57 protein-coding genes (1 of these 57 cut by a window edge) are annotated in these 55,106 nt (G+C 60.8%); 32 read left to right on the top strand and 25 right to left on the bottom strand.

The window, feature by feature from the left end; translation table 11 throughout:
* Window positions 1–269: 269 nt before the first annotated feature.
* Window positions 270–1,352, bottom strand: coding sequence for an IS1595 family transposase (locus tag VWZ87_RS18950; RefSeq protein ID WP_416536653.1), 1,083 nt, complete (start codon window positions 1,350–1,352; stop codon window positions 270–272).
* Window positions 1,353–1,590: 238 nt separating this feature from the next.
* Between VWZ87_RS18950 and VWZ87_RS18945 the strand changes: the two genes are divergently transcribed.
* The 4 genes from VWZ87_RS18945 (at window position 1,591) to VWZ87_RS18930 (ending at window position 3,964) form a co-directional block, all read left to right on the top strand.
* Window positions 1,591–1,716, top strand: a complete 126-nt coding sequence (locus VWZ87_RS18945) for an entericidin A/B family lipoprotein (RefSeq protein ID WP_072505423.1) — start codon at window positions 1,591–1,593, stop codon at window positions 1,714–1,716.
* Between the two features lie 212 nt (window positions 1,717–1,928).
* Window positions 1,929–3,383 carry a mechanosensitive ion channel family protein gene (locus VWZ87_RS18940; protein ID WP_416536652.1) on the top strand — a complete coding sequence of 485 codons (1,455 nt, stop codon included), beginning with the start codon at window positions 1,929–1,931 and terminating at the stop codon, window positions 3,381–3,383.
* A 98-nt stretch (window positions 3,384–3,481) separates the two neighbouring features.
* On the top strand, window positions 3,482–3,745 hold the full coding sequence (locus VWZ87_RS18935) for a DUF7218 family protein (protein ID WP_340547364.1): 264 nt from the start codon (window positions 3,482–3,484) through the stop codon (window positions 3,743–3,745).
* Between the two features lie 33 nt (window positions 3,746–3,778).
* The gene (locus tag VWZ87_RS18930) at window positions 3,779–3,964 is read left to right on the top strand and encodes a PLDc N-terminal domain-containing protein (protein WP_416536651.1); all 186 of its coding nucleotides are present in this window, start codon (window positions 3,779–3,781) and stop codon (window positions 3,962–3,964) included.
* A gap of 91 nt (window positions 3,965–4,055) precedes the next feature.
* Here the strand turns inward: VWZ87_RS18930 and VWZ87_RS18925 are convergent, their stop codons facing one another.
* Both VWZ87_RS18925 and VWZ87_RS18920 read right to left on the bottom strand, forming a co-directional pair.
* Entirely contained in the window at window positions 4,056–4,565 is a 510-nt protein-coding gene (locus VWZ87_RS18925) for a pyridoxamine 5'-phosphate oxidase family protein (protein WP_416536650.1), read from the bottom strand.
* 107 nt (window positions 4,566–4,672) lie between these two features.
* Window positions 4,673–4,870, bottom strand: a complete 198-nt coding sequence (locus VWZ87_RS18920; protein WP_340547367.1) for a CsbD family protein — start codon at window positions 4,868–4,870, stop codon at window positions 4,673–4,675.
* A 263-nt stretch (window positions 4,871–5,133) separates the two neighbouring features.
* Here VWZ87_RS18920 and VWZ87_RS18915 point away from each other — a divergent pair, with 263 nt between their 5' ends.
* The 4 genes from VWZ87_RS18915 (at window position 5,134) to VWZ87_RS18900 (ending at window position 7,895) form a co-directional block, all read left to right on the top strand.
* Entirely contained in the window at window positions 5,134–5,664 is a 531-nt protein-coding gene (locus tag VWZ87_RS18915; RefSeq protein ID WP_416536649.1) for a hypothetical protein, read from the top strand.
* Window positions 5,664–6,074: a phage holin family protein gene (locus VWZ87_RS18910; RefSeq protein ID WP_416536648.1), complete on the top strand. Its 411-nt coding sequence runs from the start codon at window positions 5,664–5,666 to the stop codon at window positions 6,072–6,074. Before VWZ87_RS18915 ends, VWZ87_RS18910 begins: the two co-directional genes overlap by 1 nt.
* Entirely contained in the window at window positions 6,067–6,810 is a 744-nt protein-coding gene (locus tag VWZ87_RS18905) for a hypothetical protein (RefSeq protein ID WP_416536647.1), read from the top strand. Before VWZ87_RS18910 ends, VWZ87_RS18905 begins: the two co-directional genes overlap by 8 nt.
* A 62-nt stretch (window positions 6,811–6,872) precedes the next feature.
* A complete protein-coding gene (locus VWZ87_RS18900; protein ID WP_340547371.1) occupies window positions 6,873–7,895 on the top strand; it encodes an AI-2E family transporter in 1,023 nt (340 codons plus the stop codon).
* Window positions 7,896–7,960: 65 nt separating this feature from the next.
* On the opposite strand, the gene VWZ87_RS18895 is transcribed toward VWZ87_RS18900, so the two are convergent.
* From VWZ87_RS18895 to VWZ87_RS18880, 4 genes are read right to left on the bottom strand one after another with little or no spacing between them, the layout of a single operon-like run.
* Entirely contained in the window at window positions 7,961–9,511 is a 1,551-nt protein-coding gene (locus VWZ87_RS18895) for a phospholipase D family protein (RefSeq protein ID WP_416536646.1), read from the bottom strand.
* A complete protein-coding gene (locus tag VWZ87_RS18890; RefSeq protein ID WP_416536645.1) occupies window positions 9,486–11,264 on the bottom strand; it encodes a sensor histidine kinase in 1,779 nt (592 codons plus the stop codon). Before VWZ87_RS18890 ends, VWZ87_RS18895 begins: the two co-directional genes overlap by 26 nt.
* Window position 11,265: 1 nt before the next feature.
* The gene (locus VWZ87_RS18885) at window positions 11,266–11,811 is read right to left on the bottom strand and encodes an RNA polymerase sigma factor (protein ID WP_340547374.1); all 546 of its coding nucleotides are present in this window, start codon (window positions 11,809–11,811) and stop codon (window positions 11,266–11,268) included.
* Window positions 11,811–12,002, bottom strand: a complete 192-nt coding sequence (locus VWZ87_RS18880) for a NepR family anti-sigma factor (RefSeq protein WP_416536718.1) — start codon at window positions 12,000–12,002, stop codon at window positions 11,811–11,813. The genes VWZ87_RS18885 and VWZ87_RS18880 overlap by 1 nt, the downstream gene beginning before the upstream one ends.
* 96 nt (window positions 12,003–12,098) lie before the next feature.
* Between VWZ87_RS18880 and VWZ87_RS18875 the strand changes: the two genes are divergently transcribed.
* Complete coding sequence (locus VWZ87_RS18875) at window positions 12,099–12,914, top strand: response regulator (RefSeq protein ID WP_340547376.1); 816 nt, start codon at window positions 12,099–12,101, stop codon at window positions 12,912–12,914.
* 184 nt (window positions 12,915–13,098) lie between these two features.
* Here VWZ87_RS18875 and VWZ87_RS18870 read toward each other — a convergent pair whose 3' ends face one another.
* Both VWZ87_RS18870 and VWZ87_RS18865 read right to left on the bottom strand, forming a co-directional pair.
* Window positions 13,099–13,596 carry a Dps family protein gene (locus VWZ87_RS18870; protein WP_416536644.1) on the bottom strand — a complete coding sequence of 166 codons (498 nt, stop codon included), beginning with the start codon at window positions 13,594–13,596 and terminating at the stop codon, window positions 13,099–13,101.
* 192 nt (window positions 13,597–13,788) lie between these two features.
* Window positions 13,789–13,953 (bottom strand): DUF1328 domain-containing protein, encoded by a 165-nt coding sequence (locus tag VWZ87_RS18865; protein ID WP_340547378.1) that lies wholly within the window; start codon window positions 13,951–13,953, stop codon window positions 13,789–13,791.
* A gap of 119 nt (window positions 13,954–14,072) precedes the next feature.
* Here VWZ87_RS18865 and VWZ87_RS18860 point away from each other — a divergent pair, with 119 nt between their 5' ends.
* Window positions 14,073–14,387 (top strand): hypothetical protein, encoded by a 315-nt coding sequence (locus tag VWZ87_RS18860; RefSeq protein WP_416536643.1) that lies wholly within the window; start codon window positions 14,073–14,075, stop codon window positions 14,385–14,387.
* 103 nt (window positions 14,388–14,490) lie between these two features.
* On the opposite strand, the gene VWZ87_RS18855 is transcribed toward VWZ87_RS18860, so the two are convergent.
* On the bottom strand, window positions 14,491–15,363 hold the full coding sequence (locus tag VWZ87_RS18855; RefSeq protein WP_340547380.1) for a MurR/RpiR family transcriptional regulator: 873 nt from the start codon (window positions 15,361–15,363) through the stop codon (window positions 14,491–14,493).
* Window positions 15,364–15,513: 150 nt separating this feature from the next.
* Between VWZ87_RS18855 and VWZ87_RS18850 the strand changes: the two genes are divergently transcribed.
* The 7 genes from VWZ87_RS18850 (at window position 15,514) to VWZ87_RS18820 (ending at window position 23,672) form a co-directional block, all read left to right on the top strand.
* Window positions 15,514–16,323 (top strand): N-formylglutamate amidohydrolase, encoded by an 810-nt coding sequence (locus tag VWZ87_RS18850; protein WP_416536642.1) that lies wholly within the window; start codon window positions 15,514–15,516, stop codon window positions 16,321–16,323.
* Window positions 16,316–16,912: a TRAP transporter small permease subunit gene (locus VWZ87_RS18845; RefSeq protein WP_340547382.1), complete on the top strand. Its 597-nt coding sequence runs from the start codon at window positions 16,316–16,318 to the stop codon at window positions 16,910–16,912. Before VWZ87_RS18850 ends, VWZ87_RS18845 begins: the two co-directional genes overlap by 8 nt.
* Complete coding sequence (locus tag VWZ87_RS18840) at window positions 16,912–18,414, top strand: TRAP transporter large permease (protein ID WP_340547383.1); 1,503 nt, start codon at window positions 16,912–16,914, stop codon at window positions 18,412–18,414. The genes VWZ87_RS18845 and VWZ87_RS18840 overlap by 1 nt, the downstream gene beginning before the upstream one ends.
* A gap of 51 nt (window positions 18,415–18,465) precedes the next feature.
* Window positions 18,466–19,500: a TRAP transporter substrate-binding protein gene (locus tag VWZ87_RS18835; protein WP_340547384.1), complete on the top strand. Its 1,035-nt coding sequence runs from the start codon at window positions 18,466–18,468 to the stop codon at window positions 19,498–19,500.
* A 117-nt stretch (window positions 19,501–19,617) separates the two neighbouring features.
* Complete coding sequence (locus tag VWZ87_RS18830; RefSeq protein ID WP_416536641.1) at window positions 19,618–20,970, top strand: glutamine synthetase family protein; 1,353 nt, start codon at window positions 19,618–19,620, stop codon at window positions 20,968–20,970.
* 80 nt (window positions 20,971–21,050) lie between these two features.
* On the top strand, window positions 21,051–22,433 hold the full coding sequence (locus VWZ87_RS18825) for an aldehyde dehydrogenase family protein (protein ID WP_416536640.1): 1,383 nt from the start codon (window positions 21,051–21,053) through the stop codon (window positions 22,431–22,433).
* Window positions 22,434–22,526: 93 nt separating this feature from the next.
* Entirely contained in the window at window positions 22,527–23,672 is a 1,146-nt protein-coding gene (locus VWZ87_RS18820; RefSeq protein WP_416536639.1) for an iron-containing alcohol dehydrogenase, read from the top strand.
* Between the two features lie 131 nt (window positions 23,673–23,803).
* On the opposite strand, the gene VWZ87_RS18815 is transcribed toward VWZ87_RS18820, so the two are convergent.
* Both VWZ87_RS18815 and VWZ87_RS18810 read right to left on the bottom strand, forming a co-directional pair.
* Entirely contained in the window at window positions 23,804–24,424 is a 621-nt protein-coding gene (locus VWZ87_RS18815; protein ID WP_416536638.1) for an HD domain-containing protein, read from the bottom strand.
* On the bottom strand, window positions 24,421–25,566 hold the full coding sequence (locus VWZ87_RS18810) for a TauD/TfdA family dioxygenase (RefSeq protein ID WP_416536637.1): 1,146 nt from the start codon (window positions 25,564–25,566) through the stop codon (window positions 24,421–24,423). Before VWZ87_RS18810 ends, VWZ87_RS18815 begins: the two co-directional genes overlap by 4 nt.
* A gap of 112 nt (window positions 25,567–25,678) precedes the next feature.
* Between VWZ87_RS18810 and VWZ87_RS18805 the strand changes: the two genes are divergently transcribed.
* The 3 genes from VWZ87_RS18805 (at window position 25,679) to VWZ87_RS18795 (ending at window position 28,050) form a co-directional block, all read left to right on the top strand.
* Complete coding sequence (locus VWZ87_RS18805; protein ID WP_416536636.1) at window positions 25,679–26,533, top strand: LysR family transcriptional regulator; 855 nt, start codon at window positions 25,679–25,681, stop codon at window positions 26,531–26,533.
* A gap of 123 nt (window positions 26,534–26,656) precedes the next feature.
* Window positions 26,657–27,028 (top strand): hypothetical protein, encoded by a 372-nt coding sequence (locus VWZ87_RS18800; RefSeq protein WP_416536635.1) that lies wholly within the window; start codon window positions 26,657–26,659, stop codon window positions 27,026–27,028.
* Between the two features lie 329 nt (window positions 27,029–27,357).
* The gene (locus tag VWZ87_RS18795) at window positions 27,358–28,050 is read left to right on the top strand and encodes a response regulator (RefSeq protein WP_416536634.1); all 693 of its coding nucleotides are present in this window, start codon (window positions 27,358–27,360) and stop codon (window positions 28,048–28,050) included.
* Between the two features lie 20 nt (window positions 28,051–28,070).
* On the opposite strand, the gene VWZ87_RS18790 is transcribed toward VWZ87_RS18795, so the two are convergent.
* Together VWZ87_RS18790 and VWZ87_RS18785 are read right to left on the bottom strand one after the other, a co-directional pair.
* A complete protein-coding gene (locus VWZ87_RS18790) occupies window positions 28,071–28,790 on the bottom strand; it encodes a sensor histidine kinase (RefSeq protein WP_416536633.1) in 720 nt (239 codons plus the stop codon).
* Window positions 28,780–30,180, bottom strand: coding sequence for a sugar ABC transporter substrate-binding protein (locus tag VWZ87_RS18785; protein ID WP_416536632.1), 1,401 nt, complete (start codon window positions 30,178–30,180; stop codon window positions 28,780–28,782). The genes VWZ87_RS18790 and VWZ87_RS18785 overlap by 11 nt, the downstream gene beginning before the upstream one ends.
* Window positions 30,181–30,290: 110 nt before the next feature.
* Between VWZ87_RS18785 and VWZ87_RS18780 the strand changes: the two genes are divergently transcribed.
* The gene (locus VWZ87_RS18780; RefSeq protein WP_416536631.1) at window positions 30,291–32,162 is read left to right on the top strand and encodes a sensor histidine kinase; all 1,872 of its coding nucleotides are present in this window, start codon (window positions 30,291–30,293) and stop codon (window positions 32,160–32,162) included.
* Window positions 32,159–32,596 carry a response regulator gene (locus VWZ87_RS18775; RefSeq protein WP_416536630.1) on the top strand — a complete coding sequence of 146 codons (438 nt, stop codon included), beginning with the start codon at window positions 32,159–32,161 and terminating at the stop codon, window positions 32,594–32,596. Before VWZ87_RS18780 ends, VWZ87_RS18775 begins: the two co-directional genes overlap by 4 nt.
* Window positions 32,597–33,639: 1,043 nt before the next feature.
* On the opposite strand, the gene VWZ87_RS18770 is transcribed toward VWZ87_RS18775, so the two are convergent.
* A complete protein-coding gene (locus tag VWZ87_RS18770) occupies window positions 33,640–34,710 on the bottom strand; it encodes a nitrate- and nitrite sensing domain-containing protein (RefSeq protein WP_416536629.1) in 1,071 nt (356 codons plus the stop codon).
* Window positions 34,711–35,029: 319 nt separating this feature from the next.
* Between VWZ87_RS18770 and gap the strand changes: the two genes are divergently transcribed.
* Window positions 35,030–36,037, top strand: coding sequence for a type I glyceraldehyde-3-phosphate dehydrogenase (gene gap, locus VWZ87_RS18765; RefSeq protein ID WP_340547398.1), 1,008 nt, complete (start codon window positions 35,030–35,032; stop codon window positions 36,035–36,037).
* A gap of 107 nt (window positions 36,038–36,144) precedes the next feature.
* Here the strand turns inward: gap and VWZ87_RS18760 are convergent, their stop codons facing one another.
* Window positions 36,145–36,780 carry a ChrR family anti-sigma-E factor gene (locus VWZ87_RS18760; RefSeq protein WP_340547399.1) on the bottom strand — a complete coding sequence of 212 codons (636 nt, stop codon included), beginning with the start codon at window positions 36,778–36,780 and terminating at the stop codon, window positions 36,145–36,147.
* Window positions 36,777–37,427 (bottom strand): sigma-70 family RNA polymerase sigma factor, encoded by a 651-nt coding sequence (locus tag VWZ87_RS18755; RefSeq protein ID WP_340547532.1) that lies wholly within the window; start codon window positions 37,425–37,427, stop codon window positions 36,777–36,779. The genes VWZ87_RS18760 and VWZ87_RS18755 overlap by 4 nt, the downstream gene beginning before the upstream one ends.
* A 159-nt stretch (window positions 37,428–37,586) precedes the next feature.
* On the opposite strand from VWZ87_RS18755, the gene VWZ87_RS18750 reads away from it, so the two are divergent.
* From VWZ87_RS18750 to VWZ87_RS18710, 9 genes are all read left to right on the top strand, one after another.
* Entirely contained in the window at window positions 37,587–38,876 is a 1,290-nt protein-coding gene (locus VWZ87_RS18750; protein WP_416536628.1) for an NAD(P)/FAD-dependent oxidoreductase, read from the top strand.
* The gene (locus VWZ87_RS18745) at window positions 38,873–39,625 is read left to right on the top strand and encodes a DUF1365 domain-containing protein (protein WP_416536627.1); all 753 of its coding nucleotides are present in this window, start codon (window positions 38,873–38,875) and stop codon (window positions 39,623–39,625) included. Before VWZ87_RS18750 ends, VWZ87_RS18745 begins: the two co-directional genes overlap by 4 nt.
* The gene (locus tag VWZ87_RS18740) at window positions 39,625–40,782 is read left to right on the top strand and encodes a class I SAM-dependent methyltransferase (protein ID WP_416536626.1); all 1,158 of its coding nucleotides are present in this window, start codon (window positions 39,625–39,627) and stop codon (window positions 40,780–40,782) included. The genes VWZ87_RS18745 and VWZ87_RS18740 overlap by 1 nt, the downstream gene beginning before the upstream one ends.
* Window positions 40,775–41,305 (top strand): chalcone isomerase family protein, encoded by a 531-nt coding sequence (locus tag VWZ87_RS18735; RefSeq protein ID WP_416536625.1) that lies wholly within the window; start codon window positions 40,775–40,777, stop codon window positions 41,303–41,305. The genes VWZ87_RS18740 and VWZ87_RS18735 overlap by 8 nt, the downstream gene beginning before the upstream one ends.
* Window positions 41,305–42,528 carry an MFS transporter gene (locus VWZ87_RS18730; protein WP_416536624.1) on the top strand — a complete coding sequence of 408 codons (1,224 nt, stop codon included), beginning with the start codon at window positions 41,305–41,307 and terminating at the stop codon, window positions 42,526–42,528. Before VWZ87_RS18735 ends, VWZ87_RS18730 begins: the two co-directional genes overlap by 1 nt.
* Entirely contained in the window at window positions 42,525–43,073 is a 549-nt protein-coding gene (locus VWZ87_RS18725) for a DUF3833 domain-containing protein (RefSeq protein ID WP_416536623.1), read from the top strand. Before VWZ87_RS18730 ends, VWZ87_RS18725 begins: the two co-directional genes overlap by 4 nt.
* Before the next feature lies 1 nt (window position 43,074).
* Window positions 43,075–43,806, top strand: coding sequence for an SDR family NAD(P)-dependent oxidoreductase (locus tag VWZ87_RS18720; RefSeq protein ID WP_416536622.1), 732 nt, complete (start codon window positions 43,075–43,077; stop codon window positions 43,804–43,806).
* A complete protein-coding gene (locus tag VWZ87_RS18715; RefSeq protein ID WP_416536621.1) occupies window positions 43,803–44,534 on the top strand; it encodes an SDR family NAD(P)-dependent oxidoreductase in 732 nt (243 codons plus the stop codon). Before VWZ87_RS18720 ends, VWZ87_RS18715 begins: the two co-directional genes overlap by 4 nt.
* A 161-nt stretch (window positions 44,535–44,695) precedes the next feature.
* On the top strand, window positions 44,696–46,666 hold the full coding sequence (locus VWZ87_RS18710) for a cache domain-containing protein (RefSeq protein WP_416536717.1): 1,971 nt from the start codon (window positions 44,696–44,698) through the stop codon (window positions 46,664–46,666).
* A gap of 51 nt (window positions 46,667–46,717) precedes the next feature.
* Here VWZ87_RS18710 and VWZ87_RS18705 read toward each other — a convergent pair whose 3' ends face one another.
* The 8 genes from VWZ87_RS18705 to VWZ87_RS18670 form a co-directional block, all read right to left on the bottom strand.
* The gene (locus VWZ87_RS18705; protein ID WP_340547408.1) at window positions 46,718–48,079 is read right to left on the bottom strand and encodes a sigma-54 dependent transcriptional regulator; all 1,362 of its coding nucleotides are present in this window, start codon (window positions 48,077–48,079) and stop codon (window positions 46,718–46,720) included.
* On the bottom strand, window positions 48,076–48,201 hold the full coding sequence (locus VWZ87_RS18700) for a hypothetical protein (RefSeq protein ID WP_340547409.1): 126 nt from the start codon (window positions 48,199–48,201) through the stop codon (window positions 48,076–48,078). The genes VWZ87_RS18705 and VWZ87_RS18700 overlap by 4 nt, the downstream gene beginning before the upstream one ends.
* 4 nt (window positions 48,202–48,205) lie before the next feature.
* On the bottom strand, window positions 48,206–49,540 hold the full coding sequence (locus tag VWZ87_RS18695) for a c-type cytochrome (RefSeq protein ID WP_416536620.1): 1,335 nt from the start codon (window positions 49,538–49,540) through the stop codon (window positions 48,206–48,208).
* A 6-nt stretch (window positions 49,541–49,546) separates the two neighbouring features.
* A complete protein-coding gene (locus VWZ87_RS18690) occupies window positions 49,547–50,794 on the bottom strand; it encodes a formate dehydrogenase subunit gamma (protein WP_416536619.1) in 1,248 nt (415 codons plus the stop codon).
* A 94-nt stretch (window positions 50,795–50,888) separates the two neighbouring features.
* Window positions 50,889–51,482: a formate dehydrogenase FDH3 subunit beta gene (gene fdh3B / locus VWZ87_RS18685; protein WP_014875661.1), complete on the bottom strand. Its 594-nt coding sequence runs from the start codon at window positions 51,480–51,482 to the stop codon at window positions 50,889–50,891.
* A gap of 12 nt (window positions 51,483–51,494) precedes the next feature.
* Complete coding sequence (locus VWZ87_RS18680) at window positions 51,495–54,470, bottom strand: formate dehydrogenase subunit alpha (protein WP_340547412.1); 2,976 nt, start codon at window positions 54,468–54,470, stop codon at window positions 51,495–51,497.
* Window positions 54,471–54,577: 107 nt separating this feature from the next.
* Window positions 54,578–54,769, bottom strand: a complete 192-nt coding sequence (locus VWZ87_RS18675) for a twin-arginine translocation pathway signal protein (protein WP_340547413.1) — start codon at window positions 54,767–54,769, stop codon at window positions 54,578–54,580.
* Between the two features lie 59 nt (window positions 54,770–54,828).
* A protein-coding gene (locus tag VWZ87_RS18670) for a TorD/DmsD family molecular chaperone (protein ID WP_416536618.1) crosses the window boundary here: on the bottom strand, window positions 54,829–55,106 show its 3' portion. The gene runs 370 nt beyond the window's last position; 278 of the gene's 648 nt are visible here — the last part of the coding sequence; its start codon lies off the right edge, out of view — the gene reads right to left on this strand; the stop codon is at window positions 54,829–54,831.

Below are 55,106 nucleotides of genomic sequence, written 5' to 3'. Positions count from 1 at the left end.
GCCTACAAGAGCCTTTCCGCTCAAAAAGGCGGATAAGGAAAGGGGGTGCCTACCGCAAGGTAGCACCCCCTAACTTTGACACTTTAGGTCATTGGAACTCCGTTTTGTTCCCTGTTTTGGCTTTCGGCGCACCACCGCCTACATCCAAGTTTTGCACGGTCTTTGAAGATCGTCATTCATCCGATCATTCCCTGACAACCAGAATATAGGTCTGTCCCTGCCATGGACAAAATTGTCGGACAGAAGGACATTGCTATTCTTCAGATGATCTAAGCTTCTCGGAAAACTTCAATCGAAGCGATGGATGCCTGACGCGCAATGAACCAATCGACATACCCAGACAAATACTTTGACGCCGGCCCTTTGAAATGCCGGATGAAGTCCTCGTATCTCGAATGCAGGGAATTGATGTTCTGGATGTGGTGTGAAGCGGTCGCTTTGGCTTTGCCCTTCGCTCCACCGACCACGAAGTGTTCCAGCCCTTTCACCCTGGCGAAATTTCCATACGCGCGCAGAGCATCACTACACAGAACAGCATCGGCCGGGATGACAGGATCCAGGGCCCTCTGGATCGTCGTATTGGCCCGGTCCGCGATCCGCTGAGCTCTCTTGGCTCCGCCTCGATCCACGACCGTCAGGATGGGCAGCTGCCAACGACTGAGCCCCCTCTGCATCTTCACGCCCAGCTTGTTGTATTCATACCAGCGCAGGCGCGGAGGTTTCGGATTGTTGGCCGGGTCGCGCTTGTATTTCACCCACTCACGGGAACCCTTCCGAGATTCCTTCTGATAGGTCTCATCCACCTCGACGATACCGGAAAAGTGATTGTCGGATGAGTCACTTAACCCCTGCATGATGATCAGGCGCCACCGCCAGATTGTGTGCTTGTCGAGGTCCAATCGGTTGGCCAGTTCTCGAATGGAAGAAGGTGCCCGAGTGCCCAGCATATCCCGGATGACTTCGAGAAACAGATCTGGCCTATGGATGTGCCTGATCCTGGAAGTCGTTCGACCACAGAAGGTCTTCTGGCAACCCAGGCAGCGGTAGCGTTGAACCTTGGTTCGAGTCCGCCCCCATTTCTGGCGACGGTCGTCGCCGCAATGCGGGCACTTGTGTTCCTGTTCTGTTCGTGATTCAATCTCGGCCAGGGCTTCGGTTTTTCTCCGAACATCCCTAATCTTTGTTCTGGCGTCCTCGATCTGCGCCGGGTTCAGGTCATGAAACCGGTCGAGGAATTGCCGAAAGTCGTGTGCCTGCACGATCCGCTCCGCTGTTTTTTTTAGGAGCGATATTGGCCAATTGTGAAAAAACGAAGGCCCTTCGAAAATTTTCCCAACACGATTTGCGGACACGACATTTTTCTTTGACTGCCAGCAGCTTCGGCGGGAACCGATCCGGCAGCAGAGGCGTTAGCCCAGCGCAACCCCGTGACGAGACGGGGCAGGCCCCGCCAGATCGGGGCCACCCGGGGCCGCGACTGGGCTTTGCCCGCGCCCCATACTCCGCCGGTGCGACACCGGCCCCGATTTTTCGGGACTGATACTTGGATCTGACACCGGCGTTCGCGCCGCGAAACAAAAGGAATTTGACATGCGACTGATTATTGCCGCTCTTGCCCTGGCCGGTCTGGCTGCCTGCGAAACAACCGAGGGCTTTGGCCGTGACGTCTCCGACCTTGGCGACGCGATCACCGAGGAATCTCAGGAAGCACAGTAAAGCGCCGCCCGATTCATGCCCCGTCAGACCAGTTCTGGCGGGGTTTTTCTGTCCGATCCCGCGCGCATCCGGATATTGCGGTGCTGATGGCGGTCGGCGGTTGACGTTCCCCGTAACTCGAAGAACCATTGCAGCGCGATCAATGGCCTGACGGGTATTACAACCAGCGAGCCACGCGCCCCTTTCCGATGCGTTCCAGACCGAGGATGCCAATGCCCCACCGCCCTGCCCGCCGCTCCCCCCATCCCGTCGGCGCCGCCGCCCGGCCCCTGGCCCGGGCATTCCGTCAATCCCGGCTTGCGCTGCATCTGAGTGTCATGGCGCTGACATTCTGCCTGTTGCTGCCGCATCCCGGCGCCGCTCAGGCGACCAGCGATCCGGTGCAGACCGACAGCGCAATCCAGCTCGATAGCAAAGCTGCCCCGGACGCCCAGATCCGCCGCAGGATTGTCCAGCTGCTGGGAGAAATCGACGGCTTCGACAAGGTGAGGGTCTCTGTGTCAAGTGGCGTTGTGACCCTGTCGGGCGAGGTTCTGGACAATCCGCGCCAGACCCAGCTGACCACGATGGTCGAACGCATTGACGGTGTCGTGGCGATCGAAAACCGGACCGCGATCAATGGGCGGCTTGATGAGCGGCTCGACTCGGCCTTTTCCCGGCTGAAGGAGCGGACCCGAAATATCATTGCCAATGCACCGATTTTCTTTGTCGCGATGCTGGTTTTCGTGATGATTTCCGCCTTTGGCTGGCTGCTGACGACGCGGCTGCGGATCTGGAAGCGTCTGGCGCCAAACTCCTTTATCGCGGAGGTCTATAGCGGTGTGGCGCGCATTGCCTTTATCGTCCTTGGGCTGGTGGTGGCGCTGGATATCCTCAACGCAACAGCGCTGCTGGGGGCCGTATTGGGGGCCGCTGGTGTTGCTGGTCTGGCGGTTGGTTTTGCGGTGCGCGACACGGTGGAGAATTTCATCGCCTCTATTCTGCTCAGCCTGCGGCAACCGTTTCGGCCGAATGATTTTGTCGAGATTGCAGGCGATATGGGGACCGTTGCCCGGCTGACCTCACGCGCGACCATCCTGATCTCACCCGAAGGCAACCATATCCGCATCCCCAATGCGACCGTCTTCAAGGGCCGGATCGTCAACTACACCCGCGATGCCAACCGGCGGTTCGAGTTTGAACTGGGTGTTGATGCCGACGCCGATCTGGCCGCGGCCCTGTCGACGGCGGTTGATGCCCTGCAATCGCTGCCCTTTGTCCTGCGGGATCCATCGGTTGGTGCCTGGGTCAAGGAGGTTGGCGATTCAAATGTGATCCTGACCTTCACCGGCTGGGTCGATCAGACCCAGAGCAGTTTTCAAAAAGCCCGTGGCGAGGCCATTCGGATTGCCAAGACCGCGCTGGAAAGCAATGGGTTTGGCCTGCCGGAGCCGATCTACCGCCTGCGTGTTGATGCTCGGGACGCCGCGAGCCTGCTGCCCGTGGCCCAGCAGCAATCGCAGAAGGCCCCGGCACCTAAACCTGCCGCCGCCCCGGCCGAGACCCCCCTGCCGGCAGCGTCGGATCCAGCCCGTGTCGAGGACGCCAATGAGGAGGCCGCCGCCCGCGAACGCAACGCCCCCGATGGTGGCGGCGACCTGCTGAGCGACGGGCCGAACGCGGAGTGATAACGCCAATCGCCACGGCCAGATGGCAATGCGGCAATATGGGAGGGCGGAACAAATTATTCAGGTTCTGCGTTGCGCTTGGAAAAGAGGAGCACCCCATGGCCGACGACCACAGCGCATCCATCAAGAAGGAAGACACCTATGAGGCCCTGCGCGACAAGGGCTATGGCAAGTCGAAGGCTGCCGCCATAGCCAACGCGCAGGCAAATGATGACATGTCCCCATCTGAAAAGGGCGGTAAGGCACCCCCATATGAGGACTGGACCAAAGACGAGCTGATGGACCGCGCCCGCGAGCTGGATATCGACGGGCGCTCGACTATGAACAAGGACGCGCTGATCGAGGCGCTGCGCAGCGCCTGACCGCGCCCATACCCCGACAAGGAGAGATTATATATGGTAGAATATGCTGGCATCGGCGGGCTGATCGTCCTGCTGCTATCCATCTGGGCAATCGTGTCGATTGTCGGGTCCAACGCAGGCACCGGCAAGAAAGTCATCTGGGTTGTTTTCGTGCTGATCCTGCCGATCCTTGGCTTCATCTGCTGGCTGCTCTTCGGCCCCCGCGCGCGAAGGGCATAAACACATCTGACCGAAGCCTGAAACGTTAAAAAATGGCGCTGCCCCAACACGGGACAGCGCCATTTTTCGTGATCGCGCGACGTGCTGACGATCAGGTATTGAGCTGAAGCACGTGGTGCACGCCGACATCCGGATGGCCCTCGGTCTCGCTCAGGCTGGCGCGCAGCAGCTTCAGGCCGACCAGAACGGCGTTGCCCTGCGAGGCCCAGACCGCTGCTTCACGCGGGGTCATCTTGAGCAATGTCACCTTGGGGTCGTCACGGCCCTTTTCAAACCAGGCGCCGACGGCAAAGCTCCACAACTCATCGAGCTTATCGGGGTCATTGGTGACCTCCAGCGGTCCGCGCACGCTTGCGTGATAATCCTGACCGTCGGAGACAAGGGTCAACTGGGCGTCGGCACCAAGGCCGATTGCCCGGACCAGATCGCTGTCGGAGGAGCTGATGAACCAGATCGCGCCATTCTCTGCATCCGCGAAATGCGTCATCGGCTGCGGATGCTGCTCGCTGTCACGCACAGCCAGCATCGAAGTGCGGCGTTTCTCCAGCTGGTGCCACAGTTGAGAGCTCGCCTCCTGCTGGGTTTCGGTCTGTCGTGCCATGTCAAAATTCCTTTCGTCTCAATTCGATAGGCGGGGTCAGAGTTTCACCCCGCGCAGTTTGCGGCCGCCTGTCCGGCAGCCAAACCACAGGACATCAGATGGAGGGGTCAGACCGAGGCGAAGAACTTATCCAACTCGCGCTCAGCTTCTTCGCGGGCCTTGCCATATTTCGTTTGCAACAGGCCAAGCAGCTGCTCGCGGTCGCCCTTGGCCTTCTCGACATCATCATCTGTCAAATCGCCATAGGCCTCATGGAATTTGCCCTTCAGGGTTGCCCAGTTCCCTTTGATCTGTTGCTCGTTCATGTCTTGGCTCCTGTCATTTGGGTATCGTCGCCTAGTCAACGTGCCGGTATCGGCTTGGTTCCCGGAAAAATCCGCCGGTGTGCTATCGCCGATCGCGAAGACTGCTCTGGAGTCCGCGTCCCAGAGGGCGCTGCCAAATCGGCGTTCATGATCGCGCGTTGGGCACCGCGAGGTGGAACAGACAGAAGTCCAGAGAGATCGGGAACCAACCGTCGCAGGCCGCGTTGGGATCACAAGCCATCCAAACAGAACGGGAGAGGCACATGACCGATCAACACACGACTTCACGCCACATCGAGCGCGCCAAGACACATGCGACGGAACTCGCGGAACAGGCGCAGGAGACGCTGCGCAGCGAGGCCAGAGCACGCGCGGAACAGGCCCAGAGCAAAGCCGCAGGTGAGGCCGCCGCCGTTGCGCGTGCTGCTGATGCCGCTGCTTCCGAGCTGCCGCAAGGCTCGCTTCAGGCTCAGGCCGCCCAGCAGCTGGCTCAGGGGCTGGAGCAGGTTGCGGATACCATCCGGACAGCCGATCTGGAAAAAGTACTGCGCGATACCGGCGCTTTTGCCCGCAAGAACCCGATGCTGTTTCTGGGGGGGGCTGCGCTTCTCGGCTTTGCCGCAACCCGGTTCCTGAAGTCGACAGCGCCGGACGCCACGTCCGATCGCGCCGTCGCCGATGACGCAACAGGCGACCCATGGGCCGCCTATGAGACCGGTGACGGCTCCCCGGCCAGCGACAGTGACTACAGCCGTGGCGGCATGACGGAGAGCCCGACGCGGAGGGTTTCGTGATGGAAAATCAGAACACCTCTGCCAGCCCGTCACAGGCGCCGGGACTGCTGGTGACCGTGCTCAAACAGATGTCGCAGCTGGTTCAGGACGAGTTGCGACTGGCGCGGGCAGAACTGTCGCGCAACCTGTCGCGCGCCGGTGTTGCCATCGCGATGATCGCGGTGGGTGCCGTGCTGGCCATTGTGGGGCTGCATGTCCTTGCAGCCGCGCTTGTCGCCGCGATCACCGCTATGGGCCTTAGCGTCGGGACCGCCGCGCTGATCGTCGGCGGGCCGTTGATCGCCCTTGCCGTGGGGCTGGTTATGCTGGGCGTCAACCGCCTGTCACCCTCAGCCCTTATGCCGGATCGCAGCCTGCGGAACGTGCAACGCGACCTCAAGACCTTGAAGGAGACCACACGCCATGTCTGATGATACCGATCTGACCGAGCTTGAGACCGAAATCGCCCGTGACCGGGTGGCGCTGTCCAAATCCCTCGACACATTGGCGGCGAGCCTGTCGCCGGAGCGCATCGCGACGGAAGTTTCTGCAACCGCATCGCAATATGGCGGTGAGATTTCGCAGCAGCTGTGGTCGACCGCGCGTGCCAACCCGGCCGCGCTGGCGCTCGTCGGCACCGGCATCGCGCTGCTGATGTCGGGAGCCGGCAAGCGACGTGATCCGGAAGGACAGGCGCAACCGGCGGCCGCGGCGACCAGCGCTGAGATGGCTCACGTACCCAGCCCCGATGCGGGCCAGCGCAAAAGCCCCAGCGCCAGGCGTCTGCGTGCGGCGCTGGACCACGGGCTGGACAAACTGCCTCCCAAAGCGCGCAAGCAGGTGCGAAAGGCACGTCTTTCAGCGATCCAGATCCAGGAAGAACTGGAACGCAGAGCCGCAAAGCTCAGCCGCGCGTCACAGGATGGCATCGCAGCGCAGCCACTGGTTGCCGGCGGTCTCGCCTTTGGCCTTGGTGCGATTGTCGCGGCCCTGCTGCCGCAAACCCGGCAGGAAGATGAACTGCTGGGCGCCAAACGCGACGCCCTGATGGCTGAGGCGCGCGACACCCTGCAACAGGAGTTACGCAAGCTGGCCAACAAAGGCGAGACCGCGCTGCACGACCAGCTCAGCCAAGGCCGCGAGGCGCTGGAAGCCTCGCTGAACTGACGCTAACCTCCCCTCTGGCCCGACCGGGCCGGAGGGTTTTCTCTCAGACAAGGCCATTCGCCATGCTCAATTCGATGCTGTCCGACCGTGCGGCGCGCATGATGCTGCTCATTCTGACGGCACTTGCCCTCGGCCTTGCACTCTATGTATCCAAACCGATCCTTGCGCCCATCATATTTGCCGTGGTGGTGGGAATTGTCGTCTCACCGATTGCCGACCGGCTACAGGGCATTGGCGTGGCCCGCGTGATCGTCGCGAGCAGCCTTCTGCTATTCTCCTGCGCCATCATCGTGCTGCTATTCCTGTCGCTGGAGCCTCTGATCTCGGGCGTTGTTGAAGATCTCCCCAAAATCAAACGTGAAATCAAAAGCTGGGTCTACATGATGTCCGGCCTCCTGCGCGGCATCGAAGCCATCAGCCAGGAGATTGAACAAACCGTCGGGACACGCGGCGCCGAGGCGGATGTGGCCAGCGGGTTTCCGACGCTGATGGATGCGCTCTGGGTGGCGCCCAACTTTGGTGCGCAGGTGTTTATCTTCATCGGCACGCTGTTCTTCTTCGTGCTGACACGTACGGATATCTATGCTGCTGCGGGGGCATTGGGCAAACGGCTCTACCGCGCGGAACATGAGGTGGCGCGCTACTTCGCTGCTGTGACGATCGTCAACGCAGGGCTTGGTGTCGCCACCGCAATCGGCCTTGCCGTGATCGGCATCGACAGCGCGCTGATCTGGGGGCTGGCGGCCATGCTGCTGAACTTCATCCTGTATCTCGGCCCGTTGATGATGATCACCGGCCTGACATTCGTCGGGATGACCCAGCTTGGCGGTGCGGCGGCGCTGCTGCCGCCGGCATTGTTCCTTGGGCTGAACCTTATCGAGGCGCAGTTTGTCACCCCGGCTTTTGTCGGTCATCAGCTACATCTGAGCCCGCTGGTGGTGTTTCTCGCAATTGTCTTTGGCCTGTGGATCTGGGGTCCGGTGGGCGCGATCGTGGCGCTGCCGACGTTGCTGTGGGCCGGTCAGTTGCTGCGCGCCTCCTCAGAGGCACGCCGGTCACAAGGCCCCGATACCCAGCCAAGTTGAGCCAGACCACCGGGCCGCCGCCTGCGCGCCCCAGTCGCGCCATCAGGCCCTGTCATCCCGTCGGGTCAGACCACATCCTCGGTCGCGCCCGGAAGGGGTTGCTGAAGATCGGCCATTTTGTCCGGATCATGGGGCACCAGAAAGCCGTTGCGCGACTCCGGCAGGCGCAGGCCATTGCGTGCGACCTCTGCGCGCCACCAGTCCGACGCTGTCTCCAGCCTGCGCGCCTCATCCGGCATCTGGCCCTGATCCCACCAGTGGTTGCACATCGCGCGCCAGGTTTCGGCCACGCGGTCCTTGCGGGTGATGCGCAGCGCCACCTCAGTGTCCCAGCGCATCGACCGCCCGTTCATGTTCGCAGACCCGACCATCGCAAAACTATCGTCAACAATCAGCACCTTGCTGTGGACATAGATCACAGGTGAGCCTGCCAGCACTGAGGGCGCCTCGCGATCGGCCAGGATCGGCTGTACCGGGCTGGCGATGGTCGCGCGGCTGCCAAAAGCTGCTTGCAATGTGTCCAGCGCCTGCCCCTGCAAGGCCATACCATAGCGCGCATCCAGATCCCGGTTGCCCTCAAAAGCCACATCATCGGGCAGCGCGGGCAGCACCAGAATAAGAGAGAGGTCCGGTTTACGTCTGGCGGCAGCGGCAAGCCCGTCTGCCAGTACGCTGGAGCGCAGAAACTGGGTTTCGAGATAGATCAGATGTTCGGCGCGTTCGAAGGCGGCGAGATAATCCTCTTCGATCTCGCGCAATACCGTGCGGGGGGACAGCGCCCAGAATCCGAAACGACGCGGCGCGGAAATCGTCCGGCGGATCAATTTGCCTTCGGGCGGGTTTTCCTTGCCCGCGACATAGCGTTGAAAATGCCGCAAATGCTGCGCGGCCTCGCGGGCCTCGGGGCCGCTGACCAGCACCTGGACATCTGCCCAGGTCTGCTGTGACGGCTCATCATGCTCCAGCGTATCGCGGCGGCGCTCGTTGAGATCCAGCCCGCCGACATAGAGTAGGGTTTCGTCGATCACCGCCAGCTTCTGATGGTGGGTGACCGGGCGCACTTCGGGAAGAAGACCATCGTCGGGGGTATCGGACAGGCCACGACTGGGGAACCCGGTGGCGCCTGCTGGTCCGGTTGGCCTGCGGTCCGAGATCTTGTTCTTCTTCATCTTGATGAACGGGCCAAAGGCCAACCGTGGCAACAGACCTGCCCGCGCCGGATGCAGCGCGCCCTCGACATGAAGGTCACCGACCGGATCATCGGTCGCGCGGCGCGCGAGGCGCACGGCGATTTCCTGCGCCTGCGCCACGGTGCGTTTGGTTTTCTGATGCAGTTCCTGGCCCATCACCGGGTCGAAATCGCTGACAACCAGATGAAAATGCACACCTCGGGCAACCACATGTTCGACCAGATCCGCCCATGTCTCGCCGATAGCGCGCGCCTCGTCGCTCAGCAATGCGGTAGAGAAGTCGAAAATACGGAAACTGGCACGCACCTCTGTTTTGGCGCTGAGCACCGCCCGCTCAAACGCAGGCCATGCCTCGGCAGCGGTCACCAGAACCTCAAAGACCTCTGGATCCGTCGCCGCGTCATCCTGTGTTTCGCAGGTCGGCATTGTCGTTCGCACCCCTTTTTTCCGCAAGCCCCTGTGCCACCGTGTCGTCGCTATGCGGAAAGACGACCTCATAGGTAAATTCTGTCTCTGTTTCCGTCGTCTTGGCCTCACCCTCGAGCTGTGCGACGAAGGCCTTGATAAGCCGGGCGCCGAGCCCGCTGGTGAACTGGCGCTCTTCGCTTTCGGTCCCGTTCTGCGGGTCCAGCGCGTTGCGGATGGTAAGACGGCAGTAGCCGCCTTCCTGTTCTGCAAAGGAGACACCAACAACGCGTCGCCCGTCGCCGTCTACACCCGCAAATCTGACAGCATTGGTGAGCGTTTCGGCCACCAGCATCGACAGATTCACCGCATCGTCCTGATTAAGCTGGACCGAGGCTAGATCTGTTTCGATGGCGACCGCGCCGTCGCGCCCATGCGACAGGGAGGCAATCTCCTTGGCCAGAGCCGTAATAAGCTCGGCCGCATCCACGGTGGTGACATCTGGATTGGTGTTCAGGGACCGGTGAATCGCCGCCAGCCCACGCACCCGGCGCTGAAGCTGGGCAAGCACGTTGCGCGCCTCGTCCGAGCGCGCCGATCTTGCCTGCATGTTCATGATCGAGGCGATGAGCTGGAGGTTGTTCTTTACCCGGTGATGCACCTCGCGCAGGAGCACGGTTTTCTCGCGCAGGTCGATCTCCCGGCGTTCTTCGGCCTTGCTGAGGATCATCACCATGCGGTTAAAGGACTGCTGGGCCTCGGCGAATTCGCGCGGCGGGTTCACCAGATCCAGCTGGGCCTGTTTCCGCTCGCCTAGCGCATAGCGCCGCATGGCTGCGCGCAGGTCACTGAGATGGCGGATAACAAGACGATGCAGGCCAAATACGCCGACGACCATGCCTGCGAGCCACATCAACACCGGAAAGGCCAGGGTGAAGGCCCAGCCGCCCATGCCTGTTGCCATCTGCGCCTGTGCAGCTGGCCAGCTTCCCACAACGGCGACCTCGCCCGGAACGATGTCGCTCACCGCGAAGAACCGTTCTTCCTGGGATTTTGACGTTGCAAAGAACGTGTCGCCAGACCGCCTGATCAGATCCGACTGCGCGGGTGTCTGGGGCAGCATCAACCCGGCCTGAGGCAGCGGCTCCGAAGAGGACAGGATATCGCCGTCCCGATCAATTGTGGCAAAACGGATGCCTTCCAGTTGCCAGCTCTCGGTGAAAAACGCGCTGGTCAATCTTTTCGGAATGGCGAGGGTCAGATAGCCGACGATTTCGCCACCTTCGCGAACCGGCGTTGTCAATGAGAGTTCGAAATCCCCATTTCCATCAAGGCTGCGCCCCACCCCATAGGTCAGCGCGCCGCGCGCGACCGCTTTTGCAAAAAATGCTGTTTCGGCGATCGCGGCGCCCACATCCTTGGAACTGCAGACCGGCTGCCCCTCGGGCGTGACAAGGCCTGCAAAGGAATAGGTCGGCTGCGCTTTGACAAAGGCGGCCAGGGCGAGGTTGCAGGCCGCTGGCTGATTGCGCAGCGGCAGGGTGGCCGCCGCCAGGGCGTCAGCGGCGCCGCTGGTGCGTTGCAACAGCTCCCGCTCTCCCATAGCGGCCCGTTCGGTGCGGGCAAGAATGGCCATCCGGGACAGGCGCGCGGCCTCATCTATCACCGTGTAGGTCTGATAGATGGCAATCATGCCCAATGGCAGCAATGCCAAGGTCATGAGAGCGGCGAGCCGAAAAAACAGCCCGCCAGCCAGTGCCCGCCCCAGTTTCATATCAGGCCACGCTTTGCTGCGACACGATGCCTGCAGTTACGGTGTCGGTTAGCTCCAGCGGCTCGTTTTCGCTCAGATTCATCAGCTCGGCCAACCGCGCCCGGCCTCTGTTCACCCGGCTCTTGATCGTGCCGACCTTGACGCCGCAGGTTTCTGCGGCCTCCTCATAAGAAAACCCGCCGGCGCCAACCAGGATCAGCGCCTCGCGCTGTTCATCGTTCAGCTGTTCGAAAGCTTTGTTGAAATCGCGCATGTTCAAGCGCCCGTCATGATCAGGTTTCTGCGAAAGCTGCTCGGACAGGACGCCATCGCCGTCCTCCACCTCGCGGCGGCGTTTACGGCGTAGAGAGTAATACGTGTTGCGCAGGATCGTAAAGAGCCAGGCCCGCATATTGGAGCCTTCCTCGAATTTGTCGATATTGGTCCAGGCTTTCACCAAGGTATCCTGCACCAGATCATCGGCCATGGCCGTATTCCGGGTCAGACTGATGGCAAACGCACGCATGGCACCAAGGTGGTCCACCAGCTCGTCTCTGGGATCGCCCATCAGGAGTCATCCTCATCACGATTTGCGCTTTTGATCGGCGCTGCGCCCTTGGCTTTCAGCTGGTCGAGAAGATTTGCGAACCGGTCGGGGATGGGCTCCGACGCAAGCGTATCAAACGCCTTTTTCAGGTTGCTGTCGATCTCTCGCTCGATCGCGTCGCCGCGTTTTTCTGTTGCCTTGTGCTTTTCCATACGATCCAACTATATTTTTTTACGCACACTCTGGAACCAAACGCAGTGACCAGACGTATGGTTCCATATGTATTCAGAAAAAAAGGGACATATCAAATGACCGCCCCGACAGGAGAAATTCTTGCTAATCAGATCGGGTCTAACCTGCCGTTCCTGCGCCGTTATGCGCGGGCCCTGACAGGTAGCCAGACCAGCGGTGACACCTATGCCCTTGCAACTCTGGAGGCGATCCTGGCCGAGCCGGACCGCTATGAGGCTGAGCTGAAAGCAAAGGTGGCTTTGTTCCGCGCTTTCCATGTTATCTGGAGTTCCAGCGGTGCCCCGGTTGAGCTGGATATGCCCGACAGCGGGCTGGAGACCCAGGCGCAGAAGCATCTGCGTGCGCTTACCCCAAATACCCGCGAGGCGCTTCTGCTTCACACGATTGAGGATTTCAGCACCGCAGAGGTGGCGCAGATCATGGAAATCGGCGCCGATGAAGCAAGTGAACTGGTGAAGATCGCCTATCAGGAGATGTCGAAATCCACATCGGGTCGCATCATGATCATCGAGGATGAGGCGATCATTTCGATGGATCTTGAAGGGATCGTCAGCGAAATGGGACATCGGGTGACCGGCATTGCCCGGACTGAAGATGCCGCGCTGAAACTCGCAAGGGAAGAGACACCGGATCTGATCCTGTCGGATATCCAGCTTGCGGATAACTCCAGCGGCATTGATGCGGTGAACAAGATCCTTGAAAATCATTTCGACTGCCCCGTGATCTTTATCACTGCCTTCCCCGAAAGGCTGCTGACCGGCGAAGGGCCGGAACCTGCCTTCCTGATTTCGAAGCCCTATACCGAGGATCAGGTTCGCTCGGCGGTCAGCCAGGCGATGTTCTTCTCCTCAACCGAGACGTTGAAGGCCTGAACCAGGCGCAAACCTGTTTCGATCAAATAGCCGCCTGTGATCAGGCGGCTATTTTTGTGTCTGGACGGCGTTGCGGATGTTTTCCGCTTTTTCGCTTGAGATCGCCGCCGCGCCGGGATCACCGCCGCGCGCGTCTCTCGTCCCGGATCACCCTGTCAAGCGGCGCCTAAGCTTTCGTCAGGCCTCAGCCTTTGGCGATGGCGCGCAGCATCCAGGCGGCCTGCTCGTGAAAGGCGGAGCGCGCCGTCGCCAGATCCTCGGTAACGATATCCTTGCGATCGCCCGCCAGCTCGGCCAGCGCATGAAGGCGGTGCGCGACACGTTCATGGCAATGAGCGAGATCCTCGACCAAATCCGCAGCCGTCAGCGAGCCGGTTTTGTCTTCAAGCTTCGAACGGCTGACGATATCGGCAAGGCTCGACGGCGCCAGATGCCCCAGCGCGCGGATCCGTTCCGCCAGCTCGTCGGTCGCTGCAAACATATTCTCATATTGCTCTTCGGTCAGCTTATGGACCGAGTAGAAGGCCGGCCCTTCGACGTTCCAGTGATAGGCATGGGTCTTGAACACGAGGCGATAGGTATCGGCCAGCACATCGGCCAGCCCGCTGGCGATCACCGAGGTGTCACGGACACCGGTGCTAACGTCATCACGGCTGGGCACAACTGAAAGCGCTTCGCTCATCTCATCATCTCCTTTGTCTATGTCGGTCTCACCACCCCAACGTGTGCTCCTGACAGAGGTTCCCATATTTCTCGCCGGTGTCAGACCTTCTCACCGATGTCAGGCGCGCAGACGCCGGGGACAGATGAGCAACGAAAATGGGCGGACGCCACAGCATCCGCCCCTTATCGCTTTCGCATTGTCGTCTCCACGCTATCTGCCCTTTACCACCCGAACCACCATGGCGATGGCAAAGAGTACAAGGAACACGAAGAACAAAATCTGCGCGATCCCGGCAGAGGCAGACGCCACACCGCCAAAGCCGAAGAGGCCAGCGATGACTGCGACAACAAAGAATAGCAAAGCCCAGTAGAGCATGGTCCTCTCCTTCATATCATGTCGTGCTGTGATACCGTCCCAACTCAGACCACGCGGCGATGGTTCCATGGAACTTTCGCGGCTCGGCGCACGTTGAGTGGTGGAAAGGAGACTTCATCATGGCTGCAACTCAGACACAGACTGAACCGAAGAAATCGACCGCTGCGCGACGCAAGCAGGACACCCTCACAGAGGCGTCCCAGCCGATTGCGGCAAAAGCCAAAGAAGTTGGCGAACAGCTGGAGGATATGGCGGTACGCAATGCTCAGGCGGTCCGTGAGATGGCGGCCGAGGGTGCAAAAACCGCGTCCCAGACCGTCAATGAGCTTGCCTCCCAGAGTGAGGAATTCGTGAAGAAGAATCCGGCGCTTGCCGTAGCTGGCGCGCTGGGGCTGGGCGTGCTGATCGGCCTTGCGGTCCGCAACCGCTACTGAAACACTTAAATTCCGAGAAAAAAAAGGGAGGCCGGCGGCCTCCCTTTTTTGTATCTGTTGGACACGTTCATCTGACTATGAACAACCACGGCTGCGAGGGGATTCAGGTGAATTTGCGAAACAGCCGCGTGGTGTCGAAGATTGTATCGAGTTTCTCGTAGCGCGCGCGCGTCTCGTCCCAGCGCTCCTCCTGTGCGGCCGAGATCATCGCCTCCAGCAGCATCATGGTTGAGATGTTCGAGTCCCAGGCCGAGGGGATTTCCACCCAGCAATTGAAGGTATGCGCCGCCACAGATCCGATGGGGCTGGACCATTGGTCGGTGATCAGGATCACCCGCACCCCCCGTTCCGAGGCCAGTTCGGCCAGCCGTTGCAGGTTGGTCTCATAGCGGCGGACGTCGAACATCAGCAGCGTGTCGCCTTCCACCATATCCAGCACGTAATGCGGCCAGGTCGCCGAGGAGGAGGTCATATGTGTGACCCGCTGGCGAATGGCCTGAAAATGCGTGAAGGCATAATCCGCAAGCGCACGGGTGATGCGCCCGCCAACCACATAGAGCCGACCCTCAGTATCGGCCAGCTGCCGGACCGCCGCATCGAACTGCTCTGAATCGACGTTGGAAAAGGTCTGACTGAGGTTGTCGGTCACCGCCTGTGCAAATCTGTTCAGAAGATGCCCCTCCGGCGCCTCCGACGCCCAGTTGGCCCGGCGCTGGGTCGGGCCGGATCCCTTTGCCTCCAGCTCTTTCAGCAGGGCCTGATGGAACTGCGGATATCCTTTGAAACCAAGCTTCTGCACCATGCGCGCCACGGTGGGTGTCGACACATCGGCATTGGCGGCAACAATGGTGATAGAGGCCAGACCAGCCGCCGGATAATTGGCCAGCAGGGCATTTGCGAATTTGCGCTCTGCCTGGGTCAGGGTTGCATATTGCTCCCGGATGAGTTCGCGCACGGTGGCGGGCGGTTTTGTCACTGTCCGGCTATCCCTCTGGTTTGCCTACAATTTATGCACCGCCCCAAAGACAGGGCCATCCCCGACACGAGGGGATCAAACTGATGCTGAAAATATATTGACACAAAAAGTCCTACGTGAAAACATTTTTCCAAAATCAGGGAGTGCCCAATGTCACTGAGCGATTCCAACGCTCCATCTGCCGCCGCACCGGAACTGCCCAACGAGGCAGTAGAGATCTGGAATGCAGCGGGCACCGGCGATGTGCTGGTGCTGTGCGAACATGCCAGCAACCACATTCCGGCGCGGTATGAGGGGCTTGGCCTGTCGGAGGATGACCGCGCCAGCCATGCCGCCTGGGATCCCGGCGCATTGGCGGTGGCCAAGGGTCTATCGGTGGCTCTGGACGCGCCGCTGGTCGCAAGCCGGGTGTCGCGGCTGGTCTATGACTGCAACCGCCCGCCCGAAGCTGCCAGTGCCATGCCCGCGAAATCGGAACTGATCGACGTCCCCGGCAACCGTGATCTGGATGCGGCGGCGCGGGCCGAACGGGTCGACAGCGTCTACACCCCCTTCTGCGCGGCCGTGGCGCAGGTGATCGCTGATCGCAGGGCCGCAGGCCGCGAGACGATGCTGGTGACGGTCCATAGCTTTACCCCGATCTTTTACGGCACCCCGCGCAGCGTCGAAATCGGCATCCTGCACGATGCGGACAGCCGCTTGGCCGATGCGATGCTGGAGGCCGCCCCGGCCCTGCCCGACCGCCAGATCGAGCGCAACGCGCCCTATGGCCCGCAGGACGGTGTCACACATTCGCTGGTGCTGCATGGTCAGAACAATGGTTTGGCCAATGTGATGATCGAAGTGCGTAACGATCTGTTGCAGACCCCGGAACAGGAAGCCGCCATGACAGACGAATTGCTGTGTCTGCTGCGCCCGGCCCTGAGCGCGCTGACCAGTAAGGAGGCAGCCAATGCCTAGTGCCATCAAGAGCTATGTACGCGCCATCGACGCGATGAACCGCGTGATTGGCCGTTTCGCCATGTATCTGATCTTTGTGCTGGTTGGGGTGCTTCTGTGGTCCTCGGTGTCAAAGACCTTTTTCAACCCGTCACTCTGGACGCTGGAGACCGCGCAGTTTGTCATGGTCGCCTACTATATTCTGGGCGGTCCCTACTCGATCCAGATGGGCAGCAATGTACGGATGGATCTGTTCTATGGTGCATGGTCGCTCAAGACCAAGGCCATGGTCGATGCCGTCACCGTGCTGTTCCTGATGTTCTACCTGGGGATCCTGTTTTATGGCGCCGTCAGCTCCACCGCCTATTCGCTGGGGTATTTCGGGCTTGAGCCGTTTCAGTTCTTCGGAGAGCTGCTGACAATCCTTGTGAGCGAAGGCGTCGATGCCGCCAGCGCCAAACTCGGCTATCTGGAACGCAGTTCCACCGCGTGGCGCCCCTTCATGTGGCCGATCAAAACCATCCTCTGTTTCGGCGTCTTTCTGATGCTGCTGCAATGCCTTGCTGAATTGTTCCGTGATCTCGGACGCCTTCGCGGAGACGACTTCTAATGTCCTATGAACTCATCGCCATTATGATGTTTGCCGGCATGATGCTGATGCTGATGACCGGTCAGCGTGTGTTTGGCGCAATCGGTTTCGTCGGCGCTGTGGCCGGTCTGCTGCTCTGGGGCACTGGCGGCAGTGAAATCCCCTTCTCCGCGGCCATGAAGCTGATGAAATGGTATCCTCTGCTCACGCTGCCAATGTTCATCTTCATGGGGTACGTCCTGTCGGAATCGAAGATCGCAGATGATCTCTACCGGATGTTTCACGTGTGGATGGGACCGGTCAAAGGCGGGCTGGCGATTGGCACCATTGGTCTGATGGTCCTGATCTCGGCGATGAACGGTCTGTCCGTGGCTGGTATGGCCATCGGCGCCACCATCGCCCTGCCCGAGCTTTTGCGCCGTGGCTATGACAAGACGCTGGTCACCGGCACCATTCAGGCCGGATCCTCCCTCGGCATTCTGGTGCCGCCCTCCGTCGTGCTGGTGCTCTATGCGATGATCGCGCGCCAGCCGGTTGGTCAGCTCTGGCTCGCCGGTGTTGTTCCGGGTCTGCTGATGGCGGCCATGTTCATCATCTACATCTATCTGCGCGCCCGGATGCAGCCCGAACTCGGCCCCGCCATGAGCCCCGAGGATCTCGCCGAATATGAGCGCATCAGCGATCATCCGCTGCGCCTGAACTACATTGTTCTGGCCCTTCTGGTGCTCGTGCCGCTGGTGGTCAAGATGGGCATAATCGAGGCAAAACCCGCAATGGGCGTGGCTCTTGCCGGTGCTGTTCTGGCATTTGTCACCAGAGGCGTTCCGATCTTCTATCATGATGTCTTCATGAAGGAAAAATATCGCCTGCTGTTCTCCGGCGTGCTGCCCTTGGCGATCTTTGCCGCGATGATGGTGCCCTTTGTGAATGGCTGGACCTCGCTGGTGGAAAGCTCCGCCATTGGTGCGATGACCGCCTTTGTCGCGGCCATTCTCAAAGGTCGGATGAACAAGGAGGTGTTTGAAACGTCGGTGCGCTCCACCCTGGGGATTTCCTGCATGTTCATGTGGATCATCCTCGCCGCGCTTGGCTTTGGCGCAATTTTTGATGGTCTGGGCGCGGTGAAGGCGATCGAGGATCTGTTCACCACGCAGCTGGGTCTCAGCCCCTGGATGATCCTGATCCTGATGCAGCTGAGCTTTATCGTGATGGGCACCTTCCTTGATGACACCGCGATGCTGGTGATCGTGGCGCCGCTTTATGTGCCGCTTGTGGGGGCGCTGGGGTTCGATCTGATCTGGTACGGTGTGCTTTATACCATCACCACCCAGATCGCCTATATGACGCCGCCCTTTGGCTACAACCTGTTCCTGATGCGGGCGATGGCGCCACCGGAAATCGGGCTGAAAGACATCTACGTCTCAATCATCCCCTTTGCCGCTGTCATGGTGGTCGCACTCGCCCTGGTGATGATGTTCCCGCAGATTGCCCTGTGGCTGCCGGACTATGTTTACGGAAAATAACCCTCAGAAGAGCTCCGCAAGGGGGCCGGACATTCAACATGGAGAAGAGACATGACGACAAGACGTAAGTTTATACAGACCGCCGGTGTCGGCGCCCTGGCCGCACCGCTGGCCACACCTGCGCTGGCCCAGTCGAAAATCACCTGGCGTATGCAGACCTATGCCGGTGCGGCGCTGGCCGAGCATGTGGTGAAACCCGCCATCGACATGTTCAACAAGATCGCAGGCGACCGCATGCAGATCGAGCTCTACTATGCCGACCAGCTGGTCCCCACCGGCGAGCTGTTCCGCGCCATGCAGCGCGGCACGATCGACGCGGTGCAGTCGGATGACGACTCGATGGCCTCGCCCACCGAAGTCACTGTCTTTGGAGGCTATTTCCCCTTCGCCTCGCGCTACTCGCTCGATGTGCCTGTGCTGTTCAACCAATATGGTCTGAACGAGATCTGGGACGAGGAATACTCCAAGGTCGGCGTCAAGCATATCTCGGCAGGCGCCTGGGACCCCTGCCATTTCGCCACCAAGGATCCGATCAACTCGCTGGCCGACCTCAATGGGAAACGCGTCTTCACCTTCCCGACCGCCGGCCGTTTCCTGAGCCAGTTCGGCGTGGTGCCGGTCACCCTGCCGTGGGAAGACATCGAAGTTGCCATGCAGACTGGCGAACTGGACGGCATCGCCTGGTCCGGCATCACCGAGGATTACACCGTCGGCTGGGCGGATGTGACCAACTACTTCCTGACCAACAACATCTCCGGCGCCTGGGCTGGCTCCTTCTTTGCCAACCAGGGCCGCTGGAACGAGCTGCCCGAGGACCTGCAGACCCTGTTCCGTGTCTGCTGTGATCAGTCGCATTATTATCGCCAGTGGTGGTACTGGGGTGGCGAAGCCTCCTTGCGTGTGAACGGCGACAAGATGAAACTGACCACGATTCCGGACAATGAATGGCAGCAGGTCGAAGACGCCGCCGTCAAATTCTGGGACGAGATCGCCGCCGAAAGCCCGACCAAAGCGCGCGTTGTCGAGATCATCAAGAAGTACAACGCCGACATGCAGAAGGCCGGCCGCCCCTATCGCTACGGCTAAAAGGCTGCCACAGAAAACCGAATTTGGCCCGCGTGCGGTGGGCCAAATTCCTTCCCAAGGAATTTGCTCAACTTTTTTTGTCAGAAAGTTGTGGCCTCAGAACACAAAGGGCTGCTCATGCTCTCCTTCGATACGCTCAAAGACCAGGTTGCCGACGGCACCGTTGATACAGTTCTTGTGTGCCTTGTGGACATGCAGGGTCGGCTGATGGGCAAACGCTTTCACGCCAAGCATTTTGTGAACGGCGCCTGGGAAGAGACCCATTGCTGCAACTATCTCCTCGCCACCGATCTGGCGATGGCGACGCCGGAAGGCTATGCCTCGACCAGCTGGGAAAACGGCTATGGCGATTATGTCATGAAGCCGGATCTGGCCACGCTGCGCCCGGTGCCCTGGCTGGCTGGCACGGTGATGGTGCTCTGTGATGTGCTGGATCACCACAGCCATGAGGAAGTCCCCCATTCCCCCCGCGCCATCCTGAAACGTCAGGTGAACCGTCTCAAAGAGATGGGTTTTGACGCGATGTGCGCCACCGAGCTGGAATTCTTCCTGTTCGAGAAGAGCTTTGACGAAATCCGCAAATCCGGTTTCCGCGATCTGCAGCCGATCTCGGGCTACAATGAGGACTACAGCATCCTGCAGACCTCGCGTGAGGAACATATCCTGCGCCCGATCCGCAACCACCTGTGGGATGCAGGGCTGCCGATCGAGAATTCCAAGGGCGAGGCCGAGACCGGTCAGGAAGAGCTGAACATCAAATATGCCGCCGCGATGGATACGGCGGAATATCACACCATTGCCAAACATGCGGTGAAAGAGATCGCCCAGCAGCAGGGCCATGCCGTCACCTTCCTGCCGAAATGGCATCACGAGAAGGTCGGCTCCTCCTCCCATGTCCACCAGTCGCTGTGGCAGGACGGCAAACCTGCCTTCTATGACGAGAGCGACGCGCTGGGCATGTCATCGCTGATGAAGGCCTACATGGCGGGTCTGCTGAAATACGCGCCGGATTACACCGCCTTCATGGCGCCCTATATCAACAGCTACAAACGCTTCGTGAAGGGCACCTTTGCCCCGACCCGTATCATCTGGTCGGTGGACAACCGCACCGCAGGCTATCGCCTCTGCGGTGTCGGCAGCAAGGCAATCCGCGTGGAATGCCGGATACCCGGCTCGGACATGAACCCCTATCTCGCGATCGCCGGCATGCTGGCGGCGGGTATTGCAGGCATCGAGGAAGGGCTTGAGCTGCAGGCCCCCACCAAGGGCGATGTCTATCAGGGCGACACCGGCATGATCCCCGGCACGCTGCGTGAGGCGGCGGCGGCACTCAAAAGCTCGGCCATGTTGCGGGCCACCATGGGCGATGCGGTGGTTGACCACTATGTCCGCGCGGCGGAAGTTGAGATCGAGGATTTCGAGCGGATCGTGACCGACTACGAGATTGCCCGCGGGTTTGAGCGCGTCTGAGACGCGCAGCCTTCGGCGAGAGTATTTTTAGAAAGATGACGATGGGGGCGTGGCCCCCGTCAAACCACATGAGGAAGACCATGGGCCAGACCCTGAAATGTATCTCACCGATCGACGGATCGGTCTATGCCGAGCGCGAGACGCTGTCGCCGGAGGCCGCAGCAGAGCGTGCCAAGGCAGCACGTGTGGCCCAGGCGGCCTGGGCCGCCCGCCCCCTGCAGGAGCGGATTGACCTGGTGATGGCCGGCGTCGCCGCCGTGGGGGCCATGAATGACGAGATCGTGCCGGAGCTGGCCCACATGATGGGGCGCCCGGTGCGCTATGGCGGCGAGTTTGGCGGCTTCAACGAACGTGCCAGCCACATGGCCGCGATTGCAGCAGAGTCGCTTGCGGATATCGAGGTTGGAGAGGACGCCACCTTCAAACGCTACATCAAGCGCGTGCCCCATGGGGTTGTGTTGGTGGTCGCGCCCTGGAACTACCCCTATATGACCGCAATCAACACCGTGGCGCCAGCGCTGATTGCGGGCAATACGGTGGTTCTGAAACACGCCACCCAGACGCTCCTGGTGGGCGAGCGCATGGCGCAGGCCTTCCAGTCGGCGGGCGTTCCGGCAGATGTGTTCCAGAATGTATTCCTCGACCATGACACCACATCCTCGCTAATTGCCTCAAAGGCCTTTGACTTCGTGAACTTCACAGGCTCCGTCGGTGGCGGCCAGGCGATGGAGCGCGCAGCGGCCGGCACCTTTACCGGCGTCGGCACCGAGCTGGGCGGCAAGGATCCGGGTTATGTGATGGAAGACGCCGATCTGGACGCGGCGGTGGACACGCTGATTGACGGCGCCATGTTCAACTCAGGCCAGTGCTGCTGCGGCATCGAGCGGATCTATGTCCATGAGAGCCTTTACGACGCCTTTGTCGAGAAGGCAGTGGCTATCGTGAAAGGCTACAAGCTGGGCAATCCGCTGGAGGCAGAAACCACCATTGGCCCGATGGCCAATGTGCGCTTTGCACAGGAGGTGCGCGACCAGATCGCCGAGGCGGTAGCGGCGGGTGCTGTCGCCCATATCGCGCCCTTCGCCGAGGATGACGGCGGTGCCTATCTCACACCGCAGATCCTGACAAATGTGACACATGACATGCGGGTGATGCGCGACGAGAGCTTTGGCCCTGTCGTGGGCATCATGAAAGTCACCTCTGACGAAGAGGCGATTGCGCTGATGAATGACAGCGAATTTGGCCTCACCGCGTCGCTATGGACCCGTGATGTTGAGCGCGCCGCGCGTGTTGGCGATCAGATCGAAACCGGCACCGTGTTTATGAACCGCGCCGATTATCTGGATCCGGGCCTGTGCTGGACCGGCTGCAAGAACACCGGCCGCGGTGGGGGTCTGTCGATCATCGGCTTCCATAACCTCACCCGCCCGAAATCCTATCACCTGAAAAAAGTCACGGGCTGAGTCCCGTCGTCTTTCCAAAAATACTCCGGGGGGCTTGCCGCAGGGCAAGCGGGGGCAGCGCCCCCTCCCCGGCTTCATCACAGGAACACACCTATGACTCTTGTTGGAAACTGGTCCTACCCGACCGCAATCAAATTCGGCGCAGGCCGGATCAAGGAACTGGCGGACGCCTGCGCTGCTGTCGGCATGAAGAAACCTCTGCTGGTCACCGACAAAGGCCTGGCCGAACTGCCCGTCACCCAAGCCACCATCGACATCCTGGAGGCCGCGGGCCTTGGCCGGGCGATGTTCTGCGAGGTTGACCCGAACCCGAACGAGAAGAACCTCGAAGCCGGTGTTGCCGCCTACAAGGCGGGCGGCCATGACGGGGTTATCGCTTTTGGCGGCGGCTCTGGCCTCGATCTGGGCAAGATGGTCGCCTTCATGTGCGGCCAGACCCGACCGGTTTGGGATTTTGAGGACATCGGCGACTGGTGGACCCGCGCCGATGCCGATGCAATCGCGCCAATCATCGCCGTGCCGACCACCGCAGGCACCGGCTCCGAGGTCGGCCGCGCCTCTGTGATCACCGACAGTGTGACCCATCAGAAAAAGATCATCTTCCACCCCAAGGTGCTGCCAACCGTGGTGATCTGTGATCCCGAGCTGACCGTGGGCATGCCGAAGTTCATCACCGCAGGCACCGGGCTGGATGCCTTTGCCCATTGCGTCGAGGCGTTCTCCAGCCCGCATTACCACCCGATGTCGCAGGGCATCGCGCTGGAAGGCATGCGCCTGGTAAAGGATTTCCTGCCGCGCGCCTATGCCGATGGCACCGATATCGAGGCGCGCGCGCAGATGATGTCGGCTGCAGCCATGGGGGCCACCGCCTTCCAGAAAGGCCTCGGTGCGATCCACGCCATGAGCCATCCGATCGGCGCAGTGTTCAACACCCACCACGGCACCACCAATGCGGTCTGCATGCCTGCGGTTCTGGCCTTCAACGCGCCGGAAATTCGCGAGCGGTTCAACACCGCAGCTGCCTATCTGGGCATCGACTGCGGCTTTGACGGTTTCTGCGCCTATGTGCAGGAACTGAACGACAGTCTCGGTATCCCACGTGGCCTCGCGGACCTCGGCGTCACCGAAGACGCCATCCCCGAGCTGGTCCGAGGCGCCCTGATCGACCCCTCCTGCGGCGGCAACCCTGTCGTTCTGGATGAAGCCAATCTTACGCAGCTGTTCAAGGACGCGATGTGATCTCCGGTTGAGGGCCACAGAATACTGAGCCCGGACCGAGCTGTCTGACGTCTGGCTCAGGTGTCGTGATTGCGGCCCCTCTCTGGCTTGAGAGGGGCCGCATTTCTATTCGCAATGATCCGGGTCTGTCCCTATTTCGCCGCGCCGCAGTGTCGATCGACCATGCGCTGCACCATCGGGGCAAAGTGCCAGAAATCGGGCGTCTTCATCCCCTCACGCTTGCCCGCCTCGTCCAGATAGCGCACCGCGATGATCTCCTTGAGGTTCGGATTGGCCTCGAACTCCACCACTTCCTGCGCGGTCATCGGTCCCCCCTGCAGCTCCAGCGTATGGACCGAGGCAGGCGAAAGGCGTTTAAAATACTCGGGCTTGGTCGCACAGAGATAGCGTTTCGCAGCAACGTGGTAGCGACAGCAATCGGTGATCACGCTGGGAAAGAAGCGCTCCAGCACCTCGGCCCCGGCGTCCTCATGGTGGCGGTCTTCGGTATCATCGGGGTGATAGGTGCCAAACTCCGATGTGAAATGACCGATATCATGCAGGAGGGCGCCGACGATGATTTCCTCCGGCTGGCCATTCTCTTCGGCGATTGTGGCACCCTGCAGCATATGCTCTCCCATGGTCACCGGCTCGCCCAGATATTCCTCACCGCCGCGGCGATCGAAGATGGAGCCGAGGAACGCAACGATTGTGTCGCGGTCGAGTGTCTCAGGCGGGCGATGCGGCGCTGGCTGCGGTTTGCGGCTGGTCATTCCGCCGCCTCCCCCAGGGCCTGACGCCGCCGGGCCTCATAGGCAGAGCGTAGCCCGTCCTTGTCGGCATAGCAGCCCTGTAACCACCGCGTTCCTTCGCCGGAATAGCCCTTGCGCGCATGAAGGACACGGGTGTTGTCGACCACAAATGCCTCACCGGGGTTCAGGCGAAAGGTCACCTCCATTGCCGTGTCGTCGATAATCTCGCCGAACCGGCGATAGGCCGCATAATAGAGCGCCATTTTGTCGAAGGGGACATCCTGAACCGCCGCAAGTGAGCGATTGTTGAAACGCACAGCAATCAGCTCGCCATCCGGCGCCAGCTCGATCATCGGACGGCGCGAGGTCAGGCAGACCCCTGCTTCGCCGGCATATTCAAAGCGCGCGCAATGCTCGGCCAGAACGTTGAAATAGGCTTCGTTTTCGGCCTTGAGCCGCAGCGCCGCGGCAAAGCCGTCAACCACCATGTTCTCGCCGCCGGCAGCCGAGCTTTCGAGACAGTAGAGCACCTGGATCGTCGGCACGGGATCGCGATAGGGGTTGTCGGTATGGGCCTGCAAGCCAAGCCCGGTAAAGGCCAGATTGGTCGGATTCACCTCGGTACGGACCTCAAAGTGACGCCCATAGTTGGTCTCCCGGACATGACCAAAAAGATCCACAACCCGGAACAGTGCACCGTCCTCAACCGGACCGTTGACGATTTTGCCAAACCCGTAGCGTGTCACCGCGCCAAGCCAGTCGGCCAACGCCGCACCACCGGCTTGCAGCGCGGCAAAATCCCCGGTGGGCACGGCCGCCATCAACCCCGCGTCCCAGGGCTCGACCCCCTCCGCGAGCCAGCCGCGCGCGTCCTGACGCGCCCGGTCATAGGCATGATCCCCAAGCCAGGACAGATCGTAATCCACGGTCTTCTCTTCCGGGACGAACCGCACCCGGAGGTGGCCGCCATCAAGCGTCGCCTCCGCAATTGCCGTGTCGGCCGGAATATCGCGCAGGGCGATCAGACGCTGGCCATTGGCCGTCGCACGGGTCTCGGGATCGCCCGCATTGTCGCGCAGCCAGATCGCGTGGAACCGCAGTTCAGACGTCCCAAGAGACAGGGTGAGATAATCGCCCGCTGGGGCAACGGTAACTGACGGCATGATGTCCTCAAGAAAGGGTCCGCAATGCGGAAGATGACTTTTGCCTGTATGTTGCCACCGGTCCTGGATAATCTCAAATTAGGAATTTCTGCACTTAGGCCAAGGTCAGCTAATGCAAAAACAGCGCTCAACCCTGCCCCCGCTGGAATGGATCCGCGCCTTTGAAGCGGCGGCGCGCTGCGGCAGCTTTACCGCAGCCGCAGACGAAACTGGGATCACCCAATCCGCCATCTCGCAGCGCATCGCCCAGCTGGAGAAACGGCTGGGGGTGGCGCTGTTCCACCGTCACCCTCGTGCCATTTCCCTGACTGTGGGGGGCGAGGCCTGGTTGCCCCATATCCAGTCGGCGCTGGACACGATGCGCGACAGCTCAGAGGCGCTGTTCGGCACCGGGCGGCGCCAGCTGACGATCTCCGCCAGCCAGTCGGTCATTGATCTGTGGCTCACGCCAAGGCTGGCAGCCCTGAGCGAGATTTCGGGTGGTCAGCTTGCGATCCAGACCATGGTGCTGGGCGCCCATGACGCGCCCGAGGATGATGTGCTGCGCATTCGCTACGGCGCCGGGGACTGGCCCCACCCCTATAAGCTGCCGCTCTATTCCGAGGAAATCGCGCCGATGGCGGCGCCCGCTCTGATCAAGGCTGCGCAGGACTGGACCGACTGGCCCCGCATTGCCTGTTCCGGTCCACGCCCGGGCTGGCCCGATTGGGTTGCCCGCCACGGCGGCGGGACAACGCCAGTACCGCATCTGCGTTTTGACACATTCCTGTCGGCACTTGGCGCGGCACAGGCCGGGGCCGGCGTTCTGCTAGGTTCGCTTCCTCTGTGCCGCGTGCCCCTGGCCGAGGGGCGGCTGGTTCGCCTTGATCGGAACCGGCTGAAACACCATGCCACCTATTGGATGATCGCCGGAAAAGACGCGGTAACCCACACGCAATGGAGCGAGCTGACACGCATCATGCAGTGAGCCGCGGCAAACGATTGGACCACGCGAATTGTCGCAATGGCAATCTGTCTTATGGGCTATTCATGGGGGCCGGTGCATAGCTGTATCCATTCATGCAAACCCAATTAGGAGCAATTGACGCCCATGAACATGTCGTTACTGGCAGCAGGAGGCCTGATGGTCGCGAACACGCTGTTGCACATCTTCGCCGGCGGTAAGAGCGTTGCACGCCCCCTGCTGAACGCGCGCGAGCTGTCTGGCGAGGTACGATATGTAAACTACTACTGCTGGCACCTGGTGAGCATTAACCTCGCTGCGGTGGCTGCGCTCTTTTTATGGCCTGCGCTGCTGAACGGGCCAGTCGCCGCCGCGATCATCGCCACCGCTCTGGCCGCCTCATATGCCCTCTGGGGGCTGGCCTTGCCGGTTCTGAACGGCCAGCGCTACAAGGATATTCCCCAGGGGTTCCTGTTTGTCCCCGTCACTCTGTCGGGTCTCGTCGGCCTGATGATCTGACACCTGTCAGGCACGATAACCACGCAAGTATCGGTATGGGCCGCAAGATGGCGGCCCAACCTGAGACGAGGTCAGACAGTTAGCCAATAGTATTTCATAGATAAAATATCTTTTGTTGATTACCCGACATCTTGTGGGCATTGAGCCTGTTCCTCATAGAAAACCACCAAAAACACCCTTAACAGCTCATGAATCGGCCGCATTCAGGGCAAGCGCGCGCTCAACTCATAGCTGTCTGGTTAAAGTCTTAACGACACTAGGCGGGCATATTAATCATTTGCTAGCGGCAAAATGACAGTCTCAGGCCAGTCTTTGGAAAGGGCGTTATCATGAATGGTACTGAGGTTACGACACAAACCAACCACGCGACACTGCCCTCCGGCAACCTATGTGTGCTGGTGCTGGATGACAGTGAATTTGACAGAACACGGATGCGAAGGCTGATTGCCCAAGCGGACAGATCTGTGAATGTGATCACCTGTTCGGATATCAAGGACTTTGAAAGAGCACTGGACGAGAATATCGTCGACCTCTGCCTGATTGACCATCAGCTGCGCGACGCCTCGGGGCTGGATGCCGTCGCCGTGGTCAAACAGCAACTGGAGACCGCGGAGGTCCCGGTGGTCATGATCTCCGGTCGTGAAGATACAGAAGCGGTTGTCAGTTCGATCCGCGCCGGCTGTGTCGACTACATCGGCAAGGGCAATCTGACGGCTGAAAAACTTCATGGTGTGATCTACAATTCCATCGCTGAAACCTTCTCCAACCCGGCCATGAAAGCCGAGGTGCAGGAAGCAACCCGTAATGTGATCCGTGGCATGGCTGAAGGCTGCATCAGCGAGCTGCAACCCAAACTGCGGCGCATGTACCGTCAGATCTCCTTTATTCGCGGCTGCCACAATCAGGGCCTGACCCCCTCCCCTGAGGCGCTGGATGAGATCGAAACCCATTGCCTGAACATCTGGCGGTTCTTCGACGAAATCGAACACTACAGCAATAGCTTCAACGAAGTTCGCCACTAGGTGGATCACCTCACCGCGGCTCAGCCACGGTGAGGTTGCTTCAGACGCACCCGAATAGTCGCCCCGTGCCGATTGGTCCGGGGCGGCAACGCGTCTACAAGACCGCCATAGCTATCGGCAAGGCGCCTCAGGATCGCCAACCCCATGCCTGCCCCTCCGGTGTCGGCGATCGAGAATTTGCTCATCGGATCAAAAATCCGTTCCAGCTTGCCTGCTGGAATTCCGACACCATCGTCTCGCACCAGCATCTCCCACATGCCGTCGTGGCAGCGGCCAACCACGGCAATGCGCACCGGCTCCGGGTTATGACCGGCCGCATTTCCCAGCAGGATCAGGAACATCGACATCAGGGCATCGGGGTTCATGTCAATTTCAGGCGGATCGAACCGCGCCCGCACCCGCAGGCCATCTGGCAGATTCAGCGCCGCAATCGCACGATCAAGGCAAGCTTGAACCGACACGTTCTCCGTCTCCCGGTATCCGGTCTTGGAATATCGCGACAGCTGGTCAAGCATCATGTTGAGCTTCTCAGCGTGCTGCCGCATCAGATCAAGGGATTGCGCCGGGGCTTCCGGCAGGGTCAGGCCTGCGTCCTCCAGATCCTCCCCAATCCAGTTCGGCAGTTCGGCAAGCGCCCTCACCGATCCTCGCAGATCATGCACGATTTTGTAGACCACTTCCATCATCGCCTGATCGCGCGTGGTCTGTCCAGCCGCCTGGTCGGGGGTATCATGTTTCATCGCGGAGCGCCTTTCGAAGTTCGGCAGGATAGGTGTCACGCAGGGCCATCCAGCGGCGCGCCTGCAACGTGGCACCCGCACGATCCGTTGTCGCACGCCAGGACTGGGCCACATTGTTGAGCGCGACCTCCGGCGTGGCGTCACCCGCCAGCGCAAGCTGAAGCCAATAGGACAAAGCGTCGAAATACTCCCCCCGCCGCGCCAGATAGAGATCGGGCATCGACGAGCGCATTGCCTGTTCATGCACACTCAGGAACTGTGCGCCATAGGCATCGACGATTGCGGGATCCTGATATTGATCGGTCCGGAAAGGGTCAAAAAAACCGCCTGTCTGCGCGATCGCCTCGGCACCGACCTTCTGCGAAACGGCATTCACGCAAAACTGATATGCGAGCTCGGGCTGCCTTGAATTTTTGGCGACGACGTAACTCCACCCCCAGTTGAAATACGACATGGGCACCAACGCCCCATTGATGCGCCCACCGGGCAGCGAGGCGTTGACCAGATTATCGCGCATCGCCGAGTCCGGCGCATAGAGGCTTTTCTGTGTCCCCCCCCAACCGATATTGGCGTAGATGTCACCCTCGCGGTACCGTGCCCAATTGGCAAAGAGGCCCAGGTCGGCCCCAACCAGATGGGCGCTCGAGGCGATCATCTCTTCCAATGCGGCGACGCCCTGGGCACCGGCAATCTGCGGCTCCATCGTGGGTGAAAACGGCCAGGCCCCCTTGGCGTGGAACCGGGCCCACCATTCCCAGGCCACCTTGTCGGCAGCGCGGAACAGGGAGCCGCCATAGCGTCCGGCATCCGGGTCGTGAAAGAACGCCATCTGGCGGTCCAGCTCTTCCCACGTCACCGGTGTTGTCAGATCTGTCCCGGTCTGATCCGCATATTTCTGTCTTAACTCAGGGTTCTCCATAAACCTTTTGTTATAAAACATTAAGAACACGTCACCGTCGGTTTGATACCCCCAGAGCCGGTCATCGAAAACATCACCGCTGGTATACATCATCGCGTCGGTCAGATCCTGCGGCGCATATTGCTGCGCCAGCCCGTCCAGGGGCAGGATCGCCTCCGCCTCGACAAGATCGGGGATTCCAAACGTTGCAGGCAGCGCCACATCGACACCGACGTCATTGAGCATTGCCTCCAGCGTCAACACCGCATTAATCTCTCCCACACCGACAACGACCAATTCCGCCCGGCAGCCACATAACGCTTCGAAACTCTTGGCAACCGGGGCCAGATTCGCCTCTGCCCCATGAGGGGTCAGAATACGCAACAGGTTGGGAGACTGGGGATCAGTTGCAGCACGTCCGGCTGCAGGCAGCAGGCCACCGCCCACCCCCAACGCCAGCGCATGCGTGGTAAAGGCGCGTCTTGTGAACATGGGGATCCTCGCGGTTGGCTATATGTCGTCAAACCTATCGTCGCCCAGTTAACGGCTGGTAAACCTCTCAACCTTATGTTGAGTCTCGCAAACAGCAAAAGGGACCCGCAGTGTCGCTAACCGCACGCCTAAGATCCTGTGTCGTCATCTGCCTCGCGTCGATCTGTGTCGCGATGTATACGGAGTGGAACGACCTTAGCCGTATTGAGCGCAAGACGGAAAACCTGTCGGACCGCACCATCCCCCTACTGGACAGGATCGCCGATCTTGGCGACCTGCAACATGGGCTGGAGGTGACATTGGCGAGGATCCGGCTCGTCGACGAACCGGATGGGCTAAAGGCGCTCGGACAGCGGCTCGACACGCTTGCACAGCTCTTTCGCGACAATTTCAGCGATCAGACAGATACAGTCACCAACGGTCCGTCCCCTGCAGATGCCGATGTCTTCCAAAAGGTTGTCAAAGGTCGGCAAGACCTCGTCGCCCAGTATGACCGGCTGGAGGCGCTTATCTCACAGGCGGCCTCCAAGATCCTGGCCCTGGAGAAATCCATCATTGTCGCGCAGATCGAGTTCGGCAATCAACAGCGTGGCACCGAGAGTTCGAGCCAGTCGTATTCCTGGGCAATCGACACCGCCAAAACCCTTGGGGAGATCTCCGGCAGCGTTGCATCGCTTGCCATCCTGACCAAGGATTTCTCCATTGATACCGGCGAAAAACACAGCGCGGAGAGTCAGCGCCTCGTCGCCCAGATCAATACTCTTGCCTCCCGCCTTGCCCGGCTCAAAAACATCGATGCGCGTCACGAGATTGCCGGTGTGCTGGTCGACTATCGCAAGATAATGCTTGGCCCGGATGGCGTCGTCGAAGGATTGTCGCAGTTACAGATCAGCGAAGCGCAACAGGATCGTCTTTACAAAGAGGCTGAAGCCGTCCTGAACCGCATCGGCACCTGGAGCAGGTCGAACACGCAGCGTGCAGCGATGGAGTTTCGACAAAGCGCGGCAGAAACCACGCGCATCGTGGAACGCATTCGCTTTGTCGATGTCGCTTTCAACATGTGTATGCTGTTGATTTCTCTGGCGCTTTTGTGGTTCATGATCGAGGTTCGCATGATCTCGCGCATCCATCGCCTGACCCGCCATATCCAGCGCATGTCCCGCGGCGAGCTCGACGACCCGATCAACACCAGTGGCTCTGACGAAATCTCGGAGATCGCAAAGGCTGTCGAGAAATCACGCCTCACCGCCGCTGCGCTGAAGCGCTCGAACGAGGAGCTGGAGAGATTTGCCTATGTGGCCGCACATGACCTGCGTGCGCCATTGCGGGCGATTTCAAATCTGATCGAATGGACCGAAGAAGACTTTGCCGATGAGATGCCGACCGATGCGCAAAAGAATATCGGATTGATCCGCAATCGCACGGACAGACTATCCAGCCATCTGTCGGCGCTGCTGGATTATGCACGTGCAGGACAGATCGAGGGCGAACACGGCGCATTCAGCCTGACGCATTTTGCAGATGAGCTGCGGCTCTATTTCAATTCCAACCCGGAATTCGAAATCAAGGTCGAGCAGGATTGCGGTCCCTTCGGTGCATATCTGACACCGTTGAAAACCATCCTGATCAATCTTGTCAGCAATGCCAGCAAGCATCACGACAGATCATCGGGCACCATCCGCATCAGCAGCGAACTCTACCCGAACTACGTGGAAATCACCGTTGCCGACGATGGTCCGGGCATCCCGAAACAATACCAGGAGCAGATTTTCGTGCTGTTTCAAACGCTGAAATCCCGTGATGAAGTCGAAGGGTCCGGCCTGGGTCTGGCTCTTGTGCAAAAACTTGCCAGATCACTGGGTGGCAGCGTTTCTGTAGTTTCCAATCCGGAGGTGGCGCGCGGCACCGTGTTCACGGTCCGGATCCCGCTCAACTCCAAATCAAAGAAACCGCTGAATGACATCCAAGGATTGGCCGCATGACCAATAAAGAATCCGTTACATTCCTGATTGTCGATGACGATGAAGTGGCTGTCATGGCCATCAAACGCGCCTTGAAAAAGCTGCGTCTCGTGAACCCGGTAGAGGTCGTGGGCGACGGGCAGGAAGCGCTGGACCTGTTGCGCGGTGTGAACGCTGCCGCGCTGGAGCGCCCCTATATCATCCTACTTGATCTGAATATGCCGCGCATGGGTGGTCTGGAATTCCTGTCAGAGGTCCGGGAGGACAAGGAATTGGCAAATTCCGTGATCTTTGTTCTGACAACCTCCGATGCGCCTTCCGATATCGCGGTCGCTTATGAGCACAAAATCGCAGGCTATATCGTGAAAGAAAACGCCTATGACGCCGTCAAATCGGCCGTTGAAATGCTGGGCGCCTATGTCGAGATTGTGTCGCTTGAAAACAAGCTGAGATGACGCCGGTCAGCGGATCAATGCTGTTGGCGCCAGCTTGCCGAAAAGGCGGGCCCTTACAGTCTGTGCGGTCCATGAACGCAACGGCGGGAAAAGACTGATATTCCCGGCGCCATCGATGGCAGCATTCGTATGGCCGATGCCCCGGCGCGACTGAACTCTAATGGCGTAGCTACTCTGGCGGCGGCGCTGTTTCTTCATGGCGATATCTAGCCCCGACGCCCCCGTGGTGGCCCCCGCCCCTCAAGGCATATGGCAATACCAAGCTGTCGCTGGACCAGATGCACCTGAATGGTCTCCGGGATGCGGGCTCAATCCGTTCGGAGGCCGCGCATTCCAGTCCGAATTCTGACCACGGATCGACAGCTTGCGGCCTAACATCGGTGATCGGGAAGATTTTCCGATCCAGAGACGCTCAAATCTGCGCGACACATCCCATGTTGGAACGCGCGCATTCGAAAGACGCGCAAGATTGGAAAACGGGTCGGGCCCTGTGCTCAAACCTGCAATCGTTCTAGATTGCGACCATACAGATTGGCCGCATGGCAGAGCGGGATCGCCCGCTGCACCCTCAGCCCCAACACATGCGTGGTCTTCCGGTCAACTCTGAACCAACCTGCGCGCCGGTCAACAGCGCTGCTCTGCGCGTGCAGCCGGTTGCCCGCCCCACGGTTGTCGCACAAGTCTGCGGACCGCAGCCCCTACATCACCGTCAGCCACTCAACCAGTCACTCAACCTATTCCAATGCAATCATACCGGTGAAACCGACCCGCGCCAGCTGGCGCGGGATATCAGTCTTCGACGGTTTGCCCCAGTTCGCACCAACCATCAGATCCCGCGCAGCAAGTTCAGCGCAGAACCAGTCTGGTCAGCCCTCTTTTCCAGCAGGATCAACCTCTTAACTGGGGTGACGTGACCCAGCCTAACCCTACATTTGCCTCCCCGCCATGGGCCAGCAAAACCCCGCGTGCGCGCCATGGACGGCGCCAAGGGCATGACCGGCCATCCGGGACGCCCCAGAACCACGCCTGCCCAGACGCGGGCATCATTTCAGCGTCAGCACAACAAACAGCGTCCCCGCAATCCCTGCAAAGATGGTGAGCCAAATGAGCCCCACCAGCTCGGTCGTGCTTTCCGCTTCAAGCTGGTTGGCCAGCGAGATGATTTCAGCGGTGACATTCGTCTCTTCCCTGCGCAGAAAGTCGATCCATTCCGTCGACGCCGCAACCCAGCGCTCGCTGTTGAGAGCCGCCGGCCCGGAGGCCGCTTTTGCTGACCTGATGGTATCACGCAGGTCGCTTAAGGTGAGATATTGGTCCGTCCTTTGCAGCGATGGCAGCCAGCTTCCACTTCCCTTGACGACCGCTGCTTCGGTCAACAGGATGATCTGCGCGCCGCCGAGGGCGGCAAAATGCTCCCGCAGCGCAGAAGAATTTCCCGTTTCGATGACCGCAGCGCCAGTTGCCCGCTCAAGTCCGGCCTTTTCCTTGGCTTCGCCGATCAGGAAACGCGCCTGTCGCAGCGCTTGGTATTCGGTGGAACTGTCCAGCCCGACGCTTTGTCGGGTAAGAGCCATGATGGTGCTGATGAGTTCCGTGTAGGGCCCAGCGACATCCGAAACGATGACCGGCCTATCAAAGCCGAGGCCATCGACATGCTGGCGCAGTTCCGCCAGCCGTTCCACCCCGTGAACAACGCGATCAAAGGCCAGGCTATGATCGTCGGCCATCAGGGTGATGCGCGAAAGTGCCGAGGCGACCACCGCATCAGTCTGGCCGCGCTGACGTATCAACGCATCTGGAAAAACCCGCCCATCTGAGGAGACATATCCGACGGAATACCCGCGCTCGCGCTGCAGCTCATGGATCATATCGCTGATCGCGCTTTCCTCCTTCGCGGTCTGCGCGGCGTATTCCGCAAGGAGGTGGCGAGCGCGCTGCGCCACAAGCGCGCTCGCAGCGAGATACCCTGCCAGCAGGAAAAGCGGCGCAACAACCAGCAATATGGCAAGCCTGAGCGGCATGATTTCCCCAATCCGATGAGACACCGTTGGAACAATTATAGGGATAATTCGTTTACCATATACTACCAAAACGTGTATCATTTCAATTTCCACAGCGCAGGGTCTAGAGCCACGGCCGCCAGCCCCGCCGGATCGGCTGCCGTTCAGGACCGGCAGCAGCGGCGTGAGAGGCGCAGACAGATCGCGCACAGCGGCACCTGCGCAGGCCCCCTTTCTGGCTTGCCGTGTAAACGCATCCCCTCCTGCTGTGATGTGCTACACTGATGCTTCGGGCAGCGGCATTACGCGCCAATCCGCTGACCGGCGAACGGGCTTGATTTTTGCAACTGTTAGCGATAACGATGCGGCAATTGTCAGGCCACCGGGCGCGCCCGTCGAAGGCTGAACCCCTATCACCATCGGAGTTGCACAGATGACCTTGAAAATTGCGATCAATGGATTTGGACGAATTGGCCGTGGCGTATTGCGCGCCTTGCTGGAGAGCAACGCCGACGATATCTCGGTTGTGGCGATCAACGATCTGTCGCCTGCGGAAACCCTGGCGCATCTGTTGAAATACGATAGTGTCCATGGCCGCCTGCGGAACGAGGTGACCGTCGACGGCGATACGATGACTGTCGGCAATCACAGCATCCGCCTGACGGCGATCCGTAATCCCGAGGATCTGCCCTGGCAGGACGTTGATATCGCCTATGAATGCACCGGCCTGTTCACCAGCCGCGAGACTGCTGCCAAGCATCTGCAAAACGGCTCCAAACGTGTCCTGATCTCCGCCCCCGGCAAGGAGGTCGATCGCACCGTGGTGTTCGGGGTCAATCACAAGGATCTGACCAAGGACGACGTCATTGTCTCCAACGCCTCCTGCACCACCAATTGTCTGGCCCCGGTGGCAAAGGTTCTGGACGATACATTCGGCATTAAGACCGGGTATATGACCACGATCCATGCCTATACCGGTGATCAGCCGACCCATGACACCAGCCACAAGGATCTTTACCGCGCCCGTGCCGCGGCGCTGTCGATGATCCCGACCTCAACAGGCGCAGCCCGCGCGATTTCGGAGGTCCTGCCGCATCTGAAAGGCCGCCTGGAGGGTTCAGCAATCCGCGTGCCGACCCCGAATGTTTCGGTGGTTGATCTCAGCTTCATTCCTGAAAAACCTGCCACTGTTGAGACAATCAACGAGGCGATGAAGGCTGCCGCGGCGGGCGATCTGGCAGGGATCCTGTCCTATGAGACGGACCCGCTGGTCTCCATCGACTTCAACCACGACCCGCATTCCTCCTGTTTTGCGGCACCACAGACCGCGGTTACCGCCGAGGGGCTGGTCCGCGTTGTCAGCTGGTATGACAACGAATGGGGCTTCTCCAACCGGATGGTCGACACCGGCCGCCACATGGGCAAGGTGATGAACGGCTAAGCGCGCGGAAGATGCGCTGACAGAACAGGAAAGGGCTGCCACTGGCAGCCCTTTTTGAGTTGTACTCTCAGGCCTTGCCCACCCCATGCGGGCAGGCCCTTATGCCGCTAGATGCGGAAAATCGGTTGCAGCAGGCGCGGGACGAAGGACCGGAACCGCAGTGCAGCGTCAGTCGCGGCAAGGCAGATGCAGGTCTCACCGTCCTCGGCAATCGGCGTATGTTCCAGGTGATCGTCCGCAACTTCCAGATCCCCGACACCAAAGCGCCCGGTTTCATCGCGAAACGCGCCCTGTAAAACCAGCGTCAGCTCCAGCCCGTTGTGGCCATGGTCAGGGACCGCCTGTCCCGCAGGAATATAGAGCAGCCGCACGCTGCCCTCCTCGTCATGGCTGAGGATTGACTGACGCACCCCCATGCCGAGCGACTTCCACTTTGGCGGCAGCCCACCCAGCGCCTGCATCACCGGCGCCGGAAAGATGCCGGAGCGGTTGAACTTCGGTGCGTCCTCAAAGGGTGAATCCAACTCGGCAAACACGCGCTCCCGCAGATCATCCGAGACATCCCGGGTTCCACAGGTTTCCAGTACCGACCCGCCGACCGCCTGATGCGCATTCAACCGGGCGCGGCAGTCGTCACACATCGACAGATGGGTCGCCACAACCAGAGAGTAGGCATAGGGCAAATTGCCAGAGGCATAGGCCACCAGCAACGGGTCAGGGATATGATGGCGTACGCCGGTCATGATAGTCCTTGTTCCTTCAACTCATGACGCAACCGCTCAAGTCCGAGGCGGATGCGGGATTTGATTGTCCCCAGGGGCAATCCGGTCTGTTCCCGGATGTCCGCATGGGTCAGCTCGCCCAGATAGGCCTTTTCAACCATCTCTCGCTGTGCCGGTTTCAACCGGGCCAGGGCTGCGCGCAGCTTTGTTGTTTCCTGATCCAACGCCAGAATCTGGGCTGCATCTTCTTGTGTTTCCTCGGGAAGCTTCAGCTCCTCCGGTATTGGCCGCCGTTCCTTGCGGATCACGTCGATCTGCCTGTTGCGAGCGATCTGGTAGATCCACGCCGAGACCTGAGCACGTTCAGGATCGAACATGGCCGCCTTTCGCCATACGGTCAGCATCACCTCCTGAACGACCTCTTCGGCCTGGCTGGGTGGCATACCGGATCGGCAGATCACCCCCTTCAGACGCGGCGCGAAATAGTCGAACAGACGACCAAACGCCACCTTGCAGCGGTTGTCGCGCACGGCCAGCATCCAGACTGTCTGATCCGACAGGCTTTCCCGTTCCACTTTTTTCCTTTCGCGCATTACACTTGTGTCACGGTCTACCGTAACGGGCGGCGCAGGCGCTGCAAGAGTTGGATGGCTCAGCATGGTCAACATGTACGGATTACGCATCTTTCACGGTGCTGGATCACTCTGAGCGCAATTAATTTCAGTTTTTTCCATTCGTCCGGAGAGGCCCGTCATCTTAATCACCATCTTTTTTGATCCGCCCGGGCGAGCGGCCCGTAACAAGTTGAAATCACAGATGGAGACAGCATGTCCTTCGACGCATTATCATCCGCTCGCCAGCGTATCGCCGTTGTCGGTGGTGGCATCTCCGGGCTTGCCACCGCCTGGCTGCTCGCAAAAAGCCACAACGTCACGCTTTATGAAGCCGCGCCGCGACTGGGTGGGCACGCGCGGACCGTCGTCGCCGGTCGTAATGGCGACCAGCCCGTGGATACCGGCTTCATCGTCTTCAACTATGTGAACTATCCGCATCTGACGTCGATGTTCCGCGATCTGGATGTGCCCGTGGTCAAAAGCGACATGAGTTTCGGTGCCAGCATCGGGGATGGCCGCGTCGAATACGGTCTGCGAGATCTTGGGGCGCTGCTCGGGCAGCGTCGCAACATCGCGCGGCCCGCCTTTTTCCGCATGGTACGCGATATCCTGCGCTTTAACGCCAACGCCGAAGAGGTCGCCAAGAGTGACAGCGTCACCATCGGCGAACTGGTCAATGATCTGAAGCTCGGCGACTGGTTCCAGCGCTATTACCTGATGCCCATCTGTGGCGCGATCTGGTCGACGCCGCCGGATGAAATCCGCGGTTTTCCGGCGCAGTCGCTGGTCCGCTTCTTTCGCAATCACGCATTGCTCAGCGCTTCTGGACAGCATCAATGGTGGACGGTCAAAGGCGGCAGCATCGAATATGTCCGACGTCTGACCGCCCGATTGGACCAGATGGGCTGCCAATTGCGTCCGGGCATCCCGGTGCGCAGCGTCGAACGGACATCCGAGGGGGTACGCATCCACCTCCCCGATGGCACCTCCGAAAACTTTGATCAGGTGGTGATGGCCTGCCATTCCGATGACAGCCTGCGCTTGCTGGCGCAGCCGACAGCGGCAGAGCAGGCAACGCTGGGGGTCATGCGCTATCAGGATAACGAGATGATCCTGCACCGCGACACCGACCAGATGCCGCGCCGCCGTGCCTGCTGGTCGTCTTGGGTCTACAAGGCTGACACCCGCGACAACCGGGCCGCCATCGGCGTCACCTACTGGATGAACCGGCTCCAGAATATCGACGAAAACGATCCTCTGTTCGTTTCGCTGAACCCGGTAAAGGATGTGCGGTCGGATCTGATCTACGATCAAAAAACTTTCCGCCATCCGGTGTTTGACACCGCCGCGCTGCGCGCACAAAGCCGGATTGCCGATATCCAGGGGCATAACAACACCTGGTTTGCCGGTGCCTATCTGCGGCATGGGTTTCACGAAGACGGTTTTGCCAGCGCGGTGCGCGTCGCACGTGGCATCAGCGCGCGGGAACGGGTGATCGGATGACCCTGTGGCCCGAGCATATCGCCGGACAGACCACCCATGCCCGCCATGGCGCCATCTCCAACAGCTTTCGCTACGGCGTGGACTATGTGCTGATTGACCCGCGCTCCGAGAGCGGCCCGCTGCTGTTTTCGCGCAATCGCTTCAATCTGGCTGCGGTCCATGATCGCAACCATGGTGGCGCGCCGAAACAGGGGATCGGCCTGCCATGGGCACTGGACGTGTTCGCCGACGCCGGGCTGGATCTGGAGGGGATCACCATTCGGCTGCTCACTCAACCGAGCTATCTGGGCCATATTTTCAACCCGGTCAGCTTCTGGCTGGCCTTTCGCGGCAAGGCGCTACATGCGGTCATCGCAGAGGTCAGCAATACCTTTGGCGACCGCCACAGCTATGTCTGTCACAAACCCGGCTTCACCGCCATCGCCCCCTCCGACAAGCTTCAGGCCAAGAAGATCTTTCACGTCTCTCCATTTCAGGACATTGCCGGGGACTACTGGTTCAACTTCGACATCGGCCCCCGGCGGATCGCCATCCGGATCGACCACAAGAACGATGGCGAAGGGGTGGTCGCCACGCTGACCGGCCCGCGCCAGCCGCTAAGCAACGCCGCACTCATATGCTCCAGCCTGCGCCGCCCGGCCGGCACGCTGCGCACGGTTGCGCTGATTTACTGGCAGGCGCTGAAATTGAAACTCAAGGGCGCCAGCTATCGCCCCCGCCCTACCCCACCGAAACATGAGGTCAGCTGATGATTTTCCTTACCAAACGCGTAAAACACGACTTTCTCGACAGCTGCGCGCGCATCCGCAAGGGCAGTCTGCGCCTGCTGACCCCAGAGGGCGACACCCATGATTTCGGCACCGGTGAACCACGCGCCGAAATCCATCTGCGTGACTGGAGCGCCATAACCGCCATGGCCGCCCGCGGCGATATCGGCCTCGGCGAGGCCTATGTCGCCGGACTTTGGGAGACGCCCAGCATCGAAGACGTCATCAAGGTGGCGCTGCTCAACCTCGATCATCTCACCGATTACGCCTACCCGAGTTTCTGGGCCAGTCTGAAGTTCCGAGTCGTGGACCGGATGCTGCGCGCCAATTCGATCAAGGGCGCGGCGCGGAACATCAAGGCCCATTACGACGTCGGCAATGAATTCTACCAACTGTGGCTGGACGAAAGCATGACCTATTCCTCGGCCCTCTTTGCGCCGGGTGACAATGACCTCGCGCGTGCGCAGACCCGCAAATACGACCGGGTGCTGAGCCGCCTCACCGCCGGTGATCGCGTCCTGGAGGTTGGCTGCGGCTGGGGCGGATTTGCCGACCGCGCCGCCGAACAGGGGCGCCATGTTACCGGGCTGACCATCTCCCCCAGTCAGTTTGGTTATGCCGACGCGAGGCTCGATGGGCGCGCCGATATCCGCCTTTGCGATTATCGCAAATCGGAGGGAAAATTCGACAATATCGTTTCCATCGAAATGGTTGAGGCCGTGGGCGAACGCTATTGGCCCAGCTATTTCGCCACGCTGAAAGACCGTCTGGCCGATGACGGCCGCGCTGTGGTGCAGGCGATCACCGTTCAGGACAGCTATTTCGACATCTATCGGCAGTCCTCGGACTATATCCGCCAGTATACTTTTCCGGGCGGCATGTTGCTCTCCGATGCGGTGATCTCACATCAGGCGCGCACCGCTGGTCTGAAGGTTACGGATAATTTCGCCTTTGGCCAGGATTACGCGCGCACCTGCCGGGAATGGGCGGCGCGCCTTGTCGCGATGACCCCCAAAATCCACTCTCTGGGCTATGGCGAGGCCTTCCTGCGCAACTGGCGCTACTATCTGGAAACCTGCGCCGCCTCCTTCGAGGTCGGCCAGACGGACGTGGTTCAGGTGGAGCTGGCCCATGCCTGAGATCCGCCAAAACCACCTGCGCTCCGCAATCGCCGCATTTGCCGTCAGTCTCGGCGTGGGTCTCGCCAGCGCTGCAACGGCAAATACCGGCCTCAGCTCGCCGACCAAACTGGGAGAGGTCACCTTCCGCTGGTTTGGCCTGCCGCTCTATGATGCCAGCCTTTACACCGAAGGGCAGACCCGCTTTGACTGGCAGAACCCGATGGCGCTCAAGCTCAGCTATCGGCGCGGTTTCAGCAGATCCCAGCTGATGCAGGCCACGGTCGCGGAACTGCTGCGGCTGGAAGGCAGGCGCGCCGATCACGATCAGCTGGTCGGCAAGCTGGATCGCTGTTTTCGCGATGTGAGACCGGGCGACAGCTTCGTGGCAACAACCCGCGTGCCTGATCAGGTGGCGCTCTATCTGAACGGAAAACAGACCTGCGATCTGCGCCATGCAGACGCCCGCAAGCGGTTTCTGAATATCTGGCTGTCGCCCAACAGCCGCGCTGCGCGTTTGTCCAGCGAGCTGCGGGGCAACTGATGCAAGCCACCCGTATCTCCCTATTTGCGCTGATGCTGGCCGCCGCCGGTCTGCCGCTCTATATCCATCTGCCGCGCTTTGCGACGGCGGAACTGGGACTGAGCCTGGCAACCCTCGCAGCGGTGCTGGCGGCGATACGGGTGCTGGATTTCGTGCAGGACCCCCTACTGGGCTGGGTCACCGACCGCTGGCCGCAGGAACGCGCGACCTTTGCAGCTCTGGCGGCCTTTGGCATGGCAGTGGGGTTCATCCTGCTCTACACCTACCGCCCGGCGGCGGGGGGCGTGCTGCCATGGTTCGTCATCGCCCTGGTGCTTCTGTTCACGGCCTATAGTCTCGGAAGTGTTTTGTTCTACGGGCAAAGCACCGCGCTTGCAGGCAGCCCGGAGGCGCTGATCCGTCTGGCCGGGTTTCGCGAGGGCGGCACATTGGCCGGTATCATCCTGGCAGCCCTGGCGCCGGGCGCGCTGGTTGCCGTCGGCGCAGGCCACGGCGGCTACCCCGCTTTTGGCTGGATGCTGGCCGCACTCTGCAGTGTGGTCTGGTGGCTGACCCGCGGCCTCTGGACAGCGGCACCGCGCCCCGAACACCCGCTGTCCATCACCGCGCTGCGTGCAGCGGGTGGCCTTCGCCTGCTGGCGCTGGCCCTCGTGAACAGCCTGCCGGTCGCCATGACATCGACACTGTTTCTGTTCTTCGTCGAGGACAAGCTGGCGCTTGCCGATATGGCCGGCCCCTTTCTGGTCCTGTTCTTTCTCGCAGCGGGACTATCGGTGCCGCTATGGACCCGCGCGGCAGAGAAGTTCGGCGCGCGCGAGGTGTTGTTTCCGGCGATGGCACTGGCGATCCTTGCCTTTGTCTCCGCAGCCTTTCTTCCGCCCGGCGCCAGCCTTGGCTTTGCCGCCATCTGCATTGGTTCGGGGGCCGCGCTCGGCGCGGATATGGTGATCCTGCCGGTGCTGTTTTCACGCGCATTGGCGCGCGCCGGGTTGCAGGCGGGGCAGGCCTTCGGGCTGTGGTCCTTTGCTGCCAAACTCGCGCTTGCCGCCGCTGCTGTGCTCCTGCTGCCGCTTCTGCAGATGAGCGGCTTCACCCCCGGTGGCGAAAACAGCGCCGCCGCCCTGCAGACGCTGACATGGGCCTACGCAATCATTCCCTGCTGCATCAAACTTATCGCCATCGCGATGGTGATCCGCCTCCCTGGAAAGGTAACCGCGTCATGAAACTCCTGCTTGTTGCCATCATTCTGTTGCTGCTGCTTGCGCTCCTTCGCCCTGGGCTGGGATTTCGCAGCCAGCACCCCGAACACTATGCCAATACCAGTCCCGCCTTCGACATTCGCACACATCTGAGCGGCGAGATGATCTCCGAAGGTATGATTTACGGCCCGTTGGGGCGCGTCTCCTCGCGGTTTGTCGCCACGATGACGGGCGAATGGGAGGGCGACACCGGCACGTTGAGCGAGAATTTCTCCTACGCCAGCGGCGGCACGCAGATGCGGAAATGGTTCCTCACCATGGGCGAAAACGGCAGCTTCACCGCCACCGCAGATGACATCATCGGCACCGGACAGGGTCAGCAGATGGGAGCCGCCGTGCGCCTGACCTATCGCATCCGCCTGCCAGAAAGCGCCGGTGGCCATGTGCTGGATGTCATCGACTGGATGTATCTGATGGAGAACGGCACGATCATGAACCGCTCCGAAATGCGCAAATTCGGCATCAAGGTGGCCGAGCTGATCGCCACCATGCGACCGAAGGGAGAGTGAGATGTTTGCAGGACAGACCTGGTGGATCGTCGGCGCGAGCGAGGGGCTGGGGCGTGCGATCGCCGAGAAGCTGGATGCCGCAGGCGCGCGGCTGGTGCTGTCAGCGCGCAGCGAAGAGCGCCTGCAGGAGCTGGCGGGCACGCTGAGCAATGCCACTGCCCTGCCACTGGATGTGACCGATCCCGACGCCATCAGCCGGGCCGTGGAGCAGATCGGCAAGGTGGATGGCCTCCTTTACTGTGCCGGGGCCTATGACCCGATGCCTGCGCAGGACTGGGACGCCGAGAAGGTCGAGCTGATCTGCGACGTGAACTTCATGGGCGCAATTCGTGTGGTTGGCCGCGTCATACCGCAGATGGTCGCTGCCAACGAAGGGCATATCGTGCTGATCGGCTCACTCGCCGGTCACACGGGCCTGCCCGGAGCGACCGGCTATGGCGCGTCGAAATCGGCCGTTATACACATGGCCGAGAACCTCCAGGCCGATCTGATCCAGACCCCCATAAAGGTTCAGGTGATCAATCCGGGTTTCATCAAAACCCGTCTGACCGACAAGAACGATTTCAAGATGCCGATGATCCAGACCCCGGATGAGGCCGCAGATGCCTGCCTGAAAGCGATGCGAAGCGGGCGCTTCAGCACCAGTTTCCCCGCCCCCTTCGCCTGGGTCTTCACCATCGGCAAACATCTTCCCCGCAAACTGTTCCTGCGCCTGATGGGGGCGGGAAAATGAGCCCCCATTCGCCGCGCCACATCGTCATTATCGGTGCCTCCGGTGGCATCGGGTCGGCGATGGTTGACCATTTTGCGGCGCGAAACCCCGCCAGCCTGACGGCGGTCGCGCGCGGCGCATTGCCACCGAAGGCCGGCGTCGACAGCTACCGCGCCGATATCACGGATGAGGACCAGCTGGCCGGGTTTGCCGATGATCTGCGCCGCAGGGGGATCGCCCCTGATCTGGTCGTCGTTGCAACCGGGGTTCTCTCGCACGAGGCCGGGCTTAAGCCTGAGAAATCCTATCGTCAGCAGGACCCGGTGGCGTTCCGCAAGGTGTTTGAAATAAACACCTTTGCCCCCGCTATCATTGCCAAACATCTGCTGCCGATCATGCCTCGCAAGGGGCGCGCGGTCTTTGCCGCCCTGTCCGCGCGGGTCGGCTCGATCAGCGACAATGGCCTCGGCGGCTGGCACGCCTATCGCGCCTCCAAAGCGGCACTGAACATGCTGATCCGCAACTACGCCATCGAAACCGCGCGCAGCAACGAGGAGATGATCTGTGTCGGCCTGCATCCCGGCACCGTAAAAACACTGCTGTCGGAACCTTTTTCAAAGAACGTCTCCGACGACGCTCTGTTCGAGCCACAACAGGCCGCGGCCTACCTCGCCCAGGTGATCGACCGGTTATCGGCCAAGGACAGCGGGCGGGTGTTCGACTGGGCCGGCAAGGAAATCCCAGCCTGATGATGGGCTGATCGCCACCAGATCGTGGCGACCGTGTTATCAAACACAGCGCCGGACTTGCTCATCCAGCAGGCCCCATGCGACAGTGGGTGAACACCGCACGCAGCCATGCGCTCTGCGGACTCACCCGATGTGCCAGCTGCCTACAGGACCTTGCCGCCTTGAAATCCGTCCGGCTCCGCCTCCTATTGCTCGCACTTCTGCCGCTCAGCGTGGTGATGCCGCTGCTGCTGGTCGTGGCCATGGCGCGCTGGAACGCGGATTACGACAATGTTCTGATCGTCAATGTGGAAAGCGATCTGAAAATCGCCGACCAGTATTTGCGCCAGTTGCAGGCCAATACCGGCGATGATCTGGCAGCAATCGCCAGCTCGGCCCGGTTTGCCGAGGTCCTGCGCGCATCGTTGCAGGATCAGTTGCGGTTTCTTGACCAGCAGCGGCAATCCCTCCAGCTTGATTTCCTCTATTATCTGCCATTGCGCAATATCGACCGCGAGGCGCGCCGCTGGCCGGTGATCGACCGCGCGGCGCAGGGCAGGCTGGCCTCGGAAATCGACATTTTCTCCGCTGCGGACCTGGATGAGATCTCTGCCGACCTGCGTGACCGGGCCCGTATTTCCCTGATCGAGACCGAGGCCGCCGCGCCGACAACCCGACCGGCGGAAGATCGCGGCATGGTGATCCATTCCGCCGCGCCGGTGACCAATAACGGCAGTGAAGGCGTGCTGGTGGCGGGCCGGCTTCTGAACCGGGATCTTGATTTCATCGATACGATCAATGCCCTGGTCTATCTGGGCGACAGTCATCGCATCAGCCGCAAGGGCACCGCGACACTGTTTTTGGAAGATACCCGTATCTCCACAAACGTTCGCCTGTTTGAAGACGTCCGCGCGCTTGGCACCAGGGTTTCGCAGGCGGTGCGCGATGCGGTGCTGGGTGAGGGGCAGACCTGGCTCGACCGTGCCTTTGTGGTGAACGACTGGTATATCTCCGGCTATCTGCCGCTCACCGACAGCTTCGGGCGTCGCGTTGGGATGCTGTATGTCGGCTTCCTTGAGGCGCCCTTTGCGGCGGCCAAACTCTCCGCCTATTGGACTGTGGTGCTGTCATTCCTGTCCGTTCTGCTGTTGTCCGCGCCCCTGTTCCTGTGGCTGGCCAAAGGGATCTTTGCGCCGCTTGAGCAGATGAGCCACACCATGGCCCGTGTCGAACGTGGCGATCTGACCGCGCGCAACGGCAATGTCGGGCGCCGTGACGAGATCGGACAGGTTGCGGCCCATCTCGACAGCCTGCTTGATCAGGTTCAGGATCGTGACCAGAAACTGCGCGACTGGGCAGAGGAGCTGAACGCGCGTGTCGACCAGCGCACCGCCGAACTGCGCGCCGCCAACGAAAAACTGGAGGCAACCTATAAGCAGCTGGTGATGAGTGAGAAACTCGCCTCCATCGGCGAGATCACAGCCGGTGTGGCGCATGAGATCAACAATCCCGTCGCCGTGATCCAGGGCAACGTCGATGTGATGCGGATGACCCTGGGCGCCGCCGCCGAGGAGGTGGACACCGAGCTGGCGCTGATTGACGATCAGATCCTGCGGATCAGCGCCATCGTTGGCAAACTGCTGCAATTTGCGCGCCCCACCGAATTTGGCACCTTCGAGGAAAGCCTGGATCTGGCCCCGGTTGTCTCCGACTGTCTGGTGCTGGTCGATCACGTGATCACCAAACAGGCCATTACCGTTGAAAAACAGTTCGCCGCAACGCCACCGGTTCGCATAGACCCGGGCGAATTGCAGCAGGTGGTGATCAACCTGATCCTCAACGCGGCGCAGGCCATGGAGGGCTGCGGCAGGCTCCTGCTGGCCCTGAGGCCGATGGAGCGCGACGGTGTCAGCGGCGCCTGTCTTGAGGTTTCGGACACCGGGCCGGGCATCGCTGCCGAAGATCTGCCGTCGGTGTTCAACCCGTTCTACACCACCAAACTGGGCGAAGGCACCGGGCTGGGGCTGTCGATCAGCCAGACCCTGATTCAGCGCGCCGGCGGGGTGATTTCGGCCGACACCCGGATTGAGAACGGGGAGATCAAAGGCGCCGTCTTTTCGATCTGGCTGCCTGCGGTCAAGGCCGGGGACTGAGCCACAGCCCGCGACACGCTGGCCGTCCATCCACCTATCGCTCGGATGATATCACAGCCCCCAACTGGCGCATTTTCGATCAATCGTTTTCCGCGAAACCCCCAACCGGCGGGCGGCCTCGGCGCGATTGCCGTCACAGGCATCCAGCACATGCACGATATGACGCTGCATCACCAGATCGAGCGTATCCATCGCAGCACTGCCCGTGATCCCGCCGGTGCCTGCGAACTCCTCAGGAAAGGCGCCGAGAATGACCGACCGTTCAATCAGGTTGCGCAGCTCACGCACATTACCGGGCCAGTCGTAGCGGCTGAATTTCAGCAGGGTCTCAGCGTCGAGCTCCAGCGCAGGCATGGCCAGCGTGGTAGAGAACTGCTCCATAAACAGCGCCGCCAGCTCCACGATATCCTCAACCCGTTCACGCAGCGGTGGCATCTGGATGTTGACGATATTGATCCGGTGATAGAGATCGGCACGGAAACGGCCCTCGGCCACGGCCTGTTCCAGATCGGCATTGGTGGCAAACAGGAACCGCAGGTTCAGCGGGATATCGCGCTCTGCGCCGACCGGCCGGATGCGCTGGTCCTCCAGCACGCGGAGCAGCGCGGCCTGCACCTGTTCGGGCATCTGGGCCACCTCGTCCAGAAACAGCGTGCCGCCATCAGCATAAAGAAACAGTCCGTCCTGTCGGCGGTCCTGCGAATCCACCATACCGAACAGCTCATGCGCGATGCGATCAGGCGCGATGGCCGCGCAGTTCACCGCCACAAACGGCTTCTCCGCGCGGTCCGACAGCGAATGCAGCGTCCGCGCCGCGATTTCCTTGCCGGTACCACTGGCGCCGGTGAACAACACAGGCGTCGGCAGCGGCGCCAGCCGGGTAATCATGTCACGCGCGGTCTGAATCGCAGGAGATTTCCCCAGCAAACGCCCCCGCGCAGCGGTGCCCTCCGCCGATAGCGCATGTTTCAGCAGGTAGTTTTCCCGCCGCAGATGCTTGCGGTCCAGGGCCCGTGCCACGGAATTGAGGATCTGATTGGCGCGAAACGGTTTCAGCACGAAATCCGCCACCCCGACCCGCAACGCCTGAATGGCAGTTTCCAGATCCGCATAGGCGGTGACCAGCACCGTATCGGCAAACAGGCCGACCTTATGCTGTTCCTGCACCCATTCCAGCCCGGTTTTGCCGGGCATGATATTGTCGAGGATGATCAGGTCGAAATGCGCCTGATCCAGAATATTGGACGCCTCCGCGGCAGACGCCGCCTGCTCCACCCGCTTGCAGCGGGGGGTCAGGATCTTGGTCATGAAATTGCGCATACCTGGTTCGTCATCGATCACCAGGATCGACGCACCGGCAAGGTTTTCCCCATATTCATCGCGGGGCGGCGGCGCGGTTGTCAGCACGGTCAATCCAGTCGGACGGCCGGTCCGGAATGCACCTCATAAGAGGCGAACCCCGCCTGATCCAGTGCCAGATTGGCGCCGGCGGCGATCACGATGATGGCGGCAAACCCCGTCAACATGGCTTTCATTGTGTTACTTCTCCACCTTGGTTGCGCGTTTCAGAAACGCAATCAGATCGCGCCGGTCCTGCGGATCGGTAATCCGCTGCATCGGCATCTTGGAGCCGGGGATATAGTGATCCGGCCCCAGATCGAAGAGGGCATCAATTGTCGCCTCTCCCCAGATTATATCAGATCCATCAAGGACCTGCGAATAGCGATAACCCGCCAGCGTGCCGGCGGGACGACCAAAAACATCATATAGGCTCGGTCCCGCCTTGCGACTCTCACCGGGCCCGAGCGCGTGGCAGATCGAGCATTTCCGCATGAACTGCCGTTCGCCGTTGGGCATCGTTTCTGGGTCCTTCAGGAACCCGCGGTTGCCTGTCATCTGCGCCTCGGCCTCTCCCATCAGGTCAACCGGCCAGCCATAGGCCAGATCATCCAGCCCGGCGGCCCAGATGGTCTGCCCGTCCGGCGCAAACTCCAGCGCCCAGACCGGCCCGTCGCGGGTGGCGCGAAAATCGGCACTGATGCGCCAGGTCTCGGTGTCCACCATCATGATATAGCCCTGCCCGTCCCCGACGGCGAGCCGCGCGGTGCCCTCATGATGGGCCATTGCAAGGATAGGCCGTCGCTCCAGCGTGAAATCGGCTACAGGCTCGCCGGTCTGTGTGTCGACAACGCGCGTCGCGCCATCCACAGCCCCATAGGCCAGCCAGTCGCCACCGGGGCCAAGCGCCAGCTGGTTGATGCCAAAGCCCTGATCGACCAGGCGCCGGGGCGGTTGGCCTGCGTCCTCGTAGACCAGTATCTGCCCCTCCATCGTGGCAGCATAAATCGCCCCCCCTGGTCCGATTGACACGTCATTGATGCCGCTGCCAACCGCTATGCGCTGTTCCGCTCCTCCGTCAAATGGCCAGAGGCCGATATTGCCGTCCCAGCTCGCCGACACCAGCATTTCGCGGTCAGGGGCAATGGCCAGCGCCCGGATCTTGCCCAGATGGCGGCCGATCAGCTCGGCCTGTTGGCCGCCCTTCGGCCACAGGTAGAGCGCGAAATCATCCCCCGCGGTGACCAGACGACCGGCATCGACAAAGGCCAGAGCGGTGACCGCTGCATCATGGGCCTCAAGCCAGCGTGGCGTGCGATCGCTCCACAGGCCCACGGCATTGTCGAAACTGCCGGTGGCCACCTGACCCTCAGGCGACACCGCCAAGGCCATCACCGGGCCGCCGTGGCCTTTCAACGTGGTGAACTCATCCCCGTCGGCCGGATCGGCACCTGCGGGCAGCGCCAGAACAGTCGCAGCGCAGGCGGCCCACAGATAGCCCGTCCGCAGGACCAGCGCTGACAGGCGGCACCACACCGCCGGTCACTCCGCCGGTGTTGCGCCCTTGGCGCTGCCGCTACCGCTGCTGCCCTCTGGCGTGACTTCGCCCTTTTCGCGCATTTCCTCCAACCAGATGGAGTGGTGCTGATGCGCCCAAGCCTCGTCCACGTCGCCGGCTCCCATCGCGTCAAAGGCACCTTCCATGCCCAGCGAGCCGATGTAGATATGCGCCAGAATAATCGCCATCAGCACAAAGCTGATAATGGCGTGCCAGCTCTGGGCCAGCTGCATTTCTTCCTGCGGTGCAAGGTCAACCGGCAGGGTGCCATAACCCACCAGCTGCGGCAGGCCGAGATCATTCAAGATGGCAAAGGTCTTGGCAAAGAGCGGCATCTCAAACGGGAACAGGAGCGACAGGCCCGAAACCGAAATGGAGGTTCCAAGAACAATCACCGACCAGAAAATCAGCTTCTGGCCAAAGTTGAACTTCTTAGCGGGCGGATGGGCCTTGCCGACAATGCCGCCCATCTGGCGGATCCACACCAGATCCGTACGGTTGGGGATATTGTGGGCCACCCACATGACAAACACCATGATCAGCGCCAGCATGAACGCCCAGGAAACATTGTTGTGGACCCATTTGCTCCAGATCAGCAGGCCCGCGTTGATCTCCTTGCCCAGATAGGGGGCGATCACCATCCGGCCAAACAGGCTGGCCAATCCGGTAACGCCCAGCAGAATGAAGGATCCCGCCAGCATCCAATGGGCAAAGCGTTCGATGAACTGAAAGCGGGTGACCGTGCGTCCGGTGGAGGGCTCGTCTATGCGAATACGGCCGCGCAGCAGATAGAACAGCGCCAGGAAGCCTATCGTGCCCAGCAATAGCCAGCCACCATAGGTGCGAAGCGGCCCATCGCGGAAAGTCAGCCAGCGCATACCGCCATCCTGCACCAGAACAGTGGCAACATCGCCCCCCGCCGAGACCCGCAGATCTGCCGCGTTGTAGCGGATTGCGCGCCAGAGTTCGGGATCGGAGGCCCCACCGAGCGTGCCCAGCTGTTGCGTGATCCCGGCGCCAATCGCGCCCGCACCGGTATCGTCGCTGCGGAAACTGTCGTCGATTTTTTCGCCGCGCTGACGGGCCAGGATATCCTCCAGCGTCTGCGCCCCACCCGTGGCACTGCGATCCGGCACCGCCTCCGCCGCAGGGGCACCCTGGGTGTCCTGCGCCGCAGCGATCCCCGCCATCAGCGTCAGTTGCATCAGAATTGCAAAGGCGATGCGCAGCATGGGCCACACTCCTTCATGGGTTGTCTTGGAAACTGAACAGGAAAACAGGACGGCCCGCGCGGGCGGGCCATCCCTTCATGTCAAAGAGGGCTGATCAGCCGCCCTTCTGGTCATAGGCTGTCCCCCAGCCCCAGGCACCCGAGCCAAAGCCACGGGCGACAACGCGTTCGCGGTAGACCGCAGACACGACATCGCCGTCACCGGCCAACAGCGCCTTGGTTGAGCACATCTCGGCGCAGATGGGCAGCTTGCCCTCTGCAATCCGGTTGCGCCCGTATTTGGAGAATTCCGCATTGGAATGCGTCTCCTCGGGGCCACCGGCGCAGAAGGTGCATTTGTCCATCTTGCCGCGGCTGCCAAAGTTGCCTGCCTGCGGATACTGCGGCGCACCAAAGGGGCACGCGTAGAAGCAATAGCCACAGCCAATGCAGAGATCCTTGGAGTGCAGGACCACGCCTTCTTCGTTCTGGTAGAAGCAATCGACCGGGCACACCGCCATACAGGGTGCGTCCGAGCAATGCATACAGGCGACCGAGATCGACCGCTCGCCGGGTTTGCCATCATTGATGGTCACCACCCGACGCCGGTTGATGCCCCAGGGCACCTCATGCTCGTTCTTACAGGCCGTCACGCAAGCGTTGCATTCAATGCAGCGTTCGGCGTCACAGAGAAACTTCGCTCTTGCCATATCTCTTTCTCCTTATGCTGCGCTGATTTTGCAGAGAGTACATTTGGTCTCCTGCATCTGGGTCACGCTGTCGTAGCCATAGGTCTGTGCGACGTTGCAGCTTTCGCCCAGAACATAGGGGTCAGCCCCATCCGGGTATTTGTCGCGCAGATCCGTGCCCTGGTAGTGACCACCAAAGTGGAACGGCATGAAGGCAACGCCCTCTCCGACCCGCTCTGTGACCATTGCCATGACTTTGACCTTGCCGCCTTCCGGGCCTTCGACCCAGACCTGAGAGCCATCGCGAATGCCGATATTGTTGGCATCGCGCGGGTGGATCTCGACGAACATGTCCTGCTGCAATTCCGCAAGCCACGGGTTGGACCGGGTTTCTTCGCCGCCGCCTTCATATTCGACCAGACGACCTGAGGTCAGGATGATCGGATATTCCTTGGAGACGTCGTTCTTCTGGATCGACGCATAGAGGGTCGGCAGCCGGTAGGCGTGACGGTCCTCATATGTCGGGTAGTCTTCGACCAGATCCCGGCGGTTGGTATAGAGCGGCTCGCGATGGATTGGCACCGGATCCGGGAAGGTCCAGACCACGGCACGCGCCTTGGCGTTGCCGAAGGGCGCACATTCATGCGCGATGGCAACCCGCTGGATGCCGCCCGACAGGTCGGTTTTCCAGTTCACCTTGGCCACCTTGTCGTCATAGTCCGACGGGAAGGGCGACATGCTCTGCTCGCCGACTTCGTGGGTGTAATCGGCAAACCCATCCACCCCGGCAGCCTTGGCGATAAAGGCCCGCTCGGACGCGGTCAGCTCGGTGTGCCAGCCCAGATCCTTCAGCATCTGATAGGTGAACTCAGGATAACCATCCTGAATGTCGGAGCCTGCGGAATAGACACCTTCTGCCAGCAGGTTGTCGCCATCCCGTTCCACACCAAAGCGCGCGCGGAAGGTCAGGCCGCCCTCGGAGACAGGTTTTGACATGTCATAGAGGTTTGGCGTGCCCGGGTGACCCATTTCAGCGGTTCCCCAGCAGGGCCAGGGCATCCCGTAGTAATCGCCGTCAGCAGGACCACCCACCGCCCGCAGCGTGGTGCGGTCAAAGGTGTGCTGATTGGCCATATGCGTTTTCATCCGCTCCGGCGACTGGCCGGTATAGCCGATCGTCCACATACCACGGTTGAATTCGCGGGTGACGCTTTCGACATTCGGGGTCTCGGCATCTTCCATCTCGATATTGCGGAAGAACCGGTCGCCCCAGCCGAATTTATTGGCGAATTTGGCGATGATCACATGGTCCGGCAGGCTTTCGAACAGCGGATCGACGATCTTGTCGCGCCACTGCAAGGAGCGGTTGGACGCGGTGACCGAACCCCGGGTCTCGAACTGGGTACAGGCGGGCAGCAGATAGACACCATCGGTGCGATCATGCAGCACCGCAGAGACGGTGGGATACGGGTCGACAACGACCAGCATGTCCAGCTTCTCCATCGCCGTCTTCATCTCCGTCATACGGGTCTGAGAGTTCGGCGCATGGCCCCACAGGACCATGGCCCGCACGTTATTGGGCTGGTCTATGTTCGCCTTGTCTTCCAGAATACCGTCGATCCAGCGGCTGACCGGAATACCCGTCAGGTTCTGCATCGACTTGTCCTTGCCATCGGCCCCTTTGGTGGTGTCGAACTGACCGGCAAGCCATTCGCTATCCTCACCCCAGACACGGCCCCAATGCGCCCATGCGCCCGCCGACAGGCCATAGTAACCCGGCAATGTATGGCTCAGAACGCCAAGGTCGGTTGCGCCCTGCACGTTGTCGTGGCCACGGAAAATATTGGTGCCGCCGCCCGATGTGCCCATGTTGCCCAGCGCAAGCTGCAGAATGCAGTAGGCGCGGGTGTTGTTGTTGCCGGTGGTGTGCTGGGTGCCACCCATACACCAGATCACGGTGCCGGGGCGGTTGTTGGCCATTGTCCGCGCCACGCGCTTCAGCTGGCTGCCGGGGGTGCCGGTCACACGCTCGACCTCCTCGGGCGTCCACTTGGCCACTTCTTCGCGGATCTGATCCATGCCCCAGACACGGGTGCGGATGAATTCTTTATCTTCCCAGCTGTTCTCGAAGATATGCCACAGGATCCCCCAGACCAGCGCCACATCGGTGCCGGGGCGGAAACGCACATATTCATCGGCATGGGCTGCCGTGCGGGTGAAACGCGGATCGCAGACGATAAGCGGCGCGTTGTTCTGCTCCTTGGCCTTCAGAACATGCAGCAGCGAGACAGGATGCGCCTCTGCCGGGTTACCGCCGATGATGAAGATCGCCTTGGAGTTATGGATATCGTTGTAGCTGTTGGTCATGGCGCCGTAGCCCCATGTATTCGCAACACCCGCAACCGTGGTCGAGTGACAGATCCGCGCCTGGTGGTCGACGTTATTGGTGCCCCAATAGGCGGCGAACTTGCGGAACAGATAGGCCTGTTCGTTGTTATGCTTGGCCGAGCCAAGCCAATAGACGCTGTCGGGTCCGCTCTCTTCGCGGATCTGCATCATGCCGTCGCCGATCTCGTTGATCGCCTGTTCCCAGCTGATGCGCTTCCATTCCCCGCCTTCTTTCTTCATCGGGTACTTCAGACGGCGTTCTCCATGGGCGTGTTCGCGCACGGAGGCCCCCTTGGCACAATGGGCGCCGAGGTTGAACGGGCTGTCCCAACCGGGTTCCTGACCGGTCCAGACGCCATTCTGCACCTCTGCTACGACGGTACAGCCGACCGAGCAGTGGGTGCAGACGGATTTGACGGTTTCCACCGCGCCAGCCGCAGCCGTGGCGGCATTGGCCTTGGTGACGGATCCACCGGTGGCGCTGATGGCGGCAAGCCCACCAATCGCGAGGCCGGATCCGCGCAGAAACGCGCGGCGGTCAACGGAGCTTTCTGCAACCTTGGACAGGATACTGGTCCGCTGGGGGCGTCGCGCAACCCCGTTGGTCTTTTTCCTAAGCATGTGTTCCTCCCTTGCTTCCCTTACGGGTTCGCTGGGTTATCGGGGGCCTTTGGCAGTCGGGCGTCACGCAACCAGTCGCCGTGGGCGTTCAAAACATCACCGGTCGGTCAGAACCGGAGACTGTCGTAATAGGCGCGGGTGTGCGCGGTATCCTGCATCACTTCCGATGTCAGGTCAGGCTCGGCCGCCTCGGCCGTGCCGCCGGTCGTCGCCACCGCAATCGCCGCAATCGGCGTTGTGGTCGCTGCCAGCTTGAGAAAGTCGCGGCGGCTCTGGGCCTCCTCGGTCTTTCTGGTCATGTGATCCTCCTCCTCAGTTGGTTGGCTCACGTGGGTTAAGGACGGCACGCCGTCCCGGCTCAGGCGGATTGCTCCGCACTCATTCGAAATCCTTCGGCCTCGATCTCCATGAAGACCCGGCCCACGGCACCGACGGCGGCATAAAGAACCGAGTTCTTCGCCGCCTCCAGATCGGAATAGAAATGCCCGGCCCAGGGGCCTATGTGTTTGTTGAAGAACTGTTTCTGGTCACCCAGCGGTGCTGCCGTGCCGAAACGTCCGGCAATCAGCGCCCCCATCATCTCCATAAGGGAGGCGATATTATCCTCCGGCTCATAGACATTCTGGGCCCGTGTCA

Source organism: Phaeobacter sp. JH20_37, from assembly GCF_048056015.1.
GTDB lineage: Bacteria > Pseudomonadota > Alphaproteobacteria > Rhodobacterales > Rhodobacteraceae > Phaeobacter > Phaeobacter bryozoorum.
This window is presented reverse-complemented; position numbering and strand designations above follow the sequence as displayed.

What these genes read in the sequence shown, in the direction of transcription:
- VWZ87_RS18945 (WP_072505423.1), top strand. Translation starts at nt 1,591, where the DNA reads ATGCGACTGATTATTGCCGCTCTTGCCCTGGCCGGTCTGGCTGCCTGC.
- VWZ87_RS18940 (WP_416536652.1), top strand. Translation starts at nt 1,929, where the DNA reads ATGCCCCACCGCCCTGCCCGCCGCTCCCCCCATCCCGTCGGCGCCGCC.
- VWZ87_RS18935 (WP_340547364.1), top strand. Translation starts at nt 3,482, where the DNA reads ATGGCCGACGACCACAGCGCATCCATCAAGAAGGAAGACACCTATGAG.
- VWZ87_RS18930 (WP_416536651.1), top strand. Translation starts at nt 3,779, where the DNA reads ATGGTAGAATATGCTGGCATCGGCGGGCTGATCGTCCTGCTGCTATCC.
- VWZ87_RS18925 (WP_416536650.1), bottom strand. Translation starts at nt 4,565, where the DNA reads ATGGCACGACAGACCGAAACCCAGCAGGAGGCGAGCTCTCAACTGTGG.
- VWZ87_RS18920 (WP_340547367.1), bottom strand. Translation starts at nt 4,870, where the DNA reads ATGAACGAGCAACAGATCAAAGGGAACTGGGCAACCCTGAAGGGCAAA.
- VWZ87_RS18915 (WP_416536649.1), top strand. Translation starts at nt 5,134, where the DNA reads ATGACCGATCAACACACGACTTCACGCCACATCGAGCGCGCCAAGACA.
- VWZ87_RS18910 (WP_416536648.1), top strand. Translation starts at nt 5,664, where the DNA reads ATGGAAAATCAGAACACCTCTGCCAGCCCGTCACAGGCGCCGGGACTG.
- VWZ87_RS18905 (WP_416536647.1), top strand. Translation starts at nt 6,067, where the DNA reads ATGTCTGATGATACCGATCTGACCGAGCTTGAGACCGAAATCGCCCGT.
- VWZ87_RS18900 (WP_340547371.1), top strand. Translation starts at nt 6,873, where the DNA reads ATGCTCAATTCGATGCTGTCCGACCGTGCGGCGCGCATGATGCTGCTC.
- VWZ87_RS18895 (WP_416536646.1), bottom strand. Translation starts at nt 9,511, where the DNA reads ATGCCGACCTGCGAAACACAGGATGACGCGGCGACGGATCCAGAGGTC.
- VWZ87_RS18890 (WP_416536645.1), bottom strand. Translation starts at nt 11,264, where the DNA reads ATGAAACTGGGGCGGGCACTGGCTGGCGGGCTGTTTTTTCGGCTCGCC.
- VWZ87_RS18885 (WP_340547374.1), bottom strand. Translation starts at nt 11,811, where the DNA reads ATGGGCGATCCCAGAGACGAGCTGGTGGACCACCTTGGTGCCATGCGT.
- VWZ87_RS18880 (WP_416536718.1), bottom strand. Translation starts at nt 12,002, where the DNA reads ATGGAAAAGCACAAGGCAACAGAAAAACGCGGCGACGCGATCGAGCGA.
- VWZ87_RS18875 (WP_340547376.1), top strand. Translation starts at nt 12,099, where the DNA reads ATGACCGCCCCGACAGGAGAAATTCTTGCTAATCAGATCGGGTCTAAC.
- VWZ87_RS18870 (WP_416536644.1), bottom strand. Translation starts at nt 13,596, where the DNA reads ATGAGCGAAGCGCTTTCAGTTGTGCCCAGCCGTGATGACGTTAGCACC.
- VWZ87_RS18865 (WP_340547378.1), bottom strand. Translation starts at nt 13,953, where the DNA reads ATGCTCTACTGGGCTTTGCTATTCTTTGTTGTCGCAGTCATCGCTGGC.
- VWZ87_RS18860 (WP_416536643.1), top strand. Translation starts at nt 14,073, where the DNA reads ATGGCTGCAACTCAGACACAGACTGAACCGAAGAAATCGACCGCTGCG.
- VWZ87_RS18850 (WP_416536642.1), top strand. Translation starts at nt 15,514, where the DNA reads ATGTCACTGAGCGATTCCAACGCTCCATCTGCCGCCGCACCGGAACTG.
- VWZ87_RS18845 (WP_340547382.1), top strand. Translation starts at nt 16,316, where the DNA reads ATGCCTAGTGCCATCAAGAGCTATGTACGCGCCATCGACGCGATGAAC.
- VWZ87_RS18840 (WP_340547383.1), top strand. Translation starts at nt 16,912, where the DNA reads ATGTCCTATGAACTCATCGCCATTATGATGTTTGCCGGCATGATGCTG.
- VWZ87_RS18835 (WP_340547384.1), top strand. Translation starts at nt 18,466, where the DNA reads ATGACGACAAGACGTAAGTTTATACAGACCGCCGGTGTCGGCGCCCTG.
- VWZ87_RS18830 (WP_416536641.1), top strand. Translation starts at nt 19,618, where the DNA reads ATGCTCTCCTTCGATACGCTCAAAGACCAGGTTGCCGACGGCACCGTT.
- VWZ87_RS18825 (WP_416536640.1), top strand. Translation starts at nt 21,051, where the DNA reads ATGGGCCAGACCCTGAAATGTATCTCACCGATCGACGGATCGGTCTAT.
- VWZ87_RS18820 (WP_416536639.1), top strand. Translation starts at nt 22,527, where the DNA reads ATGACTCTTGTTGGAAACTGGTCCTACCCGACCGCAATCAAATTCGGC.
- VWZ87_RS18815 (WP_416536638.1), bottom strand. Translation starts at nt 24,424, where the DNA reads ATGACCAGCCGCAAACCGCAGCCAGCGCCGCATCGCCCGCCTGAGACA.
- VWZ87_RS18810 (WP_416536637.1), bottom strand. Translation starts at nt 25,566, where the DNA reads ATGCCGTCAGTTACCGTTGCCCCAGCGGGCGATTATCTCACCCTGTCT.
- VWZ87_RS18805 (WP_416536636.1), top strand. Translation starts at nt 25,679, where the DNA reads ATGCAAAAACAGCGCTCAACCCTGCCCCCGCTGGAATGGATCCGCGCC.
- VWZ87_RS18800 (WP_416536635.1), top strand. Translation starts at nt 26,657, where the DNA reads ATGAACATGTCGTTACTGGCAGCAGGAGGCCTGATGGTCGCGAACACG.
- VWZ87_RS18795 (WP_416536634.1), top strand. Translation starts at nt 27,358, where the DNA reads ATGAATGGTACTGAGGTTACGACACAAACCAACCACGCGACACTGCCC.
- VWZ87_RS18790 (WP_416536633.1), bottom strand. Translation starts at nt 28,790, where the DNA reads ATGAAACATGATACCCCCGACCAGGCGGCTGGACAGACCACGCGCGAT.
- VWZ87_RS18785 (WP_416536632.1), bottom strand. Translation starts at nt 30,180, where the DNA reads ATGTTCACAAGACGCGCCTTTACCACGCATGCGCTGGCGTTGGGGGTG.
- VWZ87_RS18775 (WP_416536630.1), top strand. Translation starts at nt 32,159, where the DNA reads ATGACCAATAAAGAATCCGTTACATTCCTGATTGTCGATGACGATGAA.
- gap (WP_340547398.1), top strand. Translation starts at nt 35,030, where the DNA reads ATGACCTTGAAAATTGCGATCAATGGATTTGGACGAATTGGCCGTGGC.
- VWZ87_RS18760 (WP_340547399.1), bottom strand. Translation starts at nt 36,780, where the DNA reads ATGACCGGCGTACGCCATCATATCCCTGACCCGTTGCTGGTGGCCTAT.
- VWZ87_RS18755 (WP_340547532.1), bottom strand. Translation starts at nt 37,427, where the DNA reads ATGTTGACCATGCTGAGCCATCCAACTCTTGCAGCGCCTGCGCCGCCC.
- VWZ87_RS18750 (WP_416536628.1), top strand. Translation starts at nt 37,587, where the DNA reads ATGTCCTTCGACGCATTATCATCCGCTCGCCAGCGTATCGCCGTTGTC.
- VWZ87_RS18745 (WP_416536627.1), top strand. Translation starts at nt 38,873, where the DNA reads ATGACCCTGTGGCCCGAGCATATCGCCGGACAGACCACCCATGCCCGC.
- VWZ87_RS18740 (WP_416536626.1), top strand. Translation starts at nt 39,625, where the DNA reads ATGATTTTCCTTACCAAACGCGTAAAACACGACTTTCTCGACAGCTGC.
- VWZ87_RS18735 (WP_416536625.1), top strand. Translation starts at nt 40,775, where the DNA reads ATGCCTGAGATCCGCCAAAACCACCTGCGCTCCGCAATCGCCGCATTT.
- VWZ87_RS18730 (WP_416536624.1), top strand. Translation starts at nt 41,305, where the DNA reads ATGCAAGCCACCCGTATCTCCCTATTTGCGCTGATGCTGGCCGCCGCC.
- VWZ87_RS18725 (WP_416536623.1), top strand. Translation starts at nt 42,525, where the DNA reads ATGAAACTCCTGCTTGTTGCCATCATTCTGTTGCTGCTGCTTGCGCTC.
- VWZ87_RS18720 (WP_416536622.1), top strand. Translation starts at nt 43,075, where the DNA reads ATGTTTGCAGGACAGACCTGGTGGATCGTCGGCGCGAGCGAGGGGCTG.
- VWZ87_RS18715 (WP_416536621.1), top strand. Translation starts at nt 43,803, where the DNA reads ATGAGCCCCCATTCGCCGCGCCACATCGTCATTATCGGTGCCTCCGGT.
- VWZ87_RS18700 (WP_340547409.1), bottom strand. Translation starts at nt 48,201, where the DNA reads ATGAAAGCCATGTTGACGGGGTTTGCCGCCATCATCGTGATCGCCGCC.
- VWZ87_RS18690 (WP_416536619.1), bottom strand. Translation starts at nt 50,794, where the DNA reads ATGCTGCGCATCGCCTTTGCAATTCTGATGCAACTGACGCTGATGGCG.
- fdh3B (WP_014875661.1), bottom strand. Translation starts at nt 51,482, where the DNA reads ATGGCAAGAGCGAAGTTTCTCTGTGACGCCGAACGCTGCATTGAATGC.
- VWZ87_RS18680 (WP_340547412.1), bottom strand. Translation starts at nt 54,470, where the DNA reads ATGCTTAGGAAAAAGACCAACGGGGTTGCGCGACGCCCCCAGCGGACC.
- VWZ87_RS18675 (WP_340547413.1), bottom strand. Translation starts at nt 54,769, where the DNA reads ATGACCAGAAAGACCGAGGAGGCCCAGAGCCGCCGCGACTTTCTCAAG.